A 57671-nucleotide genomic window follows, 5' to 3' on the forward strand; every position below is an offset into this window, starting at 1 on the left:
TCCTCCACGCCAGAGACAACGGAGTTGAGCGCTGCGGTTCTGCTGTCCAGGGTTTCGGCAATGCGGTCTTCGACGCCTGAAACAACGTTGCTCAAGGCAGCCGTCCGTGTATCGAGCGTTCCCGCGATCCGTTCTTCCGCACCGGAGAATGCCATGTCGATGGCCATGGTGCGGCTGTCGAGTGTATCGGCGATACGCTCCTCAACGCCTGATACGACGCTGCTGAGAGCGGCTGTCCGGGAGTCGAGAGTTTCCGCAATACGCTCTTCCGCACCGGAGAACGCCATGTCGATAGCCATGGTGCGGCTGTCGAGCGTATCAGCGATGCGCTCTTCTACACCTGAGACCACGCTGTTGAGAGCGGCCGTCCGGCTATCCAGTGTTTCAGCAATCCGGTCTTCAACGCCACTTACGACATTTGTGAGTGCGTTCGTGCCATTCTCGATCGTATCGGAAATGCGGCTTTCCACACCGGATACGATAGTGTTGAGAGCGGCTGTCCGAGAATCGAGAGTTTCCGCGATGCGCTCTTCCGCGCCCGAGAACGCCATGTCGAGTGCCATGGTACGGCTGTCAAGCGTGTCTGCTATGCGCTCTTCGACACCGGAAACGACCGTGTTCAGAGCCGATGTGCGGTTGTCCAACGTCTCGGAAAGACGTTCTTCAGCAGTCGAAAACGCCATGTCGATGGCCATCGTGCGGCTATCGAGCGTGTCCGCGATGCGCTCTTCCACGCCAGATACGACGCCACTGAGGGCTGCGGTTCTGCTGTCGAGCGTTTCCGCAATCCGGCTTTCCGCACCCGAGACAACATTGGCCAGTGCGGCGGTTCTGCTTTCCAGCGTATCGGCGATACGGTCTTCAACGCCGGCAACGGCATGGTGGATTGCTGCCGTGCGAACGTCGAGAGTGTCCGCAAGGCGCTCCTCGACGCCGGATACCGCGCCGGTGATGGCAGCAGCGCGGCTGTCCAGTGTCTCTGCCAGTCGCCGTTCGACATCTGCTACAATATTGTTGATGGCAGCAGCGCGCTCTTCGAGAAGTGCTGCAAGGTGTTGGGCGGTGCCAGACACGGAGCCGGTAATGGCTTCGGCTCGGTCGGCCAGGGCCAGATCGAAACGATCCTGCGTAGCAGCGAGAGCGCCAAACAGGGCCGTGCTGCGCTCCGCCAGAACCGCGTCGATTTTCTGATGTGTATCGCTGAAGGCGCCTGTAATTTCCGCCGTACGAGCGCCGATGGCCTTGCTGAGTTCAAGGCTGTGGCTTTCCAGCGTGCTTTCCAGCATTTCCTGACCCGTTCCAAGGGCCGTTGCAAGCGCAAAGGACTGGTCGGTGAGGGTGGTGCTGAGGCGTTCGATGCCAGAATTGAGCATGCCATCGATGGAGTCGGTACCGCCGGCAACCGTCTCATTGATCCGCGCGAGGCTTTCCATCAATTTGCTGTCGAGAGTGCCAGCGCGCTGGTCGAAGGCGGTCGCGAACTCTGCGACACGCTCATCAAAGGCTGAATTGACAAGGCCGACCGTTGTCTGAAGCTTTTCCTCGAAGAGCCCCGAGCGCAGATCCATATCCATGATCGCATCGTCTGCAGAATTTTGCAGGCTCTGGCGGAAAGACAGGCCTTTTTCTTCAAGCGTTGTCGTCAGCTTATCGAGAACATTGTCAAGAGAGCCGCCGATGACCTGTTGCCCGCGCTCGATATTCTGGCCGATTTCCAGCGTACGCTTCGAAAGTATGTCGTTGAGAAGCCGTGTCCGCTCCTCGAGAGACTGGTTGAGGTTGTCCGTGCCGGTGCTGAGGTTCGATGCCTGCGTCGCAAACTGCTCCAGAAGCAGTTTACCGCGTTCATCGAGCGTGGTGCTGAGATCATGCAGACGCAGGTCGAATTCGTTCGATAGCGTCGCGCCGGACGTATTGAGGGCCTTGAGAAGATTGTCGGTTTTAGCCGAAATCAGGGTGCCCATTGCTTCGGTGGAGATACGCGACTTCTCAAGCAGCGCCGCAGAGCGGGTGTCGATCATCGTCGCAAATGCCTCACCACTCGTGGCGAGACGCATGGAAAGCTCTTCACCGACGATGGAGAGCTCTTCCTTGATCTGATCCTGTGCGCCGACGATGGACGAGCGAATACGCTCGGCGTGATTGATGATTGCGTCGCGTTCTGCGCTCAGTTCCTGCACGAGGCTGCGCACGCGAAGTTCGTTATCGGCGTAGCTACGCTCCAGCGCATTGACTTCGGAATGAACGAGCGTTTCGAGTTCCGTTGCGCGCGCAATCGTCCGTTCGATGCCATCGTTCATGGCCGAAACTTCGCGGCGAACGGCCTGACCCACAGACATGATCCGTTCGGATGCGATGGTTTCTGGTTCAGCAAGGCGAAGTGCGACTTCCGCCATGGAGCGGGCGGCGTTGCGCAGATCGCGGGCGCGCGCCATCATGATCGCAAAGGCGAAGAACAGCATGATCGGCACGATGACGCCGACGATGATGGCCATGACGCCGGGGATGGCGAAGAGTGCCGCGAGGGAACTGACGTTCCAGATGAGGTCGCCATAGATGACATTGGCAAGGCCAACGCCGGCAATGGCCCATAGAACGGAAAAAATCCCTGCATTACGCAGCGCGCCGGCCATCGAGCCGGCGTCAAGGGATTTCAAAATCATGGCAGGGCTGCGCTTCGTGCCATCATTCGCGGCTTCCAGAGACGGCGATCTGGGCGCGGGTTCTGGTGCAGCGCGTGGCGGCGTTGCCGGTTCGGCTGGGCGGGATTTTCTCTGTTCCTGCACTCTTGGCTGTTCTGGCACGCGGGCCTCCGCAGGCTTTGGAGACGATTTCTTCTGAGGCTCAGGCTTGGTTTCGTATGCGCCGAGCTGCAGGGCATCTTCCAATGCCTGAAACGCAGTCTCATCAATCGAGTCGCTTATCTTGTTATTCGCCATACGCTTACGCCTCGTTACTCTACGCCCGGCCTCATGCCATCCATCCATTCGCCGCTTGTGCGCGGATGGACGCCACATTGCCTCAAGACACGGTACCAGCCGGTATATAGTGTCTTGTCTTACCATTTCCTGAGAGCTCGTTGTCGGGCTTTCAGGCGATATTCATGTGCTCGCCGAATTTGCACAACCGGTGTCGAGGTCGTGCAATACGGAAGTATCGTAGTGACACATTTGCGCCTTTGAAACAATTAATGCCGCGAGACTGCGATGGATCACGGATGGCTTGTTAACAGTTTTTAAACCGAGGTCGCGCGCGGAAAGCCTTGTTTCTCCTAAGTTTAGCATAAATTAACCATAGCGAAAGATTTGCCGGCGTCTGGTGCCCCAATTTAAGCTCATCGAAATCCTAGTCTGCGTAATAGCAGGACAGATGTGCCTCAAAACAAGAAACTGGCCCAAACGAGGAATATGCAAAATGGCAGCGTTGAGTATCGCATTCGAAGCTCCGGACAATTATGGCAGCGCGGCACCCGCCAGCAGCAAGCCAATCGATTTCACGCACCTGGCCCGTCAGACAATGGGTGACAAGGAGCTGGAGATCGAAATACTCAAGCTCTTTACCCGTAATGCCCGCACTTTGCTCCATGACCTCGCTGCGGCAGATGACGCCGGAATGAAGGGCATCGCGCATCGTCTGAAGGGTTCTGCGGACGCAGTTGGAGCATTCAATGTCTCTGCGGCCGCCGAAGCGGTGGAGAACGGCAGTCGCGACAGCGCCGCTCTGGCCAAGGTAGCAACCACCGTCATTGAGGCCGAAAACTTCATCTTGAAGCTCTGCCGCTAACAGGGCCGACCAAAATTTTTAAAGCCGGTTTCGCCTGGCATCCGCATTGACGGGTTGCCAAGCGGACCCGGCCTTTCTATTTGTTTAGAAACATTCTCAAACACTTCTCTGGAATCCCGACATGACCAAACTGACCATCGTCGCCTTCGACGGTACGCCGCATGAACTGGACGTGAGCAACGGCTCTACCGTCATGGAAAATGCCATGCGCAATTCCGTTCCCGGCATTGATGCTGAATGTGGGGGCGCCTGCGCCTGCGCGACCTGTCACGTCTATGTCGATCAGGCATGGAGTGAGCGGGTTGGCCCGCCAGAGCCGATGGAAGAGGATATGCTGGACTTTGCCTTCGACGTCCGTCCTACCTCACGGCTTTCCTGTCAGATCAAAATGACCGACGCTCTGGATGGTCTGGTCGTGCACGTGCCCGAACGGCAGGGTTGATACGCCCCTCAACCTTTTCACTCCGGTTTCCACACACAAAAAGCCTCGCTTTCCGTTTCGCGGGACAAGCGAGGCGAGGTGGGCACATCACCTTCGGGCGAAGGAGGAGACACCCGAGGTGTCATACGTGCCGGGAGACAACGATGATGGTCGAATGAACGCAATTGAATAAAAACCCTTAGGTCAATCGATAGGCGAGTCGGCGTTTCACCGCCACGGCAAGAATTCATTGATCAATATCGACATGTGCGTGGGGTTTGTCGTTCATGCTGCATGTGAGAAAAAGCGGACAGCTGACTGTTCTGCAATCGAATTCTCTCATCCAAGCGGCGTCTACCGTTGTTGCATCAGACGGTTTTTGAGCAGGCGCGTCATGCGCGCGTCGAAATTCTTCGACTCCACAACATCGAAGCGAAGCTGATCCTTGTCATGTGCATTCATGACCTCTTGCGTCGTCTTGCCCACCAGCGACTGTATCTCGTCGCAGCTTTTTTGCGGACGCAGCGAAGACAGGCGCTTTTCCAGAATGCGCGCGTAGTTGCGCGCAATTTCGGCGTGGCGTTCTTCATGCCTCTTGATGTCCGCAGCCAGCGTGTCCCATATCAGCGCAAGTTCTGCGGAGGTCCGCTTCCGGTTCGTCCAGCGAGGCAGGAGAATCTTCGTGTGAAGTTTTACCCGCACGCTTCCTACGCCGCATCGGCCATTCTGCTCGACATAGGTCAACTCCCCGCCAAACTTGATTTCCGTGGCGCCCGGATGGCGCGCGCCGGTGGATTTCGTCATCGGACCACGGCGGGAAAGCTCTTGGTCCAGATCCTCAGCCGTCTTCCCGCCAATGGTAAAATAGGAGAAGGATTTGCTGATAAGCGCCTCCGCCATAGCCGCCTGTGGACCACAGAATAGAAACGCACCGGCAATGACTGTGCTAAGCACTAGCGACTTATGCTTCATCGGCGGGGTCTTCCGGTTGAACTTGCCCTGCAATTGCTGCATAGGCGCAGTGAACAGATTACGAATGGCGGGGACTCCGTTATTCCGGAAAGGCGTGATGTTACGTGATAACAGCCAGTGACAATGTGTGGCAAGTCGCGCATGGGCGCTCCCTGAAACTTGATGGGGATGGCCTTATTATGGCTATCGTCAATGCAACACCGGATTCATTTTCGGATGGTGGACTGTATCTGGCGGCTGAAGAGGCGGTCTCGCGCGCGCTCTCCTGCGTCGAGGAAGGTGCCCACATCATCGATATCGGCGGCGAATCAACGAGGCCTGGCGCGCTGGCCGTGAGTGACGCGCAGGAGCAGGACCGCGTCCTGCCTGTCATTGAAAAACTCAGGAAAGAAAGCGATGCGGTGATCTCGGTAGACACTTATCGCGCATCAACGGCGGAGCTTGCGCTCAAGGCCGGGGCTCATATCGTCAACGATGTTTTCGGTCTCCAGAAGGATGATGACATGGCCGCCGTGGTTGCGGCTGCCCGCGCCGGCGTCTGCATCATGCATACGGGCCGCGAGCGGCAGAAGCTCGATGATGTCATCGAAGATCAATACGCTTTCCTTAATTCTTCCCTCGATATCGCCCAGAAGGCCGGTATCGAAAGAGGCGCAATAGTCCTGGACCCTGGTTTCGGTTTTGCAAAGGACGAGGCTGAAAATATTGCTCTGATGTCGCGGTTCGATGAGCTTTCCGCCTTCGGATTTCCTATTCTTGCGGGAACGTCCCGGAAGCGATTTGTCGGCGCCCTGACGCGCAGGGAAACGGCGGAGGAGCGAGACGTGGGCACAGCCGCAACGACCGCAATTCTCAGGATGGCCGGAGCGGTTGTTTTTCGAGTACATAATGTCGCCATGACGCGCGATGCTCTGGCAATTGCAGATGCCGTTCTCAGGCAGAAACGAAACATAAAAGGGGAGGGCCAACAATGAGCCTTTACACGATACTGCTGAAGAACTGTTCGTTTTTCGCCCGCCACGGACTTCTCGCGCAGGAGGAGACGCTGGGTCAGCGTTTCTTCGTGGATGCGGAGATGGAAGTTGAGGCCGGAAACGCGCTAGAAACGGACGATATTTCCAACACGGTCGACTACGGCGTTGCCTTCGATGTCATCGAGAAAATCGTGGCCGGTCAGCGCCGGTACCTGATCGAGGCTTTGGCAAATGATATTGCCACCGCATTGCGGCATCGCTACCCGCAGATCGTCCGCGTCAAGATCACCGTTCGAAAGCCATCGGCACCTGTTCCCGGAATTCTCGACTATGCCCAGGTCAGCGTCGAGCAGCGTGGCTGAGAGCATGACGATCGCGACGCTCGGTCTCGGCGGAAATATTGGCAATCCACCTGCTGCAATGGCGCAGGCTCTTTCAACATTGGCCATGCACGAAGATTGCAACCTCTTGGCCGTCTCGCATCTCTACAGCACGCCGCCCTGGGGAAAAACAGATCAGGCGGATTTTTTCAATTGCTGCGCCATGATCGAGACGACGCTGGCCGCCGAAGCCCTGCTCGATCTTTGCCTCGATATCGAACGTGACATGAAGCGTGTGCGTCTTGAGCGATGGGGACCGCGGACAATCGATATCGATGTATTGACCTTCGGCGATGAGTCGATTGTCACGGAACGTGTCGAGATACCGCATCCAAGAATGACAGAGCGTGGTTTCGTGCTTTTGCCGCTGGCAGATATCGCGCCAGACATCAGGGTGAAGGGCAGGGACATAGCGTCCTGGCTCAGTGATGCAGACACGACCGGCATCAAACGCGCAAACGAAAAACGGGAGTGGTGGACACTCCCGTTTCCAGAGGTTTGATCAGCGCGTTTTGGTCTATTCCTTGATAGACCCGACGGCGATCTGATCGACGTTGCGCGCGAGAGTGAGACCGATAACCGGCACCATCTGATCTGCCACTTTGACGGAGATCGTAATATTCATGGATGTGTTGTTGGTCACGCGCGCAACCATGGCGCCGTTCAGCTTTGCCCGGTTGATGCCGACAACGACCTTGTCGCCGCTGACCTGTCCGGAAACGATGTCCAGGCCCTTGCCTTCCGCGCCATCAAGAAACTTGCCTTCATAGCTGTTGCCATTCTTGGAGATGACAGCAGACATCGGCTGCTTGAAGACGCCCACGCGGCACGTGCCACCCAGCTTGATGCCGGTATCTTTGTCAGACAGCGGCTCGCCCGTCAGGTCGCAGGTGAATTTCGTGCCTTTGTATTTGCCAGCAACAATCTCGCCTGGGCCCGACCATACGCCCGCAACAGAGCCAAAGAACTGGTCATCGCGCGAAGCAGCTTGAACATCGGAGACTGCCAGTCCACTGCTAAAGGACATGGCGGCGGCAAGTCCGCCAAGTAGCGAAAAGAAGCGCGAATACATGATACTTTCCCTGGCGAATTGGCCGTTTTGTGTTGGGTCAATTTATGCCGGGAATGGTTAATGCTTGGTTTATTTGGTCGATGAAGACGTGTCCCGCCGTAACCTTTCGGGCGGTGTAACCCTTCAGCTCAGGGCTTCTGGCTATTTTTTCCTGACATCAGATCCGGTGCCAGATCGGACACAAAATCGCCTATGCCGGGGCGACGCAGCGCTTTGAATGGCAGGGGTCTACAGAGATCCATGGCTGCGATTCCGATTCGTGCGGTCATCAGTCCGTTTATGACACCTTCACCCAACCGCGCCGAAAGCCTCGATGCAAGGCCATGACCAAGCACCTGCTGCGCAAGACCATCGCCGACGGCAATCGATCCGGTTACCGCCAGATGCGCGATCACGTCGCGCAGCAGCCGCAACATGCCAAGCGTTCCCGGACGACCGCCATAGAGCTCCGCCATCGTTCGAACGAGCCGGGTCACTTCAAACAGGACATAGGCGAGATCAACAACCGCCCGGGGGCTGACTGCGGTGACGACCGAAACACGCTTGGACGAATTGAGGATCAGCGCGCGTGCTTCACGATCAAGCGGTGTCAAAAGCTCGCGTTCAGCAAGCTCAATCAGATGCGGCCCGTCGATGACATCGTTTTCCGTTTCTTTAAGCGCTGCCCGGCCCTTTGCGGTCTCCGCCCTGTGCGACAGAACGGCATTCAAGCGGGTGATGATCGCGCGAGCGGCGCCAGGTTTCTTCTCCAGTGCCGCAACCGCTGCGTCCTCTTTCAACGACTGGACAGCGTTCAACCTCATGATGCCGATGGTCTCGCGGGCAACCAGCGCCAGTACGGCAAAGACAGCAATGCCCAAAGCGGCGCTTGCGGTGTAGCCCAACCAGTCCGATCGCGAAAAGAGATCGCGGATGAGCTGATCTGCCCAGAGGCCGAAAGCCAGTGAAAGGAGAACGCCTATCGCGCCCATCGCCAGCTTCGCGAAGGAAAAACGACGCCTGCGTGGCGCCGCGACTGGCAGCGCGGCGGCGTCCACTTCTTCCGGGGCAAGAAACGGGTCTTCCGCTTCCGGTGTCAGGGAAAAGTCTGTATCGAAACTGCGCGGCGCACGTCTCGCCTCAATTGTGCGAGGTTGAGACACGTCGCCTTCAAGGGGAAAGGCCGCCGGTCGGCGGCTGGAGTTCTTGTCGTCATCATTCATGCGAGCTTGTCTCCAAACAGAAACTGCATGGCCCGGTCCAGCCGGATGTGCGGCACGGACAGTTTCATGCCGCTGCTGGTTTCTTCCAGCTTTGGTGGGCGAAATCTGACAACATTGACGTCCGGCAGATCAGTTCCGGCACCACCGACATCCAGAGCCCGAAACAGAGGTTCCGGGTCTTCGGGCAAATCGCCAGGGAAGATGGCCGTGGTGCGATTGCCGTCGAAGGTTTCGCCGTTGATTTTTTCACCCGCAATCGGTGTTCCCACGATGACGGCAAGCGACTGGCCATCCTGGCGAACGCTCGCCTCTTTGGTCGCTCTTACGGAGGCGAGCGCCATCACGTCGATGCCCGCACCGCTCATGCCAATTGTGGTGACGGCGCGATCAACGAGGCGACGGGTGAGGCTCTCCAGCCTGTCGTGGCTTTCATGGTGAAGGTGATCAGCCTTTGTCGCTGCCACCAGAACCTTGTCAATACGGCGGCCGACGAGCGACGAGAGCAAGCTGTTCTTTCCGGGCCGGAAACATGCAAGCACGTCGCCCAGGGCGCGCTCCAGATCCTGCACAGCCTCTGGCCCGCGGTTGACCGCCTGGAGTGCGTCGATCAGGACGATCTGCCTGTCGAGACGCGCGAAATGTTCCCGAAAGAACGGCTTCACGACAATCGTCTTGTAAGCCTCATACCGCCGTTCCATCATGGCGCGGAGGGAGCCCTTAGGTGCCTTGCCCTCGATGAGGCCGGGAAGCGGAGAGAAGGTGAGGGCAGGCGAGCCTTCCAGATCCCCCGGCATCAAGAACCGTCCTGGCGGCAGGGTGGAAAGCGAACGTTCATCCGATTTGCAGGCGCGCAAATATGTTGCAAAGCTCTCGGCCAGCCGTCTAGCCGTCATCTCGTCTGCGGGAGCGTCAATATCGAGAGAATGAGCGATCTCCAGCCATTCACGCGCCAATTCCGCGCGCACACCGCTTCCAGCCAACGACAGGGTATTATCGCTGAATGTCTTGTAGTCCTGCGACAGAAGCGGAAGGTCGAGAAGCCATTCGCCGGGATAGTCGACGATGTCGATGGCAAGGCGCCCGCGTGAGAAAAAGCGGCCCCATCCGCTTGCGCTTTGATAATCGAGCGTAATGCGCAATTCAGAGATAGCGCGTGTCGATTCCGGCCAGATCCGATCCCGAACCAGAGCCTGAATATGGTCCTCATACTGGAAGCGGGGGATTGCGTCGTCAGGCTGCGGTTCCAGCCTCACGTTCGATACCCGACCGGAGCGCATGGCTTCAAAAACCGGAAGACGGCCTCCGTTCAGAAGATTGTGGACCAGAGACGATATGAACACGGTCTTTCCAGCTCTTGAAAGGCCCGTCACGCCAAGTCGCAGGGTTGGGTTCGTCAGTGCGCTAGCACGGTCCGCGAGGTTATCTATCGCAATTAGTGCGCTATCGGTGACGGACGTAAAAGATGGCGGCAATGAAGGTTTCCTAAAAATCTCGACAGTGTGAAAACATATAGTGTCGGCCGCTGCTCAAAAAAGAAGCGCAAGGAAAGTTTCGAAAATGCCAAGCCTTCAGGGAGCTAGAAATTCGCTGAGCGTCCAGGTGACGCCGCTAGCGTATTGCTCGGACTTGGCGTCGAGGACTGCAAGGCCAGCCGTCGGAAAGCCCATTGGCAAGAGCGCCGCCATTTTCTGCTGGCCGATAAATGTTTCCAGTGCGGCTTCCATGGCAGGGTTATGGCCTACCAGCATGACGGACTGACTCATTGTTTGGGCGGAAATCAGGGCCAGATAAAGAGCCGCCTCGGCATTGTACATTTCGTCCACATAGGAGACTTCGAATGTATCATTGAAGGCTCTGCGCACGGCCTGCGCGGTCTCACGGCATCTCAGTGCGGTTGAGCTTAGCACAACGTCCGGCGTAAAGCCTTTGTCGGCAGCCTTGTCGGCGATAAGTTCGGCCTCGGCGTAGCCCGCGTTATCGAGCGGTCTGTCGAAGTCGCGACCACCTGGTGCAGGCCAGGCAGCGCGCGCGTGGCGCATCAGATATACCCGGAAAGGTGGCGGTTGGAGCACTGGCATTTCCGGCTTTCCTGTCTAGCGGCAAACATCTCAAGATAGCTTTACAGGATTAAAGTGGCGAGCCGCAAGTGGCGAGCGGTATAGACAAGTCCTGATAACGTGATCGAAGAAATAATTCGTGTTCTGCGAATAAAGCATAAAAAATAATCGTTTAGCTGAATTTTGTGACAGATTTAAAAATGCTTGAAAAGCGTTTTGCGCACTTGAACGGCGATACGCCATTGGAGTATACCCGCGCAATATGAGATGTTCTTCGAGGAGAATCGCGTGAGTGAGAAGATCGATCTTAGCAACTATGTGCTCTCGGAAGCCGACGAGTTCATGAATGCCAACCAGCGAGCCTACTTCAGGTCGAAGCTCATTGGTTGGAAAAATGACATTTTGCGAGAAGCAAGAGAGACCCTGGGGCACCTCGCTGAGGAAAGCGCCAATCATCCGGATCTCGCGGATAGAGCATCTTCCGAAACAGACCGCGCCATCGAGCTTCGGGCGCGCGACAGACAGCGAAAGCTGATCTCCAAGATCGATGCTGCACTTCAGCGGATCGAAGACGGCACCTACGGTTACTGCGAAGAGACAGGGGAGCCAATCGGTATCAAGAGACTTGATGCCCGCCCCATTGCCACACTCTCCATCGAAGCCCAGGAACGCCACGAGCGCCGCGAAAAAGTTTATCGCGACGAGTGAGCATTCATCTTCCGTGACATCAGCTGTCACAACATCAAGAAGCCGCTTCGGGTACGAGGCGGCTTTTTTGCTTTCAGGGGCTGCGAAAAGCAATTCGTGCCAGCTGCAGTCATCTGCCAGTGAGTGGAGATTTAGGCGACGTTGGATGAAGTTCTTCCATCCATGTCCAACTCACGCGGATTGAGCCAGCATTCAGCCATGATCGCACCATTTGTGGAACGACTCCGATTCCGCACGGGCTTTAGGCGGCGACAAGATTTACCGGAGCGCTCAGGCAATCCCGCATTTCAGACTTGGCGGCTAACCGTGCTGGCTGATCGAGTATCAATGTCTAATATTGTTCCAGGCCTCTATTTGAAGTTTAAGTACAAGTAATCTATGTAATTAAATTTTGATAAAAACGAAAATCCGTTTGATTTACGTCAAATCGAACTACATTATACTATGTTTCAGATTGAAATCACGGGGTCTTCGCTTCCTGTGTTCACCCCATTGGCATTTAGAATTTATCTATATTTCTAACCTTTGAGGTGACATCATGAGTAATTCTAATATATCGAAGCCTATATCTGCATCGGAGACAAACGCTCCGCAGAAAATGGCCGCGCAGCGGGTGAAAGCAGTCAATGAATTGTGCCCACCGCTTTTTGATCCCGTTGGAAGCCTTGCCTTTCGCCCGGATCAACACAGCAACTCGTGGTTCCTGAGTGGCTACCTTGAAACCGCAACTGGCCACAAATTCAATTGCCTTGTTCACCAGCTGGTGCGTTCTGCCCCCGGGCAGCCGGTGGAGATCGCCAGCATCCTCAACATCACGGATCTGTCGCGTCTCGAATACCGAAGCGAAGAGCGGGTTCATTCGGCAGGCGAGGTAACGTTGGCAACGGACCGCATGCAGATCGTTACCCCGACTTCCACCATCGAAGGAGATCACCGCTCGGTGCACGCCCAGGCGGAATTCGGTTGGGGCGCACTTGATTTCACGGCGGAATTTCCTGGGCACATCATGATGAATGGCGGCTCCGGTGTTTTCAATTGCGTGGATAGCTTGCCCACCGTCCAATATTCCATTCCCTGGGGCAAGGGATCTGGCTGGATCACGCTCGATGGTGTCCGCCACGATCTGACGGGAGAGTTCTGGTTTGATCGCCAATGGCTTATTTCGCGCGGCATCATGGAAGAAGGGCACCGGGCACTCGTCGGATCCTCCTACAAATGGGTGTGGATGGACCTCAACCTCAGCAACGGCATTGCACTCGGCCTTTGGGATATAGAGCTATCGGGCGAGCGCCACGGTTGGGTTACCGCACTTCGTCAAGATGGTACGCATATCATTGCTGCGCTGGAGCCGCTGGCCGATAATGCCAGCGAATTCTGGACAAGCACAGCCTCCGGTCAGCGCTATCCTACCCGCTTCAAAGTCAATGTTCCGGCTCTCGATTGCGTGCTCGAAGTCGCCGCCGTCATGCTCGATCAGGAAGTCGCGTCGCCTGTTCAACCCAAATATGAGGGAGTTGCGAATATCACAGGCACCTATGGCGGAAAACCCGTCACCGGCTACACCCTCATAGAGTTGGTGGGTGACTGGAGCGCCTGATTTGCCGAACGGCGGTGCAATCCCGTTCCTCTGATGCGGGTCCATTGAACGCGGAAACGCGTTCGATGCCCGCCGGGACTTCTTCACCGGCATGATCGGAGAGGTAAAGGACGTTCCTTCGACGAAACGGTCCTGCGATTGCACGATGAAAGAGCCGTTTCCATTGGCCGTAGGGTGCTCGATATCCGGCCTTGAAGAGCAGTCGGAAACTGAAACAAGACGGCCCAGGCATTGCAGAAGGATCGCACGACCTCCTCCAGTGTCGCCGGGGCTGATACGATGGCCAGCTCGACCTCTATCACGCGTGCTACCGGCGTAAACGCGTCCATGGCCCGGACGGCGATTAAGAGGGCCGCATTTCAAGCCTATCGGCGACAGGTTCTCATTCCCACCTTGGCGCCGGGCTGCATCGGCATCATCGAAATCTGCTCGCGCACAAGGCAGTGCGCATGGGTCAAGCAGTTGAAGTTCAGGATGCCGATTGCTCTAGATTCCATTTACTGCCCTGACTTCATCCCATCAAGAAGGCGATTGGCAGGCTTAAGGCAGCCTCGCGCGCCAAAGCTGAGCGACGTTTTAGGGCGTACGGAATACGGTCGGACAGACCGTCGCGCTGTTCGAGGGGCAGAAATGCACCAGCGAGTTCAGATCATGGGATATGAACTTGAGTGAAATGAACGTGCTCTAGCCCGAAAACAGAAGAGGCCCCGCAATGCGGAGCCCCAATCTTTTTTAGTGATAAACTACGCCTTAGAAAAAGCCGCGTCTTTGCCACCAGCCGCCCTTGCGGGGCTTGGACTGATCGCCTTCTCCGCCTTCGTTCGTCGCGGAGGTGACGACCGGCTCTGAGGAAGAGACGTTGTCGCCACGGTTAGCGCGGACCGCCTTGGCTGGTTCCGCAGCAGGAGCCTCGTTGCCGAGATCGGCCGATGCTTGACCGGCTTCCTCGATGGCAACTTCCGCAACAGTGGTATCCACTACAACCGGCTCGACCGTTTCAACGGCAGGTGCAGCAACAGGAGCTTCGGAAGCGACAGCAGGCGCTGCTTCAACCTCTGCAACATCGCCAACCTTTTCCTTTGCCTTGCGGGTCCGGCGCGGCTTCTTTGGCTTTTCGGTCTCTTCAACAGTCGGCGTTGCCGCTTCGGCTTCGACAGCCGCCGCAACTGCGGGCTGGTCTACGCCTTCAATGGCAGCGGCAGCTGCACCGTCTTCGACCATATCGGAGGTCTCGGGCTCGGCTTCCGCCTCAGCGCCGTTTTCTTCGATCATCTCGCCGTTCTCATCGCGATTGCGACGACCGCCGCGCTTGCCACGACGGCGACGCTTGCGTCTGTTTTCTTCAGAGCCAGCAGCTTCTGCGCCATTTTCAGCGGAGACGGTTGCGTCCTCGTCCTGATCGCTATCGCCATCCTCGTCCTGATCGTCGGATGATGTGTCGTCACCGGCCTCAGACTGCGATTCCTGACCGTTCTGGCCAGCGCCCTTGCCGCGACGGCGACGGCGACGCTTGCGCTTGCGCTTGCCATCTTCGCCATTGTCGGCCTGTGGCTGCCGCGGTTCGCTTGCCTCTGCCTTTACGATCTCTTCCTCTTCGTCATCCTCATCGGCTTCGATGATGATGTCGTCCTCGTCTTCCTCTATTTCGGGAAGCATCTGGATGAGGCTTTCGATCTTGACCGGGTTTTCGACAGCTTCACCACGATCGATGGCGAAGTGCTGTGCACCGACGCTGGCATCGGCTGCGATGATGATGGCGACACCGAAGCGGCCTTCATAATCAACGATGGTACCACGCTTGTGGTTGAGCAGGTAAAGGGCAGTCTCTGGTGTGCAGCGAACCGTGATGTTGTGGGTCGTGTTTCGCAGCAGATATTCTTCCACGCCGCGCAGAACATGCAGGGCGATGGAGGATTCGGAGCGGACATGGCCTGTGCCGCCGCAATGCGAGCAAACCTGTGTAGTCGACTCCAGTACCGAGGCGCGGATACGCTGGCGCGACATTTCCAGAAGGCCGAAATGCGAGATCCGGCCAACCTGAATGCGGGCGCGGTCGTTTTTCAGGCAATCCTTGAGCTTCTTTTCGACGGCGCGATTGTTGCGCTTCTCTTCCATATCGATGAAGTCGATGACGACGAGACCGGCAAGGTCGCGAAGGCGCAGCTGGCGGGCCACTTCTTCCGCTGCTTCCAGGTTCGTCTGAACAGCGGTTTCTTCGATGGAATGCTCACGGGTCGAACGACCAGAGTTCACGTCGATGGAAACCAGCGCTTCCGTCTGGTTGATGATGAGGTAGCCACCGGACTTCAACGTCACCTGAGGCTGCAGCATACGGTCGAGCTGCGCTTCGATGCCGGAGCGCGAGAAGATCGGGTGAATATCGCGATAGGGCTGAACCACCTTGGCGTGGCTCGGCATCAGCATCTTCATGAAGTCTTTCGCTTCACGATAGCCTTCTTCGCCAGACACGATGATCTCGCTGATATCCTTGTTGTAGAGATCGCGGATCGAACGCTTGATCAGCGAACCTTCCTCATAAACGAGGCAAGGTGCGGTGGAATTCAGCGTCAGCGTGCGGACGTTTTCCCACAGGCGCATCAGATATTCGAAGTCGCGCTTGATTTCGACGCGGGTGCGGTTGGCACCTGCGGTACGCAGAATGACGCCCATGCCCTGCGGCACTTCCAGATCGCGCGCGATTTCCTTCAGGCGCTTGCGGTCTGTTGGCTGCGTGATCTTGCGCGAAATGCCGCCGCCACGTGCCGTGTTTGGCATCAGAACCGAGTAACGACCTGCAAGCGAAAGATAGGTTGTCAGAGCTGCGCCCTTATTGCCGCGCTCTTCTTTTGCGACCTGGACCAGAAGAATCTGGCGGCGCTTGATGACTTCCTGAATACGGTACTGCTTGCGTGGCTTGCGGGAAATGCGATCCGGAACTTCTTCCATTGCATCTTCCGCACCGACGGACTCGATGACTTCCTTTTCGTGATGATCGTCATCATCGTCGTCGTCATCATCGTCGTTGCGACGGCCAAGCCCTTCGACTTCTTCGGAAATCGAGTCGGTGTCAACCATAGCGGCCATTTCGCCGCCCTTGCTGCCGTCGTCGTCCGAACCGTCCTCAGAGGAAGCTGCGTCGGCGGAAATTTCGTCCGTCTCCGTCTTCTTCTTGGTACGGGGGCGGCGAACGCGCTTCTTTGGCTTTTCTTCTTCTGCCGGTGTTTCTTCAGCAACGATGTCCGCGGCCGCAACATCCGGCGCAGCGTCGACTTCCGCTTCGGCAGCTTCAACCGTGGAAGCCTGTGCCGTTACTCCGTCTTCAGCGGCGGGCTCAGTTACGGGTACGATGCCGATATCGGGCTGATCAACCTGCGAAAGATCGATGGCGGGGGAGTGGGCGTCATTTGGCGCATCGGCTGGCTCGAAGTCATCGCCACGACGATGGTCTTCTGCTTCCGCTCTCAGCAGCGCCTGTCTGTCGGCCAGCGGGATCTGATAGTAGTCGGGATGAATTTCGGCGAAGGCCAGAAATCCGTGACGATTGCCGCCGTAATCGACGAAAGCTGCCTGAAGGGATGGTTCTACGCGTGTGACCTTGGCAAGATAGATATTGCCGCGGATCTGCTTCTTGTGTTCGGATTCAAAATCGAATTCCTCAATTCTGTTTCCACGAACAACTACAACGCGCGTCTCCTCTTCATGGGAGGCGTCGATAAGCATTTTGTCTGCCATGTAAGCTGTGCTCCTCGGCGCAGCCCTGTCTTATACGAGAACAGGCCCGCCACAAGGACAGGCCTTTCATCTATGTTCAAGGGTGTGCCGGATATGAAGTTTCTTGCCCGGCGTCTGTAAACTGGCAGCATCCGGACAACTGGCAAAGCATGATGCCTGCTCCTGGTATCCGGTTCATATGAAAGCTGCTGCAACGACATCATTGGCCAAGCGAGAACGACTATAATAAATAGACCCCGAAGGATCCGATGAAAATGCTCTCCTCGAGCGTGCGGTGGCGTGCCACCGGGTATTGTTCTGGCCACGGCCAGAATTGATCCAGTTTCAGGAGAAAAATGCAGCGACGGCAGATGATTGCCCGATTTTACAGCGCCAGCGTCTTTGGTCGATTGGCAGCCGGCGGGCGTCTATCCCGTCAACACTTTTAACCCTCAATCATGTTGTATGTTTTATCTGTCATAATAGCAATAGGGTGGCTAAATATGCCATATCATTGGTGGAATTTGGTGGTTAAGAATTGCTTCACTAAGGGCTGCGATTGTTGCGCGGCATCGCAAATCAGGCCATTCTGGCTGATATAAATGCGACGATAGGGCATTTCATGGCGGCTTTTCGGGTTGCCTTGACTGAATTACGGACACGATGTTGGCGACCTTAAAAAACATGATCGATGGTGCGATTGGAGTGCTGAATGCTGTCCGACGACGCCGAATCGTCTGCATTCTGACGCTGGCTTCGTTATCTGCCTCATCCATGCCGCTGGTTGCAGCCGCCACCGACTCGCCGCCATCTCTTATAGCAAACGCGGCACGCATCATCGGTGACGAGGCACGCACGCGCATCGTGCTGGATTTCAATCAGGAGCCGGAATTCGAGGTTCACTATCTCGATTCGCCCGCCCGTATCGTTGTCGACTTCCCGGCGGTGGGCTTTTCCTTTCCAACCAAAGACCTCGCTCCGACCGGCCTTTTTAGCGACATACGCTTTGGCAGCATGGGTGAGGGGAGCGCCCGCCTTGTCCTGACCGCAAAGAAGCCCGTTCAGGTCGCGATTGCAGAAACGAAATCGGAGGAAGACGGGAAACTGTTTCGTTTCGTGCTGGATACGGAAATCGCGACAAAGCAGAAATTTGCCGATCTTCTCAAGAACCAGAACTGGCAGGCTCTCGCGCCAGCAACGACGGCTTCTGTCACGCCTGATATCATGCCGAAAACCAGTCGCCAGTCCGACTTCATGATCGCCGTAGACGCAGGCCATGGTGGTATTGATGCGGGCGCGAAGGGCGGCGTTACTGGAACGGATGAAAAAGTCATTACGCTGACCTTTGCCAAACAGCTGACCGAACGACTGAACAAGATTCCCGGCATCAAGGCTTTCCTGACCAGAGACGACGATGTGTTCCTTGCGCTTTCCGAGCGCGTCACACTGGCCCGCCAGCAGAATGCAAATCTCTTTATTTCCGTTCATGCCGATACGTTGAAGCAGAAGGATATTCGCGGCGCGACCGTTTATACGATCTCCGACCGCGCTTCAGACCGCATGGCGCAAAACCTTGCCGAGCGTGAAAACCTCTCGGATCAGATTGCGGGCGTCGCGGTCCCGAATGCCCAGCCTGAAGTCGCCGATATTCTGCTCGACTTCACCCGTCGCGAAACGCAGGCGTTCTCGGTTACGCTTGCGGAAAACATCGTGAAGTCCTTTGAAGGACAGGTCGGCCTCATCAATAATCCGCATCGCTATGCCGGGTTTCAGGTGTTGCGTGCCCATGACGTTCCATCTGTTCTGCTGGAACTTGGTTTCCTTTCCAATCCGGAAGACGAGAAACTGCTGCTTGACGACAACTGGCGCGCAAAAGTGGCCGATACGCTTGCCGTCGCGGTAACGAAGTATCGTGCACAGGCTCTGGCTAACGGCGGGTAGGGCGATTAACCGGCGCTGATCTTGGCACCGACGCGGGTGTGACATCTGCGCGACCCATCTGTTGAAAACGGGTCAACTCCTCACGCTCCTGAGAGAATATCGGCTTCGGGCCCTATTTTACTCACATTCAAGACGTTACTCGGCATCAGGAATCGATGGTGATGTCCGCGCATTCCGTGAAGGAAAAACGCGGCATACGGTAACATATAAGAGAATGCCCCTATTGGCAGCTTGTCATCGAGGAAGCGGTGTGCAAAACGGCACGCTATATGCAAGAATGCGCGCGTGACGCGGGCGCACCAGTTACGATTCGAAGTATCGGTAGCTTAATATGATCAGACTTATTGGATATTTCTTCGGCTTGGCCAGTATGCTGTTCCTTGTGGTGGCTGCTGGTATCGCCATTTATTTGGTGACGATAACGAAGGATCTTCCTGACTATGCTGTGCTGAACAGTTATGAGCCGCCGGTGACAACCCGCGTTCATGCGGGCAACGGTGCGTTGATGGCCGAGTATGCCAAGCAGCGACGTCTCTTCCTGCCCATTCAGGCCGTGCCGGATCGTGTCAAGGCAGCGTTTCTCTCCGCCGAAGACAAGAATTTCTACCAGCACCCCGGTATCGACGTGACCGGCTTTGCCCGCGCCGCCGTTGCTTATGTCACGGGCGGTCCGACGCAGGGCGGCTCGACCATTACGCAGCAGGTCGCCAAAAACTTTCTGTTGACCAATGAACAGACGATGGAGCGCAAGGCGAAAGAGGCGATCCTGTCCTTCCGCATCGAACAGGCCTACAGCAAGGACAAGATTCTCGAGCTTTATCTCAACGAGATTTTCTTCGGGCAAAACTCCTATGGTATCGCCAGCGCAGCGCTGACCTATTTCAACAAGTCCGTGACGGAACTGACGATTGCCGAGACGGCATATCTGGCAGCACTTCCCAAGGGTCCCGCCAACTATCACCCCATCCGCCGCGAAAAGGCAGCTGTCGAGCGTCGTAACTGGGTTATCGACCGTATGGCTGAAAACGGCTACATCACGCAGGCTGATGCTGCGGACGCCAAGACACAGCCGCTTGGCGTGAACATTCGCCGTGGCGGTAGCCATATTGCAGCCTCCGATTATTTCTCCGAAGAGGCGCGTCGCCAGATCGTTGAGAAATACGGTGAGAAGGCGTTGCTGGAAGGCGGCCTTTCCGTCCGTACCTCGTTCGATCCCGATATCCAGATGGAAGCCCGCAAGGCACTTCAGGATGGTTTGCTGGATTATGACGAGCGCCGCGGCTTCCATGGAGCCGTTGATCAGATCGAAACCAGCGGCAACTGGAGCGAGGCTCTGTCCAAGCTGAAGCCGTTGCGAGACGTACCCGAGTGGAGAATGGCAGTTGTTCTGGCTGTCTCTGCAGAGGGCGTGGATATCGGCCTGCGGCCCGATAACGACAGCGACAATCCTGATCTTCGCACCCGCGGACGCATCAAGCCGGAAAACATGAAATGGGCCTATCGCGATTCCAAGGGCCAGCGGGCAACCGCAAAATCACCGACAGGTGTCCTGAAAACCGGCGATGTCATTTATGCGGAACCGCTTTCCGACAAGGGTGACGACTACCGTTTGCGCCAGCCACCCAAGGTGCAGGGCGGCATGGTGGTCATGGACCCGCACACGGGTCGTGTTCTGGCAATGGTTGGCGGCTTCTCCTATGCGCAGTCCGAATTCAACCGGGCAACGCAGGCCATGCGTCAGCCAGGCTCATCCTTCAAGCCGTTCATCTACGCAGCAGCTTTGGATAATGGCTATACGCCTGCCTCGGTGGTGATGGATGCGCCCCTGGAAGTCGTATCCGGCGGTCAAGTCTGGCGTCCGCAGAACTATGGTGGAGAATCGGCTGGCCCGTCCACGCTGCGCCTCGGTATCGAAAAGTCGCGCAACCTCATGACCGTTCGTCTGGCTCAAGACATGGGCATGAATCTGGTTGCTGAATATGCCGAACGCTTCGGCATTTACGACAAGATGCCGCCATTGCTCGCCATGTCGCTTGGTTCCGGTGAAACGACTGTCATGCGGATGGTCTCGGCCTATTCCGTTATCGCCAACGGTGGCAAGCAGATCAATCCGACAGTTATCGACCGCATTCAGGACCGGTACGGCAAGACGATCTTCCGTCACGAGGAGCGTGGCTGCGAGGGTTGCAATGCGACCAACTGGCAGAACCAGGATGAGCCGACGATCGTCGATAATCGCGAGCAGGTTCTCGATCCCATGACGGCCTATCAGACGACGTCGATGCTTCAGGGCGTCGTGCAGCGCGGTACGGCAGCAGGCAAGATCAAGGTCGACCTTCCGGTCGCCGGCAAGACCGGTACCACCAACGACGAAAAGGATGCGTGGTTCGTAGGCTATACGCCGGACCTCGTTGCCGGTCTTTATATCGGTTTCGACAGCCCTGCGCCCTTGGGCCGTGGGGGCACCGGTGGGTCTCTCGCTGCGCCAATCTTCGGAGAATTTATTGCGCAGGCGTCCAAGCATTTGCAGCCAAGCAAGTTCATCGTGCCGAACGGAATGCAGTTCATAGCTGTCAATCGCAAGACCGGCATGGCCGCAATGGAAGGTGAGCCAGATACGATCATGGAAGCCTTTAAACCAGGAACAGGCCCGGCCAGCAGCTTCAACGTGATTGGTATGGATGGCGCCATGTCTCAGGAAGATATTCTGCGCGCTTCACCGCAGGCCCAGCAGGCCATCACCGGCGGTGGCGGCGGCCTCTATTAATTTCAATTGATGGAAAGGCGAGGGGCGCGGGCTTTACATCCGCGCCCCTCGCATTTATTCAGCCCATCGAGTTTAATAGCAATTCCATGAAAGCGAAGTATCTGCGACATGCGCAATGAGATCGTGAATGTAGTCGACGAAATCAGGCAGGCCATAAGCCTGCTGAGGAGGCATCTTTGACTGGGACCAGGCGATAAGACGACTGGACTGGTTGAACAACAAGGCAGAGGATCCAAACCTCTGGAATGATGCCACCGAAGCCCAGAAGCTGATGCGCGAGCGTCAACAGCTGGATGAATCGATCAATGGCGTGAAGGCACTCGAACAGCAGGTCAACGACAATGTCGAGCTGATCGAAATGGGCGAGGCCGAAGGCGATGCTGACATCGTCAAGGAAGCCGAAGATGCTCTCAAGGCGCTGAAGAACGAGGCCAACCGCCGTCAGGTTGAAGCCATGCTCTCGGGCGAAGCGGATGCCAACGACACCTATGTCGAAGTGCACTCGGGAGCCGGCGGCACGGAAAGCCAGGATTGGGCAAACATCCTGCTGCGCATGTACACGCGCTGGGCGGAACGTCAGGGCTTTAAGGTCGAGGTTCTGGAAGTTCATGAAGGCGAAGAAGCAGGCATCAAGTCCGCAACGATTCTCGTCAAGGGCCACAATGCTTTTGGCTGGATGAAGACCGAATCCGGCGTTCACCGCCTCGTTCGTATCTCTCCCTATGACAGCAATGCGCGTCGCCATACATCCTTCTCGTCCATCTGGGTTTACCCGGTCGTTGATGACTCGATCCAGATCGACATCAATGAAAGCGACTGCCGCATCGATACCTATCGTTCGTCAGGCGCTGGCGGCCAACACGTCAACACCACGGACTCTGCGGTGCGTATCACCCATATTCCAACCGGTATCGCGGTTGCCTGCCAGCAGGAACGCTCGCAGCACAAAAACCGTGCGAAGGCCTGGGAAATGCTGCGTTCGCGCCTTTACGAAGTCGAACTTCAAAAGCGTGAAGACGCGGCCAATGCGCAGGCGGCTTCCAAGACCGATATCGGTTGGGGTCACCAGATCCGCTCTTACGTGTTGCAGCCTTACCAGCTGGTCAAGGACTTGCGCACCGGTGTGGAAAGCACAGCACCCAGCAACGTCCTTGATGGCGATCTCAACGAGTTCATGGAAGCGGCACTTGCTCACCGCATCAGCGGTGGTGCCAATGTCGAAGTCAGCGATATCGACTGATCGCTGAAAAAGAAGTCCAGAATGATGCCTCCCGCAAGCCCTTGCGGGAGGCATTTTTGAATGAAACGTCGGCCACGTTGTGAAATGGTTGACCGTCCAGACGGCAATCTCGATCCAGTGCGGAGATGAATGTGAAGCAGGTGCTGTATATCGTCGATGTCCAACCAAGCTTCAATCCGCCCGGCAAGCTCGTCGAAGACATTGCCAGCCTTGCAAGACACATGCCCAGTGTTGCCAGCGTCGAGCAGCACGATGAAAGCATTACACCCTTCGAGCGCCAGCTTGGCTGGAAACCGGGACCCTCTGATACATCGCTGGTGCCTGCCGATCGCGTTTTTATAAAACACGGCTATGCGCCAACGCGCGAGGCTGTGGACTATCTCCTGTCCTTAACGCCCGATCGGGTTCTCGTATGCGGCATTCAGGCCGATACCTGCGTTCTTGCGGCTGGCTTTGCGCTGTTCGATGCGGGGCTGCATCCCACGCTCATCCCCTGGCTGACTGTCGGCTCAAGCCTTGATCGCTCGGGGGCCCTGGGTGCGCGACTTTGGAAACATCACTTCGGTGCGGTTTTGGAAGGGCCGGATGATCTAGGGCTCTAACACGGACGAAGGTACCGAGCGACGGCTTAGTTCGACGCTTTCTCGATTTTCATGTCGCCCAGTTCGTCAATAAGGACGGTCCAGGCATCCGCCTCTTTCTGCTTCGGATCGGTCTTCAGGTGGACGGTCACGAAAAGGCCCGGTACGTCGGAAGCGCCGTTGGAGCTTTCCGGTCTTACATCGGTCACGTAAGCCTTCATCTGTGCAAATTCTTCAAGCTCCACGGTTTCCACAAGCTGTGGGCCGCCTGCGGTATAGGCAATGCGTTGAAGATAGATCTTGGCTGTTCCGTCTGCCTGACGCATGGCGGCAATCTTGTAATAGCCGCGCGTACCCGCCGCATTCTGCTGGCCTTCCTTCTGGGGCAAGGCGTCCTGTTCCCACATGCCGCTGCTCGCCACAAAAATGGTTGAGGTCGGCAGGGCTTCGATGCCTGTCGTCTGCGCCTGGACGCAATAGCTGCTGGCGGCAAGGAAGGCGATGGTAAGGAGTGTTTTCATCATTCTACTATTTCAATTCGTAAACTGTTCGGCAAGGACTCTGTCAGACCACGACCTGTCCGGGTCCGAAAGGATTTTTGCAGTTCTGTCCTCAGACTGCGCGATGCGAACCGTCTGCACCGACTTTACCTCGGTGTGGTCTGCCACGGCATTGACGGGCCGCTTTTCGCTTTCCAGAACGTGAATGTCCACCGTGACATTATTAGGCAGCAAGGCTCCACGCCAGCGGCGAGGGCGAAAGGCACTGACAGGGGTCAGCGCGAGCAGAGGCGATTCCAGGGGTAAGATCGGGCCATGGGCGGAGAAGTTATAGGCTGTTGATCCGGCTGGCGTCGCCACCATCATGCCATCGCAGATGAGTTCTTCGAGGCGCGTTTTGCCGTCCACATCCACCCGCAACTTCGCGGCCTGATGGGATTGGCGAAACAGGCTGACTTCATTCATGGCCAGCGCAGAGAACTCATCGCCATTTCCGTCTGTTGTGGTCATGCGCAACGGGTGGAAGTCGTTTCCGGTGGCAACGGAAATCCGTCTGGGCAAATCCTTGACCCGGTAATCATTCATCAGAAAACCGACGGAGCCGCGATTCATGCCGTAGACCCGCTTGCCGGAATTCATCGTCTCGTTGAGAACCTGCAGCATGAAGCCATCGCCACCGAGCACGACAATGACCTCGGCTTCGTCAAACGCGGCATTTCCATAAAGCTCGATCAGCTCTTGTCTTGCGGCCTGGGCGTCGTCCGTGGTCGAGGCTACAAAACATAATGGCTGTGTTGAACGCGACATGCCGTCACCCCTGTTGACGGTCTTTGGTACATGATGACCCACGGTCAGGACAAGCTCTTTAAGGCACTCATCGGGAATGACCCGATGAATGGCCGCCCAACGCCGAGAAAGTCCACAGCTTCTTCGCCAACGGTTCCCAAACGGGGTTGCGGACGGCGAAGAGGTCGGGCAGTTTGCGCGACAAGCGGAACTGCAGGAGCGGGATGTGGCCATCAGTTACAGCATCTACGACGTTTTCACGCGGCAGAAACTGGCCGGAAATCCACTCGCTGTCATGTTTGGAGCAGAAAACCTCGATGACGCGGCGATGCAGGCCATCGCACGGGAAATGAACCTGTCGGAAACCGTCTTCGTGGGGAAATCGGACAATCCTGCCTATGCTGCATCGCTGAGAATTTTCACGCCCGCGTCTGAACTGCCCTTCGCCGGACATCCGACAGTCGGAACCGCGATTGCCATAGCAGAGGCGAATCATCCTGACGATGATGTCGATATGGTTGCTGTGCTTGAGGAGAAGGTCGGACCGGTTCGTTGCGCAATTCGCATCCGTCAGGGGGAGCCTGGCTTCGCCGAGTTCGATCTGCCACGAAAATCCTCTCGCGTTCATCTCCCACTGGACCAAGCACAGTTGGCCGATGCCATTGGTCTCGCCACATCGCAAATCGGCTTCGAGAACCACGTGTCTTCAATCTGGACAGCCGGTGTACCGTTTCTGACCATACCCGTGCATAACCTCGCTGCCATGGAAGAGGTTGATTTCGATGCCGGGCTTTGGGTCAAGTCAGCTCCTTTGGTCGAGGGCCGCCTGACATCTGCCTATCTCTATTGTCGCGGCGGTGTTCACCATGCTGCAAAATTTCATGCCCGCATGTTTTCGCCGGATATGGGAATCGCCGAAGACCCTGCTACAGGCGCTGCAGTTGCCGCTCTTTCGGGCGCCATCCACCATTTCGATGGACTGTCGGATGGTCATTATCCGCTCATGATAGAGCAGGGCGTCGAGATGGGGCGGCCTTCGCATATTCACCTGATCATGGACGTGAAAGAAAACGAAATTTCCCGCGCCAGAATTGGTGGTCACGCTGTGCGCATTGCTACCGGCACGCTCGATCTCTGATACTTCCCGGCTAAAATCTCAGCCCATATGCCCTTTACACGCATCCGTGAATGCGTGTTGAAGCTTTTCAGCTATAATTGTTAACCTTTACTAACGCGCCACAGGAACCAAAGACCTTTCCTTCCGTTTGTTCAGCATGAAGGAGAGGTGACATGAAGTCGCAAAACAGTTCAGATAACAGGCGTACGTTACAGGCAGCTAATAGCGCCGTGACCTCTACATATAAGCCGTTGATTGTTCCTCTTAGAGGTACTTACGTCGCAATGATTTTTCGGCGTTCTCTGAAAAATAGACTTGTCGCCCAAAATAGCTAGCAGCTTTGGGCAATGCCTAACCCGACCGCGTTATTTAAAATACCGCAGCAAAGTCGCAATATTTCACCAATACAAAAGATGGGAGAATGACATGAAGACAATTCTCGTAATCGCAGCCATGATCGGCTTTTCTGCCCCGGCGGCATTTGCCGATTGCATCGCTCATGAAAAGATCAACGCATCCATACCTGTGGATCGTGAATTTAAGACCGCAAGCATCACGCCTCCGACGGAACCAGCACAGAAGCCAATCATGGTTCTGCGCAAGACGGACAGATTGCCCGGCGCGACAGAAACAGCAGTTGCTTCCCCGCAGTCAGCCCTTCAGCGTATGCAATAATCCGATGCACGATACAGTTTTGAGAAATCCCGTGCGGTCACAAGCCTGCGCGGGATTTTTGTTTGCTGCCAATGCGATGTCGAAGCGCCGACATCAACCGACCTGAAGCGACCCGATGATCCAGTCGCCAACGATGTGTCAGCTATCAAGCCGCAGAGACAATTGTCTCCCACCCTTCTTCTTCAAGATATAGACTGGCTTTGCTGTCACCATTTCGGCCTGTCGCTGTAACTCGCGTCGGCGCTCCAAAGCTCTTTCACGAAGGCTGCGCGACTGCGCTACCAGCGACATTGCGTGCTCAATGGTTCTATCTGCTGCGTTCATGGCTGCAACTCCATATGTTCACTTTATGTTCTAATATGTAGGTGCATCTTGCAGATTGTCAAGCGTGGCAAGCGCGAGCAGCTTGCGTGGTCAAAAATGGCGGCTTTGGAGAGAAGTGCGGCGAGCAGGCTTTTGAAAAAGGGAGCGGGTACCGGTGAATAACCACCCGGAATCAAAAACGGCGCCAATGGCGCCGATTTCGATTACCTGTCGCTCGGTCTGTCTGCTTCCGTGGGAGGTCGGTCGGCAGGCAGACGGGATACGCTGATTAGCGGAACGAACGGGATGCAACGTTGCGAATGTCGTAGCGTGTCAGACCGATGTCGTTCAGAGCCTGGCTGGAAAGGTTGCCAAGTTCGTTCATCGTGCGGCGGTAGCTCATCCAGTTCTTAGCGATACGGATAGGGTTCATGATATTTGCCTCAATCTAGGTTCGGTTAATTTTCAAACTTTGTTGCGGAGGCTCAGTTCGCTGCGCTCTCTGCTGTTGATGTGTATATACATATGCAACGCAGTGATGTGGAGTGCAGATTTTAGGCGACTGCCATGCGTTTGTGCAATGTGTCGCATATTTTTGCATCTATTAGACGATGGTGCGTTATTTTTAGGCGGGTAAGATTGAGCGGTCGGAGGCAGATTTTTGCCAAAAAAGAAAAAGGCCCGGAGCCGAAGCTCAAGACCTTTTTTAGCTGTTCTATATGCGCCGCAGCGAGTGCTGCGAAGCGGTATTAGATGCCTACAGCTGTACGTGCAACGCGACGGATGTCGCTGCGGCCGATGCCGAGGTCGCTCAGTTCGCGGTCGCTCATGCGACCAAGTTCGTTTACGGTCTGACGATACTTGCGCCAGTTGTTCAGCGAGCGGGTGATGTTCATGATCGTTTCCTTCGTTCGTGTGTCGGCGCCGCTTGGGTCGGCCCGAACTCAATTTGCTGAACCGGAATATAATCGGTTTAGAAGAAACAAAAACAGACAATGAAGTATGCCACCTATGCACCAGACGCATTGCATATGCCCGGAACGATGCGGTTTTGTTAACAATTGCATAATTTGTCGTCATTCGAGACGTAAACTGCGCGAATGCGACGCACTCTCATGAGGCCCAGTGGGAGAGTAGTGGCTGGCAAGCTGATAGCAGCGGAGGGGTGCATACAGATGGGCGACTCGCATGGGTCGGACGGCCTAATCGGAATGCGCCGTCACCAAACTTTCCATCGTGGCTTATACATATTGCCATTTCCGCGATGAGACAGAGCAAATAGCGACGTAAAACCGTCATTTTTCCTTTGCGCTCCCGGAAACGGGTGATATAGAGACGCGCGCTCCGGAAGGCCTCATGTGCCAGATGTTGTTTATGCAGGATTCAAGAGCGCGGGTATGGCGGAATTGGTAGACGCACCAGATTTAGGTTCTGGCGACGAGAGTTGTGGGGGTTCGAGTCCCTCTACCCGCACCACATGAATCGCCGGGAAGAATGTGTGAAGTTTGCTTCGCCGCTTCTCTGGCTCAAGTGCAGTTTTTGCCCGGCAAAATGCTTGTGCATGGATTTTATATAGCCACGGCCGGTGAATTTAGGTTCCGGCGCTGTGCTCGAAAGTAAACCAACGGCTGTCTGAGCACCGCCGCCATGATGTGAAGGTATGAAAATGCAGGTTATCGAAACGCTCGCTGAAGGGCTGAAGCGCGAAATCAAGGTCGTTATTCCGGCCGCCGATATGAAGGCTCGCCTCGATGAGCGCCTGATCGACGCGAAGGACAAGGTTCGCATCAACGGCTTCCGTCCCGGCAAGGTACCGGTTGCTCATCTCAAGAAGATGTACGGCAAGTCGATCATGGCCGATCTCGTCAACGAACTCGTTCGCGACAAGCCTTCCGAAATCATTTCCGGTCGCGGCGAAAAGTCTGCAACGCAGCCGGCAATCTCCATGACCGAAGATCAGGCTGAAGCTGAAAAGATCCTGGCCGCAGAAAGCGACCTGGAATTCACGCTCGCCTACGAAGTCATTCCGGCCATCGAGCTGAAGTCGAATGAAGGCATCAAGGTTACGCGTGAAGTCGTTGAAGTCACAGAAGACGAAATCAACGAGCAGATCCTGAAGATTGCTGAAAGCGCCCGCACATACGAGACCAAGGATGGCAAGGCCGCTGAAGGCGACCGCGTCACCATGAACTACCTCGGCAAGGTCGATGGCGTTGCTTTTGAAGGTGGCGCTGCTGACGACGCAGAACTGGTCATCGGTTCCGGTCGCTTCATTCCTGGCTTCGAAGACCAGCTGGTTGGCGTAAAGGCTGGCGATGAGAAGGCGATCACCGTTACCTTCCCAACGGAATATCCGGCTGCAAACCTTGCTGGCAAGGAAGCCGTCTTCGACATCACGGTCAAGGAAGTTGCTTCTGCTGCCGCCGTTGAAATCAACGATGAACTTGCTTCCAAGCTGGGCCTTGAGTCCGCTGAGAAGTTGAAGGAAATCGTTCGCGGCCAGATCGAAAGCCAGTACAGCAACGTCACACGCCAGAAGGTCAAGCGCCAGATCCTCGACCAGCTGGACGAAGTCTACCAGTTCGAAACCCCGGTTGGTCTCGTTGATGCAGAGTTCGAAAACATCTGGCGTCAGATCAACACGGACCTTGCACAGTCCGGCAAGACCTTTGCTGACGAAGACACGACCGAAGAAGAAGCTCGCGAAGAATATCGCAAGCTTGCAGAGCGTCGCGTTCGTCTCGGCCTCGTTCTTTCCGAAATCGGCGAGAAGGCTGGCGTAGAAGTCACCGAAGAAGAAATGCAGCGCGCGCTGTTCCAGCAGCTGCAGCAGTTCCCGGGCCAGCAGAAGGAAATTCTTGATTTCTTCCGCAACACCCCAGGCGCATCTGCCTCGCTTCGCGCTCCGATCTTCGAAGAGAAGGTTATCGACAAGCTGCTCACCGAAATCTCGGTAACGGACAAGACCGTTACCAAGGAAGAGCTTCTGGCCGACGACTCTGAAGAAGGTGAAAAGGCTGAGAAGAAGCCTGCCAAGAAGAAGGCAGCCGCCAAGGCCGACGCCGCTGAAGGCGAAGAAGCCGCTCCTAAGAAGAAGGCTCCTGCAAAGAAGAAGGCCGCCGAAGGCGACGCTGAATAAGCTTCTTCTGCAAAAGATTTTGAAGGGCCGTGGCGAAAGCTGCGGCCTTTTGCTTTTCAGCGACCGTGTGGCTCGGGCCAAGCCATTTCACCGTTGCTGGAAAGCTTGGCCGCAGGGAGCGGGGCCACCGCCATTGCAAGAACCGGCTGAGGTGGTGAAGCTATGCCATTTCGGGTCTGCATCGTAGCACCACGATCACAATGCAGCGCACAATGACTTTTTGCTGCATCTGCTCTTGTTCATCTCCCGTTCATCTGGCAGACTCTTCTCATTGATTTGCACGAGACGCTCGTCGCAAATCCGTCGCGAAACATCGCGGCCCGGCATCAAGCCCCAGTTTCAACTCTCCATTTGGCGCTATCGACAGCATCGTTGCGCCGGATGATTTTCATCGCGCCGGTGCAGCCATCGAAGATGTGCTCACTTGGAAATGGCTCTCAAACAGCCATTGGGCGTGATCTGCCAACTCAAAGCAATCGAGCCGGAAAGACCGATTGCCACAAGCCTTCGTCAAGCACCGTTTTGCCTCCCAGGGGCGGTGCAGCGACAGGCCTGAGGAACAGAGATGATGTGTAAAATGCGTCGTGGCCTGCACGCTGCTGTCGTCAGCGCCATAGTTTTATTCTTGTCAGCGGGTGGCGTTCATGCCCAGGAACGCGGCCTTATCTGGTCTCCTGCAAAGAACTCCGATCAGTCCTATTCCGCCCGAATCGGTGCGAAACTACCCGTTGAAACCCCGATCCGTGCCGGTCTTGAAATGGGCATGGTCGGCTCAGAGGGCGGGGCACTGGTAGACACGCCGGTCAAATTCTGGGGCAACATCACGCTGTTATCTTCCAACCTGCCGGGAGCGAAGATCGCCAGCGATGTTGCCGTCTTGATGAATGCATTGACGGGCTCAAGTGCCTGGACAGTGACGACGTCGCAGAAGCGCATCGCCACTGCGGATCTCGATCTCGAGGCAAACAGGAATATGACGATTCGCTACGATGGCACCGCACAGCAATGGAGCGGGCTGGATGTGTCGCAATCACTCCGGTTGACGCGTTCGCAGACAGGAACTGCCTTCGTTCTAACGGGTGCCACCCGTGATACCTTTGATGAGTTCGAGTCGAGTGTGGCGGTAGAGCAGAAGTTCGGCAAGAACTTCACCGTCACGGGGCAGATTAACCAGAATGATGAGGATCGCTTTCGCCCCTCGGTGAACGCGCGCTACAGCATTCGTTGGTAGCGCGCGCCGTCACGTCAGACCGTCGCGTTTTCGTTCTTGATGTCGCCCATCCGGTTCCAGGCGTCCAGACCGGCAATCTTGTATGCCTCGGCAAGCGTCGGATAGTTGAAGGTGTTTTCAACGAAATATTCGACAGTGCCTTTGAGGTTGAGCACAGCCTGACCGATATGGACAAGTTCGGTCGCCCCTTCACCCACGATGTGGACACCGAGCAGGCGGCGCGTTTTCAGCGAGAAGATCAGCTTCAGCAGGCCGGTATCCAGACCCATGATGTGACCGCGAGATGTTTCGCGGAAACGGGCAATCCCGCATTCATAGGCAATGCCTCGTTCCTTCATTTCCTCTTCGGTAAGACCGCAAGTGGAAATTTCCGGCACTGCATATATGCCGTAAGGAAAATACTTCTGGGGTTCCATGGCAATGGCGCCTACAGCGACACGAGCGGCGATTCGCCCCTGTTCCATGGAGGTGGAGGCGAGGCTTGGAAAGCCGATGACATCGCCCGCGGCATAGATGCCAGGTACGGATGTCTCAAAGGTTTCCGGGTTCACGGAAAGGCGGCCACGGCTGTCTGCCTCAAGGCCCGCAGCGGCGAGGTTCAAACTGTCGGTCGCTCCCATGCGGCCAGCTGCAAACAGCACCATTTCTGTTGTCAGCGTGCGCCCGCTATCCAGCGTTACGGCAACCTTGCCTTCCGGGGTGCGCTCCACCTTGTCGGCCTTTTGCCCAAGAAGCAGCTTCATGTTTCTGTCGCGCAGCTGGTAGGTGAAGTCCTCGACGATTTCCTTGTCGATGAAATCCAGCATGGTCGGCTTGGGATCGATCAGCGTAACAGCTGTGTCCAGCGCGCTGAAGATGGTCGCATATTCAATGCCGATAACGCCTGCGCCGATGACCACCATTGAGCGTGGCAGCTTTTCCATCTCCAGCAGTTCATCGCTGTCGATGACCGTCTTTCCATCGAAGGGCATGTAGTCTGGCCGGAAGGGGCGGGTGCCGACGGCCAGCAGAATGCTTTTGCCTTTGACTGCAACGACTTCGCCATCGTCCTTGGTGATCTCCATGGTGTCGGATGTCAGAAACGTCGCCTTGCCGCGCAAATGGGTTACGCGGTTACGGGCGAACTGATGTTCCAGAACATCGACTTCGTGATCCAGCGTAATCAGCAGGCGGCGACGAAGGTCTTCCGCGCTGATTTCCTGTTTGACGCGGTAGGACCGGCCGTAAAAACCGCGCTCGCGCCAGCCGGAAAGATTGAGTGCGGTTTCGCGCATCGTCTTGGATGGGATCGTTCCGGTATGAACGGACACGCCGCCAACGCGGCGACCCTTTTCGATAACCAGAACAGTCTTGTCCAGCTTCGCGGCCTGAATGGCGGCGCGCCTGCCAGCAGGACCGCTACCGACAACAATGAGATCGTACTGGTTCATGAAGAAGCCTCGGAACAGAATTTGCGGTTACTGGACACGGATGTTCCAGTGCGGAGGCGTCGCTGCTCGGAAAAGCGTGATGCCATTCTGATACGGAAGTGATTCCCGTGTCGCTGCACCAAGAGTGCAATGCAACAAATGCCCGCGTCAATGTGTAGCGGAAGAATCTGACGGATTCGTAACCAGCGCAAAAAAAGACGCAAATTGACCTGACATGACTAAACGGGACACCCGTTTCTTCATCGAAATCAGGGGCGTTCGCCTTCGTTTTCGCGGCGGTGGTGAAGTTTGGCAATCTCCTGCCGCAGGGCTGCGAGCTCGGCCAGAACTTTCACATCGATCTTTTCATGAAGGGAAAGGACTTCCAGTTCTGCTTTCAAATTCACTTCGTAGTCCTTGGCCGCCTCAAAACGGTCTCGCACAGCCTGCCGGTTTTGCGACATCATGATGATAGGTGCCTGAACCGCTGCCAGCATGGAGAGAATGAGATTGAGGAAAATGAAGGGGTAGGGATCGAACGCGCGGGTTGTGAGGACGATGGTGTTGACCACGGCCCATACCGCCAGAAAGACGAGGAAGCTTATGATGAAGCCCCATGAGCCGCCAATCCGCGCAATACTGTCGGCCAGTCTTTCTCCAAAAGTCGATTCCTTCGAAAACTCAGCATTCGTATCCGTTGAGATAAGCTTCTTCTGGTGAGCTATATCAACAATGCGCTTCTCCACCTCGCCAATGTCCCGGGAGGAACGCTTGAAATGCGAGGTGATATAATCCGGAATAGCTGCCATTCTGGTCTCCAGCCTTACATGAACCGCCGGGAGCCAAAGTCCGGCGCGGATCAAGAGATAAGCTGGCACGAGTGTCGAATTCAAATGAATTCGGCGGTGTTCAGGATGCCGTCAGCCAGAGGGATTGCCACTGTTCAACCAGTTGAAGCCCGGGAAAAACCGCTCCTTCGCAAACTGCTTGCCAAACATCATGTCGAACTGCAATTGGCGATATTCAGATATCGGAGCGGGTATCTCGCTTGGCCCTGTCAACCAGTCGGGCAACGCAGAGCCGTCTCTTTCCATCAGCATATGCCGATCAATCACGGAGTATGATGCCTGCACCTTGCCGAGAACGCCCGTGTAAAAGGGATCGCCAAGGCCCGCCGTCTTCAAGATGTGGTAGGGCAGCAAGGCCGGGCTGACGGTACCAATGCGGTTATGAAGTCCTGTTCTGGATGACCAGACCACGAGTGGTGTCTCGTGCTCCTTTTTCATCGTGTCCAGCGGCGCGCGGCGGGTCGCCACCATCTCCGGCATATAGCCGCTTTCCACATAGACGTGTCCGAGCGGCGGGAGGTGGTCTCCAAACAGAACGACAATGGTGTCGCGTTCACGGTTCTTTGCCCAGTCGATCAGCCTTGCGAAACTGGCGTCCGCCTCTGCCACGCCCTGAGCATAGGTCGCAAGCGATACGGCTGCACCATTAGAGAGAGCTCCCGTCACGCCAACGGATCTATCAGCATATCGGTCAGCCTCGTAGGGGCCGTGTCCCTGAAGGGTGACAGCGAATAGAAACAGAGGATTGTCCGCTGCCTCCACCGTCTGAATGATTTCCGTTGTGAGGGCCGCGTCTGAAGCAAAAATCCCGCGCTTTTCCATTGCTGGCAGCGTTTCTTCCGAACGGAATTCCTCGAAGCCAAGCGATTTGTAGACTTCGGCGCGGTTCCAGAACCAGGATTGGAACGGGTGTAGCGCAATCGAGGAATAGCCCTCGCTGCGAAAGAAGGTCGCGAGGGAAGGCACGTTTCGGCGAATATATTGCTGGTAGGGAATGCTGCCATAGGGCAGGAAGGCATTCGAGAAACCGGTCAGCGCCTCAAACTCGACATTGGCAGTCATGCCGCCGAATTCGGGCGAGAAAACATGGCCGGATTGTCTGGAGCGTATCGAAGGCATCGGATCTCTGGACAGAGCCACATCAGGAACCCGGGTAGGGTCCCAGAGCGACTCACTCATGATCATGATGACATCCGGCCGCGTGCTGTGGTTCACGGCAAAGGCAGAGCCATCTGAGGGGATGTCTGCGATTGTGTTTTCACCATAGCCTGCGGGTGCGGAGACATTCGCCATGGGAATGTTGAATGTGAAGGCAAGCAGGAAGCCGTTATGCCGGTAATTCTCCTTCTGATCCCACATCATGGGAAGGATGTTGAGCCGGTCACGCACCCAGGAATAGTGCGAATATTCCATCAGCGAACCAAGCCCCGCCAGCAGGGGAAGCGCGAGCACCAGCCGAAGGAAGCGTGCTTTTACCGCCATCGCCGGGGTATACATGCGAATAAAGCGCCAGATCATCACACCGGATGCAACGGCCAGAACAAGGCCTGCCGCGAGTGCGACCGCGGTAACGGGCTGGGCTTTCAGCATGGCTGGCAAAAGCTGTAGGATTTGCCGCCCGAACAACAGATCGGAGGGGTAGAGCGGATCTGAAAGATAAAGCTGCTTTTGATGCGACATGAAGGCCGTGACCAGCAGAACCGGCGCGGCCACCAGTAGCGATTGATAGTGTCTGCCGAACAGCGCATCGAGTGCCGTGAGGCAAAGCATGACCGCGACCAGAGTTGTGAAACCGGGGCGCGCTGGTGAAAACAGGAACGTGCCGATGTCATGCAGCGAGCCTCGCGCAATCCACTCCATGCAGACAATCAGCAGCAGGGCAGCAAGCGCGAGATTCAGAACCGGATAGAGATCGCCAACAACTCTGTCCGGGTTGCGGGTCAAAGGTTTTGAAAGGACGAGCTTCATCCTTTCGGCAACCGCTCTGGGCACCGAATTCCTCAATTTTCAACTCCGGCAGTATGTCTGCGCCCGTGAATCAGGCGTCATGAAAGTGTCATGTAACTGTCACATAAGCGGGGTGAATGCGACATGAACTATGCGGAATCCACAGGTGCCCGGAATAACCTTTGCGTGAGGCGCATTGCCAATGTCTGGTCGCCGTTTTTTAAGCCAGTTGAACAGCTTGCGTTGCGCACCGGACGGGAGCGCGGTAAATGAGAGTCATGAGCCAAGTACACACCAATCCCAATGTTCTGCGAATTGCCGTCGGGCAGTTCAACCCAACCGTCGGCGATGTCGCGGGTAACCTTGCCAAGGCACGTGAAGCGCGTGCCGATGCGGCTGCCCAGGGCGCGGACCTGCTGCTCCTCACCGAGCTTTTCATCTCCGGCTATCCGCCGGAAGATCTTGTCTTGAAGCCATCCTTCCTCAAGGCCTGCCTGAAGGCGGTGGAGGAACTGGCGGCTGAAACGGCAGATGGCGGTCCGGGTGTCATCATTGGCTTCCCGCGTCAGGGCGAAACGGGACGGCACAATTCCGTCGCGCTGCTGGATGGCGGCAAGATCGTTGCGCTGCGTGACAAGGTAGATTTGCCGAATTACGGCGAGTTTGATGAGAAGCGCGTCTTTGCCGAAGGCTCGATTTCCGGCCCCTATAATTTCCGGGGCGTGCGTATCGGCATTCCCATCTGTGAGGAAATCTGGAACGATTTCGGCGTCTGCGAAACACTGGCCGAAAGCGGTGCGGAAATTCTGCTGGTGCCGAATGGCTCGCCCTATTACCGCGGCAAGGTGGATGTGCGGCATCAGGTGGCGCTGCGACAGGTCATTGAGAGCGGCCTGCCGCTCGTCTTCGCCAATCAGGTTGGCGGACAGGATGAGCTTGTTTTCGATGGCGCAAGCTTTGCTTTCAACGCCGACAAGACGCTGGCCTTCCAGATGAGCCAGTTCGAAAGCACCCTTGCGGTGATGGACTGGAAACGCACGGAAAAAGGCTGGCATTGCAGCGAAGGACCCTTCTCCCAGATACCCGAAGGTGAGGAGGCGGATTACCGCGCCTGTATGCTGGGCTTCCGCGATTATGTAAACAAGAATGGCTTCAAGAGCGTCGTGCTGGGCCTTTCCGGCGGCATCGATTCGGCCATCTGCGCCGCCATTGCGGTCGATGCGCTGGGTGAGGAGCGGGTGCGCTGCATCATGCTGCCGTACCGCTACACATCAGACGAATCGCTGAAAGATGCGGCGGAATGCGCCAAGGCACTCGGTTGCCGTTATGACATCGTGCCGATCGCCGAGCCGGTCGATGGCTTCATGACGGCGTTGACGGAGCTTTTCGAAGGTACCGAAGAGGGCATTACCGAAGAAAACCTGCAAAGCCGCGCCCGTGGCACCATTCTCATGGCTATCTCCAACAAGTTTGGCTCCATGGTGGTCACAACCGGCAACAAGTCCGAGATGTCAGTGGGGTATGCCACGCTGTACGGCGATATGAATGGTGGCTTCAACCCCATCAAGGACCTTTACAAGATGCAGGTCTACGGCATCTCCAAATGGCGTAACAGCCATGTGCCGCCGGGCGCGCTCGGTCCTTCCGGTGAGGTCATTCCCGCCAACATCATCTCGAAGGCCCCCTCTGCAGAGCTTAGACCCAACCAGACCGACCAGGATTCCCTGCCGCCTTATCCCGTTCTCGACGATATTCTCGAGTGCCTTGTTGAACTGGAAATGTCGGTGGAGGAGATTGTGGCGCGCGGACATGATGTCGCGACCGTGCATCGCATCGAGCACCTGCTATATCTGGCCGAATACAAACGCCGCCAGTCTGCGCCGGGTGTGAAGATCACCAAGAAGAATTTCGGTCGCGACCGCCGCTATCCGATTACCAATCGCTTCCGGGACCGGTAGCGAATTGAGCGGCGCGTCATGAACCGCGCCGCTCCTCTGCCTAGATGACTTGCGCCACATCGATCCGGTTTCCGTCCGGATCCTCGAAAACGAATGCCCGCAAGCCGTAGTCCTTTGTTTCCAGTCTTTTGATGATCCGTAATCCGTAGTCACTGCAAAGGCGGTGGATTGCATCTACGTCGCCTACCAGCATGTGCGCGACGTTGAACGGCGCAGATTTGTGAGCTGGCTGCAATGTCAGATGCAACTCGGCGTCATCTCGCTTCAAGATCATGAAGCCGACGGGATTTCCGTTCTCGAACGTCTTTTGGAAGCCGAGTATGTTGGCGTAGAAATCGTGAGCTTTCTGGATATCCTTGACAGGAAGCATTGGCGCCACTCGGCCAAAGCGGATGGGTTGATCAGCGATGGTCGTCATCGCGGAACCTCAATATTGGGAAAAACCGGCTCAGAGAATGCGGGCGGTGCCGCAACGCTGCCGTCTTCCGTTTTTAAATTTACAGGACGGTGCCTGCGGCAATAGAGTCATATCCATCATCCTGGCTGATGCAAACAGGTTATCGACTTTTGCCCGTCCAGGATCCGTAATCTAGTGGGAGTCACGATGCGCAGTTCCGTCGAAATCTTCAACATCCGCACCCGGCAGAACCGGGTCATCTGGCAGACGTCGGAACTGTTCGAGGCACCGAACTGGTCGCCGGACGGGTCTTACCTGCTGCTCAACAGCAATGGTTTGCTTTATCGGTTGTCACTCGGTGGTGAAGCAGTGCTGACGCCTGTCGACACGGGCTTCGCCAGAGAGTGTAACAACGACCACGGCATTTCTCCGGACGGTTCGCTCTATGCCATCTCCGACAAGGTCGAGTTTGGCAAGAGCGCGATTTATCTCGTGCCATCACAGGGCGGTACGCCTCGATTGATGACCCACAATCTGCCGTCCTACTGGCATGGCTGGTCACCAGATGGCCGGAACTTCGCCTATTGCGGCATCCGAGATCAGGTATTCGATATCTACTCGATGGATGTCGAGCATGGCGTTGAAACCCGTCTGACCCATGGAGAAGGCCGCAATGACGGGCCGGATTACTCGGCGGATGGGCAGTGGATTTACTTCAACTCCAGCCGCACCGGCCTGATGCAGATATGGCGCGTGAAGGTGGACGGATCGGTTGTCGAGCGCATCACGGACAGTCAGTACGGAGACTGGTTTCCGCATCCGTCACCCAGCGGTGACAAGGTCGTCTTCGTTTCCTACGATGCCGATGTCTTTGATCATCCGCGCGACCTCAACGTCCGTGTTCGCATGATGGACCCAGACGGGGCAAATGTAGAAACACTGTTTGAGCTGTTTGGCGGGCAGGGCACGATGAACTCGCCCAACTGGTTACCTGATGGTGACGAGTTTGCCTATGTCAGGTATTTCGCCGTCTGAAACGGCCATTTACTGTCACGTGGGTCATCCGGAGAAAAGGAAAGCTCCTGACGAGCTTTCCCTGATTTTCGCGGCGCCCGATCTTTAGATATCGAGGTTTTCTGCGAAGGCCGAGCGGTCCTGAATGAAGCGGAAACGGGCATCGGGCTTGGTGCCCATGAGATTATCCACCGCCTCGCGCGTACCTTCAAAATCCACATCGTCTATTTCCACGCGCAGTAGGGTGCGCTTGGAGGGATCCATGGTGGTTTCCTTCAACTGCGCCGGCATCATTTCGCCGAGGCCTTTGAAGCGGCCAATTTCCACCTTCTTGCCCTTGAAAACCGTCTCCATGAGTTCGGCGCGGTGCGCGTCATCTCGAGCATAAACCGTCTTGGCACCCTGACGGATGACGTAAAGTGGCGGCACCGCGAGGTATAGGTGATTGCCACGGATCAGTTCCGGCATTTCCTGATAGAAAAAGGTGATGAGCAGCGACGCGATATGCGCGCCGTCCACGTCGGCATCGGTCATGATGACGATGCGTTCGTAGCGCAGGTCTTCCTCGCGGTATTTGGTGCGCGTTCCACAACCAAGCGCCTGAATGAGATCGGCGATCTGCTGGTTGGCCGAAAGCTTTTCACGGCTGGCACTGCCAACGTTCAGGATTTTGCCACGCAAAGGCAAAATTGCCTGATTGGCGCGGTTGCGCGCCTGTTTGGCAGAACCGCCCGCCGAGTCACCTTCGACGATGAAGAGTTCCGCACCTTCTGCCGTGTTCTGCGAGCAGTCTGCCAGCTTGCCGGGAAGCCGAAGCTTGCGCACAGCGGTCTTGCGGTTGACTTCCTTTTCCTTGCGGCGGCGCAGGCGCTCTTCACACCGCTCGATAACCCAATCCAGCAGCTTCGCCGCTTCGTTCGGGTTACCGGCAAGATAGTGGTCGAAGGGGTCGCGAAGCGCATTCTCGACGATGCGCTGGGCTTCTACCGTCGCCAGCTTGTCCTTGGTCTGGCCCACAAATTCCGGCTCGCGGATGAAAACCGAGAGCATTCCGACGGCAGAGATCATCACGTCATCGGTGGTGATTTCACGGGCGCGCTTGTTCTGCGTCAGCTCCGCATAGTTCTTGAGACCCTTGGTCAGCGCGATGCGAAGGCCGGCTTCGTGGGTGCCGCCTTCAGGCGTCGGAATGGTGTTGCAATAGGAATGCAGCTGCGCATCGCCACCATACCAGGTCACGGCCCACTCCATGGCGCCGTGTCCACCGGTCTTTTCCGTCCGTCCGGAGAATATCTCGCGGGTAACGGTGAAGTCCTTGCCAAGCGTTGCCGCCAAATAGTCTTTCAAACCACCGGGGAAGTGGAAAACGGCCTTTTCCGGAATGTCTCCATCCGGGGGCACCATGCCGGGATCGCAGCTCCAGCGAATTTCCACGCCACCAAAGAGGTAGGCCTTGGAGCGCGCCATGCGGAAAATGCGGGCTGGATCGAAGCGGGCGTGATCGCCAAAAATCTGCGGATCGGGATGGAAGCGCACACGCGTTCCCCGGCGGTTGTGCACATCTCCCAGCTCTTCAAGTCCGCCCTGCGGAACACCGCGCGAGAAACGCTGACGATAGAGCTTGCGGTTGCGCGCAACTTCAACTTCCAGAACATCCGAAAGCGCATTGACGACAGACACGCCCACGCCATGCAGACCGCCAGACGTTTCATAAGCCTTGCCATCGAATTTACCGCCGGCGTGAAGCTTGGTCATGATGACTTCAAGCGTCGATTTGCCGGGAACCTGGGGATGGTTTTCCACAGGGATACCGCGGCCATTATCGCTCACGGTCAGGAAGCCCTCGGCATCCAGATGGACTTCGATGAAGTTCGCGTGTCCGGCAACGGCTTCGTCCATCGAGTTATCGATGACTTCGGCAAACAGGTGGTGAAGTGCTTTCTCGTCCGTGCCGCCAATATACATGCCCGGCCGCATACGCACGGGCTCAAGGCCTTCCAGCACGCGGATGGAGGACGCACCGTAATCATCGCCGGACGATGTGCTGACAAGCGCGGGCTTTGGCGCGGCGGAAACGGCCTTCACGGCTGCCACAGGCGCGGCCTCCCGTTTGTCGATCTCCTGACGTTGCGGTGCGGCTTGGCTTGAAAATAGGTCGTTGCTATCGTCCATTGTACCCAGTTCGATCAGAATTTGGCCATGCGAATCAGTGTGTTTTGCCAGAAACGGCAGAACATGCTGTTACTCAAGCACGGAATAATCGGGTTTGCGTCATCGACAAGGATTGCGCTGCCCCCGCCCGGATGACAAGTGTTCTGGCTCAAATGAAACGGTTACTCAAGGCATGTCCACAGCTATCTTCACCTTTTGTACTCTTTTTTGCCTGTCTGTTGCGATAACGCCCGCCCATGCCCAAAACAGTGGCGGTCCGCTTCGGCCTTTCAAGGATGAGCTGTTTTCTAACCAGACCGTGCTCTCTACTGACGATGGCGGTGCCTCCAGTGTCATTGACTATAATGAGATGCGCGATATCAACGGCCGGGACGAGACCCCGGAACGCCGCGTGAAACGGGACTATGTCGATCTCTCGCCAAAGAAATATCAGGCCATGGAAACGATCGACGCCGGGGGCAGGGCACTCGAAGTCGGACGGGTCGGGGCTGCATCCGGGCAGGCATTTACGGTCATTTTCATCCACGGCCGCGCCGGGGATCGCAGGCTTGGAATGAACGACTACACATTCGGGGGCAATTTCAATCGCCTGAAGAATCTGGCGGTCGCCAATGGTGGCACCTACTACGCGCCAACCGTCCGCAATTTCGATGAGAAAGGCGTGGCGGATATTGCTGCGCTGATCGCCGATGCGCGTGCAAAATCCGGCGGTCGTCCTGTTATTCTTGCTTGCGCCTCAATGGGCAGCTTCATCTGCTACGGCATCAGCCGCGATCAGAAAGCCGTCTCCGATCTCAAGGGCATGGCCATACTGGGTGGCGCGGTCGATCCCGACTTTCCAAAAAGCGCCTATGTGAAGGCTAAAAAACCGGTCTGGTTTACCCATGGCAGTGAAGACAAGGTCTATTCGGCCGAGCAGCAGGCGACCATTTTTCGCAGCCTTTTGAAAGCTGGCCTGTCAACTCGCTTCACGCTTTATAAAACCGGGACGCACGGTACTCCGGTACGCATGACGGATTGGAAGGCAGTATTGAACTTCCTGCTCGTGCACTGAGCGGGGAAGACGCCACCAGGCGAAAAAAGCGACTTAATGGCACGATTTTAATCAATGTTTTGAGCGAAAATCGTTCTTTTTAGTACCAAATCGAATTTGTAGCCTTTAAGACTCACCTAAACCCTCCATGACAGGTGCCCGATGCGTTTGGGCACCCTATGAAGCAAAAGGAATGGATCGCTTATGACACCTGATGTCCGCCCGCTCGTCGCTGGAAACTGGAAGATGAACGGAACCCGCCAGTCGCTCGATCAGATCAAGGCGATGGCCGAAGGTGTCAAAGGATCGCTCGCCGACAAGATTGATGCGCTGATCTGCCCCCCTTCAACGCTGCTCTATGTGGCGACTGCGTTGTGCGATGACAGCCCGCTCCTGATTGGCGCGCAGGATTGCCACCAGAACCCGTCGGGCGCCCATACGGGTGATATCTCTGCTGAAATGATCGCCGATTGCTTCGGCACCCACGTCATCGTCGGCCATTCGGAGCGGCGCACCGACCATGCCGAGACCGACCATCTGGTACGGGCCAAGGCATCTGCCGCCCATGCGGCGGAATTGGTGGCAATCGTCTGCATCGGTGAGACGGCTGACGAGCGCAAGTCCGGCCAGACGCTCGATGTTCTCAAGCGCCAGCTTGCAGGCTCCCTGCCGGATGAGGCGACGGCCGCCGATACCGTGATTGCATATGAACCCGTCTGGGCAATCGGCACTGGGCTTACGCCCACCACGGACGATGTGCGCGAAGCTCATGCCTTCATGCGTGAAGAGCTGGTCAAGCGCTTCGGCGCCGAGGGCAAGGTCATGCGCATTCTCTATGGCGGCTCGGTCAAGCCGACCAATGCGCTGGAACTGATGGGCGTAGAGAATGTCGATGGCGCGCTGATTGGCGGCGCCAGCTTGAAAGCGACCGATTTCCTGTCCATCTATGCCGCATATGAGCAATTGACAGCTTGATCACGTCTTTCGTCCTTGAGGGGCTTGGAATACGCTTTCGCCTCATGTAAAGAGCCGCAAACTTCTTCATTGTGCTCCAGTTGGGGCATGGAATGGATTGTCATGCAGAACGTACTGATTGTTATTCACCTCATGATCGTGCTGGCCCTGGTCGGCGTGGTCCTGATCCAGCGGTCCGAAGGCGGTGGTCTTGGTATCGGCGGTGGTTCGGGCTTCATGTCCGCCCGCGGTACGGCAAATGCCCTGACACGCACCACAGCCATTCTTGCGGCACTGTTTTTCGCAACATCGCTCGGTCTCGGTCTGTTGACCCGGTATGAAGCACGTCCAACCGATATTCTGGATCGCATTCCCGCCACGCAGGGGCAGGGCAATGGCATTCTGGATACGCTTGGTCCTTCGTCCGCTACGCCGCCTGCCAATCAGGCTCCGGCGCAGAATGGCGTTCCGTCCACCAACAACGGTGCAGCCGCACCGGCAACTGGAACGACGCCAGCAGCGCCAGCCACTCCGGCTCCGGCCAATTCCAACGCAGTTCCAACCGGCCAATAAAACCGGTTCAAGCATATCACTCCGGCAGGCCAAAAGCCTGCCGGTTTTCTTTTGTTCACATTCCGGCCAAGCGGACGCGTTCCAGAAATGGAATGTGGATGTTCCAAAATTTGTGCTGGCGGAATCACTCATTTAAAGGTAAGCGGTAAATCCCATGGCGCGATATGTATTCATCACAGGCGGCGTGGTCTCCTCACTTGGTAAGGGCATTGCGGCCGCAGCACTCGGAGCGTTGTTGCAGTCCCGTGGTTATCGGGTTCGGCTTCGCAAACTAGACCCCTATCTCAACGTCGATCCAGGTACGATGAGCCCCACCCAGCACGGTGAGGTTTTCGTGACGGATGACGGAGCGGAGACTGACCTCGATCTCGGTCACTATGAGCGCTTTACCGGGCGTTCGGCCACCAAGACCGACAACATCACCACGGGTCGCATCTACAAGAACATCATCGACAAGGAACGCCGCGGCGATTATCTCGGCGCGACGGTGCAGGTCATTCCCCACGTCACAAACGAAATCAAGAATTTCGTGACCGAGGGAAATGAAGAATACGACTTTGTCATCTGCGAAATCGGCGGCACGGTGGGCGATATCGAAGCCATGCCGTTCATGGAAGCCATCCGTCAGGCCAAGAACGACCTGCCACGCGGCACGGCCATCTTCGTTCATCTGACGCTGATGCCTTACATTCCAGCAGCCGGCGAGTTGAAGACAAAGCCTACTCAGCACTCCGTCAAGGAATTGCAGGCGCTGGGTATTCACCCGGATATTCTGCTGGTGCGTGCCGACCGCGAAATCCCCGAAGCCGAACGTCGCAAGCTTTCGCTGTTCTGCAACGTGCGTCCTTCCGCCGTCATCCAGGCACTGGATGTTGCCAATATTTACGACGTGCCGATGGCCTACCACAAGGAAGGTCTCGACAATGAGGTTCTGGCAGCGTTCGGCATTGAGCCTGCTCCCAAGCCACGCCTTGAGCTGTGGGAAGAGGTTTGTAACCGAATTCACACGCCGGAAGGCGAAGTCACGATTGCCATCGTTGGCAAATATACCGGCCTGAAGGATGCCTATAAGTCTCTGATCGAAGCCCTGCATCACGGCGGCATTGCCAACCGTGTGAAGGTGAAGCTGGAATGGATCGAGTCGGAGGTCTTCGAAAAAGAAGATCCTTCGCCGTATCTGGAAAAGGTCGACGCCATCCTCGTTCCCGGTGGCTTTGGTGAGCGTGGATCTGAAGGCAAGATCCGTGCGGCGCAGTTCGCGCGCGAGCGTCAGGTACCGTATTTCGGCATCTGCTTTGGAATGCAGATGGCAGTCGTGGAAGCGGCACGCAATCTCGCTGGTATCGAAGACGCATCCTCGACCGAATTCGGTACGACGTCACAGCCGGTTGTTGGCCTGATGACCGAATGGGTAAAGGGCAACGAGCTTGAAAAGCGCAACGCAGCCGGCGACCTCGGTGGCACGATGCGTCTTGGTGCTTACAAGGCATCGCTCAAAAAGGACACCAAGATCGCGGAAATCTACGGCTCCACCGACATTTCCGAACGCCACCGCCACCGTTACGAGGTGAACGTGGATTACAAGGACCGCCTCGAAAGCTGCGGCCTTGTCTTCTCGGGCATGTCTCCTGATGGCGTTCTTCCTGAGACCGTCGAGTATCCCGATCACCCATGGTTTATCGGCGTACAATACCACCCCGAACTCAAGAGCCGTCCGCTCGATCCGCACCCGCTCTTTGCCAGCTTCATAGAAGCCGCGCTGGAGCGCAGCCGATTGGTTTGAGTTGAGGTTGTTGAGTGAGAATTGGAAAAGGCCGCAGCGATGCGGCCTTTTTCGTTAATTGCATCCGCGCCAGACTGGACATCGAAGACCCGGCCTGACCAACAACGACGACCGGCTCGATGGGGACGAGAATGGTTTTCCCAAGTATCCCTAACATTTTAACAGTATTTAAATACTGGCTGTTTTAGTTATTTACTAGACAGTTTCACCGAGCCGCGATGATCGCGAGCGATGGTTGTCATCAATCATCAACTGCCGATTCTTCCGTAGTGGCACTGGCTTCGCTCAGTGAGCGTCTTCTGGTGTATTGCTGCGCCCTTGGCGATCAACAGGGTTCCCCAGAAATCATGTCATTTCTTAAAAACGCGAGCATACGCACGAAAATACTCGCTCTCGTCCTGCCGCTCTGCGTCGTGGGGTTGGGTGCGACGGCCTTTATGTCGAGCAGCTTCAAGAGCGCTGATAACAGTTACACGAATTTTATTTCCAACGACACGGCCGGCGTGACAGCAATGGCTCGGGCGAACAGAAATCTCGCCGCGACCGCCTATGGTGCATATCAAACTCTCGCCTACGGCCGCGACACTCCCGGCATGAAGGCAGCAGTGACGCTGTATGCGGACGCCAAAGCAAAGCTGTTTGATCGATTGGAGACAACTGCTAAACTTCTGCCTGCCGAAAAGCCAACTCTCGACACCTTTATTTCCAGAGCGAAAGAGGTAACTGCGTTGACGGATGACGCAGTCCGGCTGGGCTCGATGGATCAGGATGATGCTGCGAAGGCGGCACTGGCAAAAGCAGACGCGATGATTGTGCCGCTGGCAGCCGATGCATCCAAATTCCTGGATAAGGTTATGACTGATGTCGCAGAAAGAAGTCACGCGTTGAGCGAACAGGCGGACTCGACGATTCTTTGGTCGCTGATCTTCGTCGGTCTCACATTCGCGCTTGGCATCGTTGCTTCGCTCGTGGTTGCTGCCAAGGGTATTACCACGCCGATCGCGAATTTGTCCAAGCGCATGATAACGCTGGCCAACGGCCAGACCGATGCGCCGGTTGATGGGCAGGATCGTAAAGACGAAGTGGGACAAATGGCGCAGGCCGTGGCGGTCTTTCGTACCAACGCGCTGGAGACCATTCGCCTCGAAAAGGAAGCCGCAGCAAACCGCAGCATGTCTGAAAAAGAACGTGCAGACAACGAAGCCCAGAAGGCGAGGGATGCCGCAGATACCCAGTTTGCTGTCGATCATCTCGCAAAGGCGCTTAACCGTCTGGCAGACGGCGATGTCGCCTATCGCATTGAAACGCCATTCGCTGCGCATCTCGATACGCTCCGCGCCAACTTCAACAGCTCCGTAGGCAATCTTAACGACGCACTCCGCGCCGTTGGCCAGAATGCTCGTGGCATCGATGCCGGTGCAAACGAGATCCGCTCCGCCGCCGATGATCTTTCCAAGCGCACCGAACAGCAGGCAGCCTCCGTCGAAGAAACCGCAGCTGCTTTGGAAGAAATCACCACCACGGTGAAGGATTCCAGCACCCGCGCCGAAGAAGTCGGACATTTGGTCTCCAAGGCCCGCCAGGGTGCGGAAAAATCCGGCGACGTCGTGCGTCAGGCCGTGACTGCCATGAATGAAATCGAGCGCTCCTCGGGCGAGATTACCAACATCATCAGCGTCATCGATGAAATTGCCTTCCAGACCAACCTGCTTGCCTTGAACGCCGGTGTTGAAGCTGCACGTGCCGGTGAAGCTGGCAAGGGCTTTGCCGTCGTTGCCCAGGAAGTGCGCGAACTGGCACAGCGTTCCGCAAAGGCCGCCAAGGAAATCAAGGCGTTGATCACCACTTCCGGCGAACATGTTCGCTCCGGCGTGGAGCTTGTCGGTGAAACCGGTCGTGCGCTTGAGGTCATCGTTTCCGAGGTGCAGGAAATCAACCGCCACATTCATGCGATCGTCGAATCGTCGCGCGAACAGTCAGTCGGCCTTCAGGAAATCAACACCGCCGTCAACACCATGGATCAGGGCACGCAGCAGAACGCCGCCATGGTCGAGCAGTCGACAGCGGCCAGCCACAGCCTTGCCAAGGAAGCGGCATCGTTGAACCAGTTGCTGCAGCGTTTCAATCTCGGAAACGGTGAGAGCATGAGCCGCTCCATGCCTGCCGCCTCAGCGCCAAAGGCTGCAAGCAACCACTCCGCGCCAGCAGCGTCACCGGCCCGTGCGCTCGGCCGCAAGATCGCCAGCGCCTTCGGCGGCGGCTCATCGTCTGCGGCAGTCGCTCAGGATACGTGGGAAGAGTTCTAAGCTTATCCCTGCATCGGAGCGACAGGTCAGGCGCTTGAGGGCGCCCGGCCACTCATTTGGCAAAACATAAACTGAAGTGCAGAGGGCCGCAGCCATGCGGCCCTTTTCTCATTGAAGCGTGCTTTGCGCAAACATCCGGCATCGGCGGTCTGGCCAAGGTTATTTTCACGCACCCTTGCGGCGCGCTTCCTTATATCAACCGACAAATCTTCCCGGAGATTGGCCGGTTACCCGCTTGAACGCGGTTCTAAACGCTGCATCAGAACTATATCCCAGCGACAGCGCGATCTCCGATAGCGGCTCGCGTCTCGCAATCAGACGATCGGAAGCCAATAGCATCCGCCATCGAAGAAGGTAGTCGATCGGCGATACCCCCGTTACGGTCTTGAAACGGTGAGCGAACTTGGATCGCGACATTCCTGCCCGTTCGGCAAGCAATGGCAAGGTCCATTGAGCGCCGGGGTTTTCGTGCATGGCAATGACGGCAGGCGCGAGACGAGCATCTCCCAGCGCGAACAACCAGCCCGACACTCTCCCGCTGCCATGAGCCAGATAAAGCCTGAGAGCCTCTACGAGAAGAAGCTGAGCAAGATTCTGCAGTATCAGCGTCCCGCCGGGCCGTTTGGCCGTCAGTTCGCGCCGCATGCGGTCCAGCACCCATCGAAGTCCTTCCTTGTCCCCTTCCTCCCGCAATCGGAAAATCGGCGGCATTGCGCCGAGCAGCATTGTGGTGTGGTCGCCTGAGAAGGCGAAGTGACCGCCAAGAACCAAAGTATCTCCGCCGCCTTTTACGGTAGCAATGCCGCCGCGCCAGTCCATTTCCGAAAGCTCGGCTATGTCGATCGACTTGAACGCCAGGTCCTTTGCCAAGCTGAAACGGCGCCCGCTCTTCAGCTGGATCGGCTCGGGGTGGCCCTCGACCTCAAGCCAGCATCGACCGGCGACCACGGCAAAACATTTGATGCCATCGTGCATGTCGTACTGGATGGACCAGTCGCCGCCGAAATCGTAGCCGCCGGCGACGTACGTCCGTGCCTTGAGAAAAGACAGGATTTCAGAGAGGGGATCGCTCAGCATTTGGGGACAATCTCAAACAAACTAGGGACAAACGATTATAGATCGTCCCTTTGTCTAGCTGCTACCAATCTTCCTGTCATTTAGGAAGCTGAGGTTTGTAATGATAAAGATAGCAATCACGTTCAAGCGGAAACAGGGAATGAGCGTTGAGGAGTTTCGGGCATATCGCCGTGACGTTCACGCGCCAATCCTCTTCGCCATTCCCGAAGCAAAGCTCATCAAACGGTTCGTCGTCTCTTTTCCCACACATGCACCCAACTGGCCGGAACCAAGCTTTGACGCGCTGGTAGAGGCGTGGTTCGAAAAACTCGAAGATATCGACACGCTCTATTTCTGCGAAAATTTCCGCACGAAGGTCGACCCCGACCATATCAACTTCATTGATATATCGACGGCACAACGTATCATCTGTGAAGAACTTGTGGTTGTTTAACTGCGGATCCATCTAGGACTGCAGTCGGTCTATTGCGGCGGTGGCCGCGCCTTGCTCATCTATCGCCTCGTCACGCGGGAAGACGCCCATGCGAAAGCCACAGATCGACGTTACGATCCGTACAGAGATCGACAATCTGCTGGAGCGCTCCGCCAAGCTATTTGCCTCAGGAGCGCTACAGTCGTCTCTCTCCGTTGCGCTGGAAGCTTGGGACCTGATACCGGAGCCTAAGGAGGCCTGGGATTTTTACGGGCAGAGCCTGTCAGCAGGTTTTGTCGTGGACTATGCGGACCTCGGTGACAAAAAGAGTTGCCAGAAGTGGGTCGAAATCATGGCGCATATGTACGATGACCCCAACCACGAAGATCATTATGTCCTAATGCAAGAGGGCGAAGCTATGTACAAACTCGGGGACTTGGAAAGGGCCTTTTACGTGTTCTCCCGCATTGAAGAATTGTATGGTCCACAAGGCTTCGAAGGTGAGCAACGGGCCTATCTAGCCTTCATCAAGGAGGAACGCGCCAAACGGCCCACCAACGGCTCTCAAGATGGCGAATGAAGCCGTATCTTCCATGGCCTCTTTGGCAAGTCCGCTTACCTCAACCTCACCACCACGCACTCGCCACCAACCTCCAACTGATGCGCAAACGGTGCGCGCACGATCAGGCAATCTGACTGTGCCATGATATTCATCATGGAGGAATCCTGCTTGGTGAAGGCTTCGACGGTGGGTTTGCCGTCTTCCTCGCCAGTGATGCGGGCGCGAAGGTAATCCTGGCGCTGGTCGTTGGCCTTCAGCGTGGTAGCGGTTAGGGCGGTGGTTTCGCGTGACGTGGGTTTGCGGTGGCTGAGTTTGTGGAGGAGGGGTTCCAGAAACAGCAGACTGCAGACGAGGCTGGCGACCGGGTTTCCGGGTAGCCCGAGGACCTGCATGTTACCAATTGAGCCGACCATCAGCGGCTTGCCGGGGCGCATGGCGATCCGCCAGAAATCCAGTTCCATTCCCTGTGCTTTGAGGGCTGCCTGGACCAGATCATGATCGCCGACCGATGCGCCGCCGAGCGTGACGAGGACGTCGGCTTTCGCGACGATGGCCTTGTCGATGGCTGCGCGGATGAGGGCTTCATCATCGACCACGATCCCGAGATCGAGCACTGTCGCGCCCGTCTTGCGCGCCAGCGCTGCCACGCCAAATGTGTTGGAGGCAATGATCTGAGCCGGGTTAGGCGCGCCACCGGGGGGCACGAGTTCATCACCGGTGGCGAGAATGGCGACGAGAGGTTTGCGGTAGACGGGCAGTGCTGCATGGTTCATGGCGGCGGCGAGCGTAATATCGGTAAAGGTAAGTTCCGTTCCGGCCTTGAGGACCGTTTCGCCTTCGACAAAGTCCTGTCCGCGTGGGCGAATATGTCTCCCCTTGGTGACTTGGAATGTGGTGCGGATTTGCCCCGCCTCCAGCACCTCGGTATCTTCCTGTATGATAACCGCGTCCGCCCCTTCAGGCACCGGCGCGCCCGTAAAGATACGCACGGCCTGACCTTCAGCCACACGCCCCTCAAAGGCGTGGCCAGCCGCTGATTCTCCAATGACTGTCAGTACGGAGCCGATCTGCGGCGCGTCGGCTGCCCTTAACGCGTAGCCATCCATTGCCGAGGAATGAAAGGGAGGTTGGGTGAGGCGGGCGTGGAGATCCTGCGCGAGTACACGCTGATCCGCAAGGTCCAGAGAGACCATGTCGACGTCTGCAACCGGTGTTGCGGCGTCCAGTAAACGCGCTTGCGCGTCCGCGACAGGCAGGAGGGGTTTCATGGCGTTTCCTCTTCCCGGGCCACGGGGTGAGCTTTATCCGCCACCAGCGCCGGACCCTTACACATTGGTCGGTTGCCTTACGCCTTGAAGTGCCCGGATTTGCCACCGGTCTTTTCAAGAAGGCGGATGGAGCTGATTTCCATACCCTTGTCGGCGGCCTTCGCCATATCGTAGATGGTTAGACACGCAACGGATACGGCTGTCAGTGCCTCCATTTCGACGCCGGTCTTGCCCGTCAATTTGACGGTTGCTTGCACGCGCAGGCCGGGCAGGGCGTCATCTTCGGTAATATCCACCGTAACCTTCGTCAGCATCAGGGGGTGGCAGAGCGGAATGAGATTTGCGGTCTGCTTTGCAGCCATGATCCCAGCAAGACGGGCGGTGCCAATGACATCACCCTTCTTGGCATTGCCTTCGAGGATCAGCGCCAGCGTCTCCGGCTTCATCCTGACGAAACCTTCGGCCACCGCCACACGGGTCGTTTCTGCCTTGTCGCCAACATCGACCATATGCGCCTCGCCGGACGCGCCGATATGGGTGAGCTTCTGATCGGAGCTCATTCGGCAGCCAGACTATCGGTGCGACCTGTAAGCAGTGCGCGCGTGGCTGCGGTGACATCATCCTTGCGCATCAGGCTTTCGCCGACAAGGAAGGTCGTGATGGCTGATTTTTGAAGGCGGATGCAATCATCATAGGTAAATATGCCGCTTTCACCCACCAGCAGCTTATCAGCGGGTACCATCGCAGCCAGTCGTTCGCTGACATCGAGACTGACCTCGAATGTACGCAGATTGCGATTGTTGATGCCCAGCAGCGGGGAGGCGAGTTTCAGCGCCCGTTCGGTCTCTTCCTCGTCATGCACTTCCACCAGCACATCCATACCGAGCGCAAAGGCTTCGTCTTCCAGCCGCTTGGCCTCATCGTCGGAAAGCGATGCCATGATGAGCAGGATGCAATCAGCTCCCCAGGCGCGGGCTTCATGCACCTGATAAATATCGAACATGAAATCCTTGCGCAAAGCGGGCAGGGCGCAGGCATCGCGGGCAGCCGTCAGGAACTCGGGCGCACCCTGAAAGCTAGGCGTATCCGTCAGAACGGAAAGGCAGGCGGCCCCACCTTCTTCATAGGCTTTTGCAAGTGAAGGCGGGTCGAAATCAGGACGGATGAGACCCTTGGAAGGGCTCGCCTTCTTGATTTCGGCTATGAGCCCGAAGCTGCCTTCAGATTGGCGGCGTTTCAAGGCGTTGTAAAAGCCGCGCGGCGCCGTCTGGTCCGCTGCCATGGCTTTTAGATCGTCAAGCGAGACCCTGGCTTTCGCAGCCGCAATTTCTTCAAGCTTGTAGGCTTCGATCTTTTTCAGAATGTCGCTCATGGCCTTGCCTTACTCTTCGTTCGAAACGGCAATCAGCCGGTCCAGGGCTGCTGCCGCTCTGCCTTCGTCCAGCGAGGCGCTTGCGATCTTCATACCATCGGCAAGCGTTTCGGCTTTGCCAGCGACGACCAGAGAGGCTGCCGCGTTGCAGAGTGAAACATCGCGATAGGGATTCCGGCGTCCGCCAAGGACCTCGCGCAAGGCCGCGGCATTGGCAACGCCGTCGCCTCCCTTGAGGTCATCGATTTTCACCGCTTCGACGCCAAAATCGGCAGGCGTTAACTCGAAGCTTCTGATCTTGCCACCCTCCAGCGCCGCAACCTGCGTCGTGCCCGTGGTGGTTATTTCGTCAAGCCCGTCACCATGGACAACCCAAACGCTTTCGGATCCGAGATCACGCAGCACTTCAGCCAGAGGCAAGAGCCAGTGCGGGGCGAAGACGCCGAGCAACTGCTTCTTCACGCCAGCGGGGTTGGAAAGCGGGCCGAGAAGATTGAAGATCGTTCGTGTGCCAAGCTCGACCCGGCTCGGGTTCACATGGCGCATGGAAGAGTGATGACGCTGCGCGAACATAAAGCCGAGACCGGCTTCAGCAACGCAGCGGCTGATCAGTTCCGGCTCGATGTCGAGTTTAACGCCGAGCACAGAAAGCGCATCCGCCGTACCCGACTTTGAACTCAAGGCGCGGTTACCATGTTTGGCGACGGGAACGCCTGCACCTGCCACAATAATGGAGGCGAGGGTCGAGATGTTGTAGGTGCCCAGCCCATCGCCGCCTGTGCCGACAATGTCCATGGCATCGGCGGGAGCGGTGACCGGCAACATGCGCGAGCGCATGGAAGAAACGGCGCCTGCGATTTCGTTGACCGTTTCTCCGCGAACGCGAAGCGCCATGAGAAAGCCGCCGACCTGCGATGGTGTTGCCTCACCGGACATCAGAATGTCGAATGCCTGCCGGGCTTCGTCCCGATCAAGACTTTCTCCATTGGCAACTTTCGCAATCAGCGGCTTTAGCTCGGCCATCTCGTCTCGTCCCCCGGAATGCGGCTTAGAATGCAGTCATGGCCTGGTCTGCCAGAGCCTGATTGATGGTCACACCATAATCATTCTGAAGACGGCTGACCATCTGATCAAGCATATCGTCACCGGCAGCCGTCGCCATAGCGGTCAACTGCTGGTCGTTGTTGTCCAGTGCGTCAGTCGAACCCGTGGTGTTGACCTCTGTGACCTTGAACAGAACGCGGCTGGAACCTTCCGTATCAGGAGCCGTGCCGACCAGACCGTTTGCGCCTGCAAACACGGCGGCAACCGCCTGCTGGCCCAGCAATGCGTCTTCGCTGGTGCGGCGAAGGCCCATCTTGGTTTCAACGGCAAGACCCATTTCACCGGCGATCGCAGCCAATGTCTCGCCTTTTTCAGCGCGTGCCTTGAGTTCGTCGGCCTTGGCGGCCAGGGCCGTGCGCTGCTGCTCGGCCGTCCAGTCTGCAACGACCTGGTCCTTGACTTCGCTCAGAGTGCGATCGCGCGGGGCTGTCACCTGCTGAAGATCGAACCAGACATAACCATCGCGGCCGATGTTGACCGCAGGGGCGTCGACGCCTTGCTCAGCCTTGAAGACTTCGGTCAGCAGAGCGGGGGTCGGCAGGCCTTCCACCGCATTGCCCTTGTCGTCTTCGCCATTGGCGTCGATGGCGTTGACGGTGACAGGCTTCAGCTTGAGCTGTGTTGCCGCGTCGGAGAGCGAAGATCCACCGCCGCGAAGATCCTCATAGCGGTCGTGAACATTGTTCAGCTCTTCGGCAGCAGCTGTGGTGGCAAGATTGGTGCGAATTTCCTCGCGCGCTTCATCGAGGGTCTTCATGCTCTCGTTCTTGATGCCGGTGACACGCAGGATGACCGGCCCAAAGGCACCATCGAGAACCTGCGACACGCCACCATCTTTCTGAATGGCGAAGGCTGCCTCGGCGACCGACGGGTCAGGGACCGTATCCTTGGTGAACTCACCCAGTGTCACATCTTCGGGGCGCTTGCCCTGATCCTTGACGACCTGATCATAGGTGGTCGTGCCCGCACGTATCTGGGCTGCTGCTGCCTCAGCCATTTCCTTGTCCGCAAATGTCAGCTGCTCGATCGTGCGGCGGCCTGCCGTGCGGAAGCTGTCCTTGTGACCTTCATAGTAATCGGAAATCTGCTGATCGGTTATCGCGGCCTGGTCGGCAATATCGGAAGGCTCAAGCTTCACATAGGTGAACTTGCGATATTCCGGAGCGCGGTAATTGGCCTTGTTCTTTTCGAACCATGCTGCCAACACGTCATCGCCCGGGGCCTTCACAGGGTCGATATTAGCGTTGGACAGAAGCACATATTCGATTGAACGCTGTTCGTCCCGGTACTGCTTGAGAGCGTTGACCAACACCTGAGGCGGCTTGAAGCCATCGGAAATCGCGTCAACGATCTGGCCACGGACGGCAACCTTGCTGCGCTCCTTCACATAGTCGTCTTCATTGAAGCCAGCGCCGCGAAGCCTCTGGCTGAAGAGAGCGCGGTCGAACTGGCCGTTCGGAGACTTGAAGGCGGGGTCTTCCGCAATCAGCGTCGCCAGACGATCTTCTGAAAGCCCGAGATTCATTTCCGATGCAAGCTCATCCAGCGCTGCTCCTGCTGCCAACTGGCTGAACACCTGACGATCGATTCCGAATGCCTTCGCCTGTTCCGTGGTCAGACGCGTGCCGAACTGGCGGCCGACATCCGCCAGCTGCCTTTGATAGGCAAAGCGAAATTCATTCGGCGTAACCGTCTGGTCGCCCACTGTCATTACGGCGTGCGAATTCGTCGAGACCAGAGATGCGGAAACGCCCCACACGCCGAAGGAAACGACAAGAAGCAAAAGAAGGATCTTTGCCGCCAGAGTTCGAGAAGCACTTCTCAGGGAATCGAGCATCGTTATGCAAACCTCACAATATTCGCCCGTTACGCCGGGTCTGTGGGGCTTCCTTAAATCAATCCACTTTGAAATTGAAGGCTAAATTCAGGTTAAATAACGCGGCTGCTCAAACGATGGCGTGAGTTTCCTCACCTTCGGCTAAATGGGATGTTTCCCTTAGCCAAAAACAATAAAGCCGCCTTGCTGGAGGCGGCTTCTGAAACCATCGACACTGAGATCTGCGCAGCGCGCTGTCAGAACGCCTTGTTGCGCTCCATAGCGACTCTGAAATCCTCATCTTCTTTCCGGGATTCGGTGATGACCGAAACAACCGATGCCACGAACATGACGCTTATGAGTGCTGCAAGAAGTGTCAAGAAAGTAAGCATGGCGTAACTCCGAATGCGATGAGTATTTCACTCCCGCCAGATCAATAGTAATTCATATACTGGGTGCGGGACGTAAGCTGAGGAAATTCTGGGCCGTTCTGTTCAGGCTTTTGACCGTAAAGGCTGAACGTCATTGCTACCATTGCGATAACCAACATTGTCCAGGCTGTGCTGATAACGCCGATTTTCGCCGAAGTAGACTGTTTTTCTTTGATAAACATGTGTCCGTTCCTTTACTGCGATTTGAACGCGTGACTGGTGATCCGGTTCCGCGTTAATGTTAAAAATCGATTAGCATCGCGCCTCTGAAGCGTTGTTGAATGCTTCGTTCATCTGGCGTTCAGGAAATCGGCAGTTCACGTCAATCCATTAAAACATATTCGACGACGAAGGATGTCGCGATTGTCAGGACCATCATGAATACCAGCATTTCCGTCTCCGTTCGGCATGTCGAGGTCTGCGATGCGATGATGTATGAATAGAGGGTCTGCGTTGAAGCTGTGCTGAATGGTGCATTCACCTCGTGTTCATGCGTGCTGGCTTGCCTTGCAGCCTCAGGTCTTGCGAAGACCGGCCTTCCATGACAAAAGGCGGCACAACCAACGTTAAGTATCGAGAGCGATATGACGATTGCCTTTTATCCCGGGTCTTTCGATCCGATGACGAACGGACATCTGGATGTCTTGATTCAGTCTTTGAACGTGGCGTCAGAGGTTATCGTTGCGATCGGCATCCACCCGGGCAAGGCTCCGATGTTTACATTCGATGAGCGGGCAGAACTCATTCGCCGCTCGCTGCAGGATGTTTTGCCGGGTGCAACTGGTCGCCTGCGAGTCGTTTCCTTCGCCAATCTGGTGGTAGATGCGGCACGCGAGCACGGCGCTTCGCTTCTGGTTCGCGGGCTGCGGGATGGCACCGATCTTGACTACGAAATGCAGATGGCCGGCATGAACAGACAAATGGCGGCCGATATCCAGACGGTTTTTCTACCCGCCGGCACGGCTTCCCGGCCCATTACCGCCACATTGGTTCGGCAGATCGCCGCAATGGGTGGAAATGTGGAGGCGTTCGTGCCGAAAGCCGTTCTTGAAGCCCTCAACAGCAAGCTGAAACAATAGTCTCAGCAATTATTCTGGAGCCAATCCAATGAAACTGCTTCGATTTGCCTTCGCTGGCGCCATGTTCGTCAGCGCCATTGCCGCCAGCACATTCGCATCTGCTGCCGAATTCCTGACCATTCAGTTGAAAGACGGTCCGGTTGTCATCGAGCTGATGCCTGATGTCGCGCCGAAGCATGTTGCACAGATCAAGACGCTGGCGCAGAAGGGTGCCTATGACAACGTGGCCTTCCACCGCGTCATTCCCGGCTTCATGGCGCAGACCGGCGATGTGCAGTACGGCAATATGAACAAGGGCTATACCGCCCAGCGCGCAGGTACCGGTGGATCCGACCTGCCTGACCTGCCTGCAGAATTCTCCAAGGTTCCGTTCGAACGTGGAACTGTGGGCATGGCGCGTTCGCAGAACCCGAATTCCGCCAATTCGCAATTCTTTATCATGTTCGATCAGGGCGCATTCCTGAACGGCCAGTACACCGTTGTCGGCAAGGTCGTTTCCGGCATGGAATTTGTTGACAAGATCAAGAAGGGCCAGGGCGGTAACGGCGAAGTTTCCGATCCTGACCGCATGGTCAAAGTCACTGTCGGCAAGAAGTAAACCGGGCGGACGAGCCCCACAAAGGAGAGATATCATGGCCGAGATCAAAGATCCGGAAAACACCCTCATCATGGAAACAACGACCGGCAAGGTCGTCATCCAGCTTCTGCCCGAAGTGGCTCCCGGCCACGTTGCGCGCATCAAGGAACTGGTTTCTGAACAGGCCTACGATGGCGTCGTGTTCCACCGCGTCATCTCCGATTTCATGGCGCAGACGGGCGACGTGAAATTCGGCAAGAAGGGCTCCGAGAGCTTCAATCCTGCCCGTGCTGGCATGGGTGGCTCTGAAAAGCCGGACCTGCAGGCTGAGTTTTCTGCCATTCCGCACGTGCGTGGCACCTGCTCCATGGCCCGTTCGCAGAGCCCGAACTCGGCCAATTCGCAGTTCTTCATCTGCTTTA

The 57671-nt window shown here is 56.5% G+C and carries 53 protein-coding genes and 1 tRNA gene (2 of these 54 cut by a window edge); 29 read left to right on the forward strand and 25 right to left on the reverse strand.

Going from position 1 to position 57671, the window contains the following annotated elements:
- Positions 1-2939, reverse strand: the 5' portion of a protein-coding gene (locus QRN85_RS11995) for an apolipoprotein A-IV repeat region-like domain-containing protein (protein WP_284758206.1). 3751 nt of this gene lie to the left of the window's left edge; only the first 2939 of its 6690 coding nucleotides appear in the window; the start codon lies at positions 2937-2939; its stop codon lies beyond the left edge, outside the window.
- Positions 2940-3414: 475 nt separating this feature from the next.
- On the opposite strand from QRN85_RS11995, the gene QRN85_RS12000 reads away from it, so the two are divergent.
- Both QRN85_RS12000 and QRN85_RS12005 read left to right on the forward strand, forming a co-directional pair.
- The gene (locus QRN85_RS12000; protein ID WP_062589781.1) at positions 3415-3783 is read left to right on the forward strand and encodes an Hpt domain-containing protein; all 369 of its coding nucleotides are present in this window, start codon (positions 3415-3417) and stop codon (positions 3781-3783) included.
- A gap of 121 nt (positions 3784-3904) precedes the next feature.
- Positions 3905-4225 (forward strand): 2Fe-2S iron-sulfur cluster-binding protein, encoded by a 321-nt coding sequence (locus tag QRN85_RS12005; RefSeq protein ID WP_062589779.1) that lies wholly within the window; start codon positions 3905-3907, stop codon positions 4223-4225.
- A gap of 333 nt (positions 4226-4558) precedes the next feature.
- Here the strand turns inward: QRN85_RS12005 and QRN85_RS12010 are convergent, their stop codons facing one another.
- Positions 4559-5176 carry a DUF922 domain-containing Zn-dependent protease gene (locus QRN85_RS12010; RefSeq protein ID WP_502870765.1) on the reverse strand — a complete coding sequence of 206 codons (618 nt, stop codon included), beginning with the start codon at positions 5174-5176 and terminating at the stop codon, positions 4559-4561.
- 104 nt (positions 5177-5280) lie between these two features.
- Between QRN85_RS12010 and folP the strand changes: the two genes are divergently transcribed.
- From folP to folK, 3 genes are read left to right on the forward strand one after another with little or no spacing between them, the layout of a single operon-like run.
- Positions 5281-6150: a dihydropteroate synthase gene (gene folP, locus QRN85_RS12015; protein WP_502870766.1), complete on the forward strand. Its 870-nt coding sequence runs from the start codon at positions 5281-5283 to the stop codon at positions 6148-6150.
- Positions 6147-6512: a dihydroneopterin aldolase gene (folB, locus tag QRN85_RS12020; protein ID WP_062589776.1), complete on the forward strand. Its 366-nt coding sequence runs from the start codon at positions 6147-6149 to the stop codon at positions 6510-6512. The genes folP and folB overlap by 4 nt, the downstream gene beginning before the upstream one ends.
- 4 nt (positions 6513-6516) lie before the next feature.
- Positions 6517-7032: a 2-amino-4-hydroxy-6-hydroxymethyldihydropteridine diphosphokinase gene (gene folK, locus QRN85_RS12025; RefSeq protein WP_284758211.1), complete on the forward strand. Its 516-nt coding sequence runs from the start codon at positions 6517-6519 to the stop codon at positions 7030-7032.
- A gap of 15 nt (positions 7033-7047) precedes the next feature.
- Here the strand turns inward: folK and QRN85_RS12030 are convergent, their stop codons facing one another.
- The 4 genes from QRN85_RS12030 to QRN85_RS12045 all read right to left on the reverse strand — a co-directional run bounded on the left by QRN85_RS12030 (position 7048) and on the right by QRN85_RS12045 (position 10882).
- A complete protein-coding gene (locus QRN85_RS12030; RefSeq protein ID WP_062589774.1) occupies positions 7048-7602 on the reverse strand; it encodes a hypothetical protein in 555 nt (184 codons plus the stop codon).
- A gap of 128 nt (positions 7603-7730) precedes the next feature.
- Positions 7731-8804, reverse strand: coding sequence for a YcjF family protein (locus QRN85_RS12035; protein WP_284758214.1), 1074 nt, complete (start codon positions 8802-8804; stop codon positions 7731-7733).
- Positions 8801-10276, reverse strand: a complete 1476-nt coding sequence (locus tag QRN85_RS12040) for a YcjX family GTP-binding protein (protein WP_284758217.1) — start codon at positions 10274-10276, stop codon at positions 8801-8803. The genes QRN85_RS12035 and QRN85_RS12040 overlap by 4 nt, the downstream gene beginning before the upstream one ends.
- Positions 10277-10372: 96 nt before the next feature.
- Complete coding sequence (locus tag QRN85_RS12045; protein WP_284758219.1) at positions 10373-10882, reverse strand: SixA phosphatase family protein; 510 nt, start codon at positions 10880-10882, stop codon at positions 10373-10375.
- Between the two features lie 267 nt (positions 10883-11149).
- Between QRN85_RS12045 and dksA the strand changes: the two genes are divergently transcribed.
- Both dksA and QRN85_RS12055 read left to right on the forward strand, forming a co-directional pair.
- Complete coding sequence (gene dksA, locus QRN85_RS12050) at positions 11150-11569, forward strand: RNA polymerase-binding protein DksA (protein ID WP_112963781.1); 420 nt, start codon at positions 11150-11152, stop codon at positions 11567-11569.
- A 538-nt stretch (positions 11570-12107) separates the two neighbouring features.
- The gene (locus tag QRN85_RS12055; protein WP_284758223.1) at positions 12108-13166 is read left to right on the forward strand and encodes a lipocalin-like domain-containing protein; all 1059 of its coding nucleotides are present in this window, start codon (positions 12108-12110) and stop codon (positions 13164-13166) included.
- 750 nt (positions 13167-13916) lie between these two features.
- Here the strand turns inward: QRN85_RS12055 and QRN85_RS12060 are convergent.
- On the reverse strand, positions 13917-16898 hold the full coding sequence (locus QRN85_RS12060; protein WP_284758225.1) for an Rne/Rng family ribonuclease: 2982 nt from the start codon (positions 16896-16898) through the stop codon (positions 13917-13919).
- A 753-nt stretch (positions 16899-17651) separates the two neighbouring features.
- On the opposite strand from QRN85_RS12060, the gene QRN85_RS12065 reads away from it, so the two are divergent.
- The 4 genes from QRN85_RS12065 to QRN85_RS12080 all read left to right on the forward strand — a co-directional run bounded on the left by QRN85_RS12065 (position 17652) and on the right by QRN85_RS12080 (position 23427).
- A complete protein-coding gene (locus tag QRN85_RS12065; RefSeq protein WP_244475526.1) occupies positions 17652-18818 on the forward strand; it encodes an N-acetylmuramoyl-L-alanine amidase in 1167 nt (388 codons plus the stop codon).
- 331 nt (positions 18819-19149) lie between these two features.
- On the forward strand, positions 19150-21585 hold the full coding sequence (locus QRN85_RS12070) for a penicillin-binding protein 1A (RefSeq protein WP_062589767.1): 2436 nt from the start codon (positions 19150-19152) through the stop codon (positions 21583-21585).
- A 108-nt stretch (positions 21586-21693) separates the two neighbouring features.
- A protein-coding gene (gene prfB / locus QRN85_RS12075; protein ID WP_162238096.1) for a peptide chain release factor 2 occupies positions 21694-22825 on the forward strand; the annotation gives its coding sequence in 2 pieces (ribosomal slippage) (positions 21694-21762 and positions 21764-22825; 1131 coding nt in all).
- Between the two features lie 131 nt (positions 22826-22956).
- Positions 22957-23427: an isochorismatase family protein gene (locus QRN85_RS12080; protein ID WP_284758227.1), complete on the forward strand. Its 471-nt coding sequence runs from the start codon at positions 22957-22959 to the stop codon at positions 23425-23427.
- A gap of 26 nt (positions 23428-23453) precedes the next feature.
- On the opposite strand, the gene QRN85_RS12085 is transcribed toward QRN85_RS12080, so the two are convergent.
- Together QRN85_RS12085 and QRN85_RS12090 are read right to left on the reverse strand one after the other, a co-directional pair.
- On the reverse strand, positions 23454-23930 hold the full coding sequence (locus QRN85_RS12085) for a hypothetical protein (RefSeq protein ID WP_284758228.1): 477 nt from the start codon (positions 23928-23930) through the stop codon (positions 23454-23456).
- Positions 23931-23939: 9 nt separating this feature from the next.
- Positions 23940-24713: an NAD kinase gene (locus QRN85_RS12090; protein WP_062589764.1), complete on the reverse strand. Its 774-nt coding sequence runs from the start codon at positions 24711-24713 to the stop codon at positions 23940-23942.
- A 205-nt stretch (positions 24714-24918) separates the two neighbouring features.
- On the opposite strand from QRN85_RS12090, the gene QRN85_RS12095 reads away from it, so the two are divergent.
- Both QRN85_RS12095 and QRN85_RS12100 read left to right on the forward strand, forming a co-directional pair.
- Positions 24919-25830 (forward strand): PhzF family phenazine biosynthesis protein, encoded by a 912-nt coding sequence (locus QRN85_RS12095; protein WP_062589912.1) that lies wholly within the window; start codon positions 24919-24921, stop codon positions 25828-25830.
- A 405-nt stretch (positions 25831-26235) separates the two neighbouring features.
- Positions 26236-26484, forward strand: coding sequence for a hypothetical protein (locus tag QRN85_RS12100; RefSeq protein WP_062589763.1), 249 nt, complete (start codon positions 26236-26238; stop codon positions 26482-26484).
- 138 nt (positions 26485-26622) lie between these two features.
- Here QRN85_RS12100 and QRN85_RS12105 read toward each other — a convergent pair whose 3' ends face one another.
- From QRN85_RS12105 to QRN85_RS12115, 3 genes are all read right to left on the reverse strand, one after another.
- Entirely contained in the window at positions 26623-26808 is a 186-nt protein-coding gene (locus QRN85_RS12105) for a hypothetical protein (RefSeq protein ID WP_062589762.1), read from the reverse strand.
- Between the two features lie 268 nt (positions 26809-27076).
- Complete coding sequence (locus tag QRN85_RS12110) at positions 27077-27220, reverse strand: DUF1127 domain-containing protein (RefSeq protein ID WP_082469785.1); 144 nt, start codon at positions 27218-27220, stop codon at positions 27077-27079.
- A gap of 316 nt (positions 27221-27536) precedes the next feature.
- A complete protein-coding gene (locus QRN85_RS12115) occupies positions 27537-27683 on the reverse strand; it encodes a DUF1127 domain-containing protein (RefSeq protein WP_082469784.1) in 147 nt (48 codons plus the stop codon).
- Between the two features lie 495 nt (positions 27684-28178).
- Here QRN85_RS12115 and QRN85_RS12120 point away from each other — a divergent pair.
- The 3 genes from QRN85_RS12120 to QRN85_RS12130 all read left to right on the forward strand — a co-directional run bounded on the left by QRN85_RS12120 (position 28179) and on the right by QRN85_RS12130 (position 31157).
- A tRNA-Leu gene (locus tag QRN85_RS12120) sits at positions 28179-28263 on the forward strand.
- A gap of 190 nt (positions 28264-28453) precedes the next feature.
- Positions 28454-29926, forward strand: coding sequence for a trigger factor (gene tig / locus QRN85_RS12125; RefSeq protein ID WP_062589761.1), 1473 nt, complete (start codon positions 28454-28456; stop codon positions 29924-29926).
- Positions 29927-30503: 577 nt separating this feature from the next.
- Positions 30504-31157, forward strand: coding sequence for a hypothetical protein (locus tag QRN85_RS12130; RefSeq protein WP_502870781.1), 654 nt, complete (start codon positions 30504-30506; stop codon positions 31155-31157).
- A 14-nt stretch (positions 31158-31171) separates the two neighbouring features.
- On the opposite strand, the gene sthA is transcribed toward QRN85_RS12130, so the two are convergent.
- From sthA to QRN85_RS12145, 3 genes are all read right to left on the reverse strand, one after another.
- The gene (sthA, locus tag QRN85_RS12135; RefSeq protein ID WP_062589759.1) at positions 31172-32587 is read right to left on the reverse strand and encodes a Si-specific NAD(P)(+) transhydrogenase; all 1416 of its coding nucleotides are present in this window, start codon (positions 32585-32587) and stop codon (positions 31172-31174) included.
- A gap of 248 nt (positions 32588-32835) precedes the next feature.
- Positions 32836-33375: a DUF1003 domain-containing protein gene (locus QRN85_RS12140; protein ID WP_113219623.1), complete on the reverse strand. Its 540-nt coding sequence runs from the start codon at positions 33373-33375 to the stop codon at positions 32836-32838.
- A gap of 111 nt (positions 33376-33486) precedes the next feature.
- Positions 33487-35382 (reverse strand): LTA synthase family protein, encoded by a 1896-nt coding sequence (locus tag QRN85_RS12145; protein WP_350225073.1) that lies wholly within the window; start codon positions 35380-35382, stop codon positions 33487-33489.
- A gap of 257 nt (positions 35383-35639) precedes the next feature.
- Between QRN85_RS12145 and QRN85_RS12150 the strand changes: the two genes are divergently transcribed.
- The gene (locus QRN85_RS12150; protein ID WP_113093264.1) at positions 35640-37319 is read left to right on the forward strand and encodes an NAD+ synthase; all 1680 of its coding nucleotides are present in this window, start codon (positions 35640-35642) and stop codon (positions 37317-37319) included.
- A 40-nt stretch (positions 37320-37359) separates the two neighbouring features.
- Here the strand turns inward: QRN85_RS12150 and QRN85_RS12155 are convergent, their stop codons facing one another.
- The gene (locus QRN85_RS12155) at positions 37360-37737 is read right to left on the reverse strand and encodes a glyoxalase superfamily protein (RefSeq protein ID WP_284758236.1); all 378 of its coding nucleotides are present in this window, start codon (positions 37735-37737) and stop codon (positions 37360-37362) included.
- A 186-nt stretch (positions 37738-37923) separates the two neighbouring features.
- On the opposite strand from QRN85_RS12155, the gene QRN85_RS12160 reads away from it, so the two are divergent.
- Positions 37924-38751, forward strand: coding sequence for a TolB family protein (locus tag QRN85_RS12160; RefSeq protein WP_284758238.1), 828 nt, complete (start codon positions 37924-37926; stop codon positions 38749-38751).
- 84 nt (positions 38752-38835) lie between these two features.
- On the opposite strand, the gene parE is transcribed toward QRN85_RS12160, so the two are convergent.
- A complete protein-coding gene (gene parE / locus QRN85_RS12165) occupies positions 38836-40902 on the reverse strand; it encodes a DNA topoisomerase IV subunit B (protein ID WP_062589752.1) in 2067 nt (688 codons plus the stop codon).
- Between the two features lie 172 nt (positions 40903-41074).
- Here parE and QRN85_RS12170 point away from each other — a divergent pair, with 172 nt between their 5' ends.
- From QRN85_RS12170 to QRN85_RS12190, 5 genes are all read left to right on the forward strand, one after another.
- Positions 41075-41956 carry an alpha/beta hydrolase gene (locus tag QRN85_RS12170; protein ID WP_284758242.1) on the forward strand — a complete coding sequence of 294 codons (882 nt, stop codon included), beginning with the start codon at positions 41075-41077 and terminating at the stop codon, positions 41954-41956.
- 183 nt (positions 41957-42139) lie between these two features.
- On the forward strand, positions 42140-42910 hold the full coding sequence (gene tpiA, locus QRN85_RS12175; protein WP_112963494.1) for a triose-phosphate isomerase: 771 nt from the start codon (positions 42140-42142) through the stop codon (positions 42908-42910).
- 102 nt (positions 42911-43012) lie between these two features.
- Positions 43013-43462, forward strand: a complete 450-nt coding sequence (secG, locus tag QRN85_RS12180; RefSeq protein ID WP_112963784.1) for a preprotein translocase subunit SecG — start codon at positions 43013-43015, stop codon at positions 43460-43462.
- A 154-nt stretch (positions 43463-43616) separates the two neighbouring features.
- Positions 43617-45245 (forward strand): CTP synthase, encoded by a 1629-nt coding sequence (pyrG, locus tag QRN85_RS12185; RefSeq protein WP_112963495.1) that lies wholly within the window; start codon positions 43617-43619, stop codon positions 45243-45245.
- 347 nt (positions 45246-45592) lie between these two features.
- The gene (locus tag QRN85_RS12190; RefSeq protein WP_284758247.1) at positions 45593-47551 is read left to right on the forward strand and encodes a methyl-accepting chemotaxis protein; all 1959 of its coding nucleotides are present in this window, start codon (positions 45593-45595) and stop codon (positions 47549-47551) included.
- Positions 47552-47746: 195 nt separating this feature from the next.
- On the opposite strand, the gene QRN85_RS12195 is transcribed toward QRN85_RS12190, so the two are convergent.
- Entirely contained in the window at positions 47747-48628 is an 882-nt protein-coding gene (locus QRN85_RS12195) for an AraC family transcriptional regulator (RefSeq protein WP_284758248.1), read from the reverse strand.
- A 100-nt stretch (positions 48629-48728) separates the two neighbouring features.
- Here QRN85_RS12195 and QRN85_RS12200 point away from each other — a divergent pair, with 100 nt between their 5' ends.
- Both QRN85_RS12200 and QRN85_RS12205 read left to right on the forward strand, forming a co-directional pair.
- Positions 48729-49061, forward strand: coding sequence for an EthD domain-containing protein (locus QRN85_RS12200; RefSeq protein WP_112963498.1), 333 nt, complete (start codon positions 48729-48731; stop codon positions 49059-49061).
- Between the two features lie 88 nt (positions 49062-49149).
- Positions 49150-49620, forward strand: coding sequence for a hypothetical protein (locus QRN85_RS12205; protein WP_284758252.1), 471 nt, complete (start codon positions 49150-49152; stop codon positions 49618-49620).
- Positions 49621-49655: 35 nt separating this feature from the next.
- On the opposite strand, the gene QRN85_RS12210 is transcribed toward QRN85_RS12205, so the two are convergent.
- From QRN85_RS12210 to QRN85_RS12240, 7 genes are all read right to left on the reverse strand, one after another.
- Complete coding sequence (locus tag QRN85_RS12210; protein WP_284758253.1) at positions 49656-50870, reverse strand: molybdopterin molybdotransferase MoeA; 1215 nt, start codon at positions 50868-50870, stop codon at positions 49656-49658.
- Between the two features lie 77 nt (positions 50871-50947).
- On the reverse strand, positions 50948-51430 hold the full coding sequence (moaC, locus tag QRN85_RS12215; protein ID WP_284758254.1) for a cyclic pyranopterin monophosphate synthase MoaC: 483 nt from the start codon (positions 51428-51430) through the stop codon (positions 50948-50950).
- Positions 51427-52242, reverse strand: coding sequence for an indole-3-glycerol phosphate synthase TrpC (gene trpC / locus QRN85_RS12220; protein ID WP_284758256.1), 816 nt, complete (start codon positions 52240-52242; stop codon positions 51427-51429). The genes moaC and trpC overlap by 4 nt, the downstream gene beginning before the upstream one ends.
- Before the next feature lie 9 nt (positions 52243-52251).
- Entirely contained in the window at positions 52252-53265 is a 1014-nt protein-coding gene (gene trpD, locus QRN85_RS12225) for an anthranilate phosphoribosyltransferase (RefSeq protein WP_113093275.1), read from the reverse strand.
- A 25-nt stretch (positions 53266-53290) separates the two neighbouring features.
- A complete protein-coding gene (locus QRN85_RS12230; RefSeq protein ID WP_284758259.1) occupies positions 53291-55183 on the reverse strand; it encodes a peptidylprolyl isomerase in 1893 nt (630 codons plus the stop codon).
- A 236-nt stretch (positions 55184-55419) separates the two neighbouring features.
- Entirely contained in the window at positions 55420-55554 is a 135-nt protein-coding gene (locus QRN85_RS12235) for a hypothetical protein (protein ID WP_280136393.1), read from the reverse strand.
- 41 nt (positions 55555-55595) lie between these two features.
- On the reverse strand, positions 55596-55775 hold the full coding sequence (locus QRN85_RS12240; RefSeq protein ID WP_062589737.1) for a hypothetical protein: 180 nt from the start codon (positions 55773-55775) through the stop codon (positions 55596-55598).
- 99 nt (positions 55776-55874) lie between these two features.
- Between QRN85_RS12240 and QRN85_RS12245 the strand changes: the two genes are divergently transcribed.
- The 4 genes from QRN85_RS12245 to QRN85_RS12260 form a co-directional block, all read left to right on the forward strand.
- Positions 55875-56036 carry a hypothetical protein gene (locus tag QRN85_RS12245; protein ID WP_284758265.1) on the forward strand — a complete coding sequence of 54 codons (162 nt, stop codon included), beginning with the start codon at positions 55875-55877 and terminating at the stop codon, positions 56034-56036.
- Between the two features lie 141 nt (positions 56037-56177).
- On the forward strand, positions 56178-56672 hold the full coding sequence (gene coaD / locus QRN85_RS12250; protein WP_113219534.1) for a pantetheine-phosphate adenylyltransferase: 495 nt from the start codon (positions 56178-56180) through the stop codon (positions 56670-56672).
- A gap of 28 nt (positions 56673-56700) precedes the next feature.
- Positions 56701-57270, forward strand: coding sequence for a peptidylprolyl isomerase (locus QRN85_RS12255; RefSeq protein ID WP_062589735.1), 570 nt, complete (start codon positions 56701-56703; stop codon positions 57268-57270).
- Between the two features lie 34 nt (positions 57271-57304).
- A protein-coding gene (locus QRN85_RS12260; protein WP_062589734.1) for a peptidylprolyl isomerase crosses the window boundary here: on the forward strand, positions 57305-57671 show its 5' portion. Its footprint extends 143 nt past the window's final position; the window shows 367 of its 510 coding nt (coding positions 1-367); it begins with the start codon at positions 57305-57307; the stop codon falls past the right edge of the window.

The organism is Agrobacterium sp. fls2-241-TYG-188a, assembly GCF_030209845.1.

Coding starts and splice junctions, on each gene's coding strand:
- pyrG (WP_112963495.1), top strand. CDS start 43,617: ATGGCGCGATATGTATTCATCACAGGCGGCGTGGTCTCCTCACTTGGT.
- QRN85_RS12115 (WP_082469784.1), bottom strand. CDS start 27,683: ATGAACATCACCCGCTCGCTGAACAACTGGCGCAAGTATCGTCAGACC.
- QRN85_RS12235 (WP_280136393.1), bottom strand. CDS start 55,554: ATGCTTACTTTCTTGACACTTCTTGCAGCACTCATAAGCGTCATGTTC.
- QRN85_RS12130 (WP_502870781.1), top strand. CDS start 30,504: ATGCGTCGTGGCCTGCACGCTGCTGTCGTCAGCGCCATAGTTTTATTC.
- coaD (WP_113219534.1), top strand. CDS start 56,178: ATGACGATTGCCTTTTATCCCGGGTCTTTCGATCCGATGACGAACGGA.
- QRN85_RS12200 (WP_112963498.1), top strand. CDS start 48,729: ATGATAAAGATAGCAATCACGTTCAAGCGGAAACAGGGAATGAGCGTT.
- parE (WP_062589752.1), bottom strand. CDS start 40,902: ATGGACGATAGCAACGACCTATTTTCAAGCCAAGCCGCACCGCAACGT.
- QRN85_RS12205 (WP_284758252.1), top strand. CDS start 49,150: ATGCGAAAGCCACAGATCGACGTTACGATCCGTACAGAGATCGACAAT.
- QRN85_RS12000 (WP_062589781.1), top strand. CDS start 3,415: ATGGCAGCGTTGAGTATCGCATTCGAAGCTCCGGACAATTATGGCAGC.
- QRN85_RS12210 (WP_284758253.1), bottom strand. CDS start 50,870: ATGAAACCCCTCCTGCCTGTCGCGGACGCGCAAGCGCGTTTACTGGAC.
- QRN85_RS12010 (WP_502870765.1), bottom strand. CDS start 5,176: ATGAAGCATAAGTCGCTAGTGCTTAGCACAGTCATTGCCGGTGCGTTT.
- QRN85_RS12060 (WP_284758225.1), bottom strand. CDS start 16,898: ATGGCAGACAAAATGCTTATCGACGCCTCCCATGAAGAGGAGACGCGC.
- QRN85_RS12150 (WP_113093264.1), top strand. CDS start 35,640: ATGAGCCAAGTACACACCAATCCCAATGTTCTGCGAATTGCCGTCGGG.
- QRN85_RS12255 (WP_062589735.1), top strand. CDS start 56,701: ATGAAACTGCTTCGATTTGCCTTCGCTGGCGCCATGTTCGTCAGCGCC.
- secG (WP_112963784.1), top strand. CDS start 43,013: ATGCAGAACGTACTGATTGTTATTCACCTCATGATCGTGCTGGCCCTG.
- folK (WP_284758211.1), top strand. CDS start 6,517: ATGACGATCGCGACGCTCGGTCTCGGCGGAAATATTGGCAATCCACCT.
- trpD (WP_113093275.1), bottom strand. CDS start 53,265: ATGGCCGAGCTAAAGCCGCTGATTGCGAAAGTTGCCAATGGAGAAAGT.
- QRN85_RS12140 (WP_113219623.1), bottom strand. CDS start 33,375: ATGGCAGCTATTCCGGATTATATCACCTCGCATTTCAAGCGTTCCTCC.
- QRN85_RS12230 (WP_284758259.1), bottom strand. CDS start 55,183: ATGCTCGATTCCCTGAGAAGTGCTTCTCGAACTCTGGCGGCAAAGATC.
- QRN85_RS12190 (WP_284758247.1), top strand. CDS start 45,593: ATGTCATTTCTTAAAAACGCGAGCATACGCACGAAAATACTCGCTCTC.
- folB (WP_062589776.1), top strand. CDS start 6,147: ATGAGCCTTTACACGATACTGCTGAAGAACTGTTCGTTTTTCGCCCGC.
- QRN85_RS12160 (WP_284758238.1), top strand. CDS start 37,924: ATGCGCAGTTCCGTCGAAATCTTCAACATCCGCACCCGGCAGAACCGG.
- QRN85_RS12055 (WP_284758223.1), top strand. CDS start 12,108: ATGAGTAATTCTAATATATCGAAGCCTATATCTGCATCGGAGACAAAC.
- QRN85_RS12005 (WP_062589779.1), top strand. CDS start 3,905: ATGACCAAACTGACCATCGTCGCCTTCGACGGTACGCCGCATGAACTG.
- QRN85_RS12065 (WP_244475526.1), top strand. CDS start 17,652: ATGCCGCTGGTTGCAGCCGCCACCGACTCGCCGCCATCTCTTATAGCA.
- QRN85_RS12145 (WP_350225073.1), bottom strand. CDS start 35,382: ATGAAGCTCGTCCTTTCAAAACCTTTGACCCGCAACCCGGACAGAGTT.
- QRN85_RS12030 (WP_062589774.1), bottom strand. CDS start 7,602: ATGTATTCGCGCTTCTTTTCGCTACTTGGCGGACTTGCCGCCGCCATG.
- trpC (WP_284758256.1), bottom strand. CDS start 52,242: ATGAGCGACATTCTGAAAAAGATCGAAGCCTACAAGCTTGAAGAAATT.
- moaC (WP_284758254.1), bottom strand. CDS start 51,430: ATGAGCTCCGATCAGAAGCTCACCCATATCGGCGCGTCCGGCGAGGCG.
- QRN85_RS12170 (WP_284758242.1), top strand. CDS start 41,075: ATGTCCACAGCTATCTTCACCTTTTGTACTCTTTTTTGCCTGTCTGTT.
- QRN85_RS12105 (WP_062589762.1), bottom strand. CDS start 26,808: ATGAACGCAGCAGATAGAACCATTGAGCACGCAATGTCGCTGGTAGCG.
- QRN85_RS12110 (WP_082469785.1), bottom strand. CDS start 27,220: ATGAACCCTATCCGTATCGCTAAGAACTGGATGAGCTACCGCCGCACG.
- QRN85_RS12195 (WP_284758248.1), bottom strand. CDS start 48,628: ATGCTGAGCGATCCCCTCTCTGAAATCCTGTCTTTTCTCAAGGCACGG.
- QRN85_RS12100 (WP_062589763.1), top strand. CDS start 26,236: ATGAAGACAATTCTCGTAATCGCAGCCATGATCGGCTTTTCTGCCCCG.
- tig (WP_062589761.1), top strand. CDS start 28,454: ATGCAGGTTATCGAAACGCTCGCTGAAGGGCTGAAGCGCGAAATCAAG.
- QRN85_RS12045 (WP_284758219.1), bottom strand. CDS start 10,882: ATGCCAGTGCTCCAACCGCCACCTTTCCGGGTATATCTGATGCGCCAC.
- QRN85_RS12090 (WP_062589764.1), bottom strand. CDS start 24,713: ATGTCGCGTTCAACACAGCCATTATGTTTTGTAGCCTCGACCACGGAC.
- QRN85_RS12070 (WP_062589767.1), top strand. CDS start 19,150: ATGATCAGACTTATTGGATATTTCTTCGGCTTGGCCAGTATGCTGTTC.
- QRN85_RS12240 (WP_062589737.1), bottom strand. CDS start 55,775: ATGTTTATCAAAGAAAAACAGTCTACTTCGGCGAAAATCGGCGTTATC.
- sthA (WP_062589759.1), bottom strand. CDS start 32,587: ATGAACCAGTACGATCTCATTGTTGTCGGTAGCGGTCCTGCTGGCAGG.
- QRN85_RS12035 (WP_284758214.1), bottom strand. CDS start 8,804: ATGAATGATGACGACAAGAACTCCAGCCGCCGACCGGCGGCCTTTCCC.
- QRN85_RS12245 (WP_284758265.1), top strand. CDS start 55,875: ATGCTTCGTTCATCTGGCGTTCAGGAAATCGGCAGTTCACGTCAATCC.
- QRN85_RS12085 (WP_284758228.1), bottom strand. CDS start 23,930: ATGATGAAAACACTCCTTACCATCGCCTTCCTTGCCGCCAGCAGCTAT.
- tpiA (WP_112963494.1), top strand. CDS start 42,140: ATGACACCTGATGTCCGCCCGCTCGTCGCTGGAAACTGGAAGATGAAC.
- QRN85_RS12155 (WP_284758236.1), bottom strand. CDS start 37,737: ATGACGACCATCGCTGATCAACCCATCCGCTTTGGCCGAGTGGCGCCA.